Consider the following 57,671-nt stretch of genomic DNA (forward strand, 5'->3'; position numbering starts at 1 on the left):
AAAAATCAACGTTGGCAAGGCGACCTTATCGGCCATGATGTACTTGATGGCAAACATCAGTCTGGAGAATTCCCCACCTGAAGCCACTTGGCGGATCGGTTGGGGTTTTACTCCTTTATTGGCTGTGAAGAGAATTTCCACTTCATCCATGCCAGTGGCGATCGGATCGACATTCTGATGGGATATTTCAAGAGTGGCGTTCTCCATGCCTAAATTGGCCAACAGTACTGTGATTTCCTTAGCAAATCCCTTGAAGCATTTTTGGCGCTTTTGGGAAAGTAGTTGCCCAGCTTGGGAAAGTGTCTGCCAAGCGTTTTCAGTGTCGGATTTTAACTGCTCCAATTCCTCATCGAGGTTGCCGATCTGAAAGGCTTTGTCAGCCAATTCTTTTTCCAATGTCATCAGCTCTTCTACTGTTTGTACACCATGCTTTTTTTGGAGTTGGTAGATTTTGCTGAGGCGTTCCCTGATTTCTTCCAATTTGTCAAAATCTACTTCGACTTTGCTATCCTCATCTTCCAGCGTGGCGGCAATATCGTTCACTTCAATACACACACTGTCAAATCGCTCTCTGAGCTCATTAAAGCGGTTACTGTACCTGGTCAGTTGCTGAAATCCTTGATTGATCTGCATCAGCAGGGCGGAGACTCCTATCTCATCACCTTGGAGCAATTGGAGGTTTTCGTTGATTTTGGACTTGATTTCCTCGGCATTGTCCAAGACTTCCTGTTCGTTTTCCAGTATTTCCTGTTCTCCATCTTGAAGTTGTAGCGCAGAAAGCTCCTCTAGCTGAAACTGGTTGAAATCGGCTTCTTTACGTAATTCTCCTGCTTCATGAAGGAGCTTTTCGTATGCTTTCCGTGATTTTTTATAGGCTTTGAAGGCCGTCGAATAGTGCTCTTTTTCCGATTGGGTACTAGCATAAGCGTCGATCAGACCCAGCTGGTATTCGCCTGCGGCCAAAAGCAGGGTGTCGTGCTGGGAATGAATGTCCATCAATGACTTGCCCAGGGATTTGAGGATGTCCAGTTTTACGGGAGTGTCATTGACAAAGGCCCTTGATTTTCCTGAAGGGGAGATTTCCCTGCGAATGATACATTGGACTTCATAGTCTAGGTCTTCAGCTTGGAAGTAACTTTCCAGACCATAATTACCGATCTCAAAAACCCCTTCAATAATGCATTTTTTTTCGTCATCGAAAAGTGCTTTGGTGTCCGCCCGGTTCCCGAGTAGTAGTCCGATAGCGCCGAGCATGATGGATTTACCGGCTCCTGTTTCTCCGGTAATCATGTTCAGTGCTGGGGATGGCCCCATTTCCAGCGATTCGATCAGTGCATAGTTTGTAATGCTCAGGTTCTTTAGCATAAAATAAAATCGGTTTTCAGCTTAGCGAATGTAAAGTTACGAGGAATTTTATCGTTGTAAAGTTGAAAGGTGGTAAGGTTGGAAAGGTTTACCGTGAAATTGCAAACATCTTGTTCTCAATCCCATGCCTTATTACCGGCAGCACACTCCATTATTCCCCTTTACAGGATGTCATTGTATTTTCTGGCGTTGTTAGGGTCCACTTGTAGGAGGTAATCCACCGCTTGTTCCTTGATCTCCAATGGGGCATTTTTGAGTACTTTAGCGATTTCGTCTGATTTCGCATCCATAAAGGAAATGGTCAAAATACTGTTTGGTTGTATGTTATTGACATCTGCAAGGTTACTTAGGGCCTTCAATATGTTTTGATAGGCTTCTTCGGGATTTTTGCTCAGCATGTCAAGTCCCCGGCGATGATATAGATAAAAGGCTTCACGAATCGCCCTGGTAACTTGTGAACTGTAAAGTTCATCTATTAGCCAGTATCGGTTTCGTCGATTACTGGGATCTTGTTCCCAGCCGAGTTTTGAGGATTGAAGGGCATTGGAGACAATGTTATTGGCAATTTCGAAATACGGCTCACCTCCTTCGGGAGAAAAGGTGTCGTAGTCAATCCCGATCACGATGTAGGCATAATAGGCTAGCAGGGAAGTGATTTCATTCAGGTAGGAATAGCGGTTAAATTCCATTGGCTGGGATTCCTTGAACTCAAAATTCCAGTTCCTGTCTACAAAATTCAAGGTAAGGGTTTCATAGCTGGTGCCATATACCGGTCGGACAGCTTGGATCTGAACAGTAGCTTCAAAATACCCCACTTGAGGCATGTCGTTAATGGTGACAAGCATGTTTCCTTTGATCTTTTCAGTGGCGTCAAATTGATCGCTGGTCCAGCTTCGCCCATTGAGGAACTGTTCAAAGGAGTTTTTCATTTGATCAAAGATATCCTTGTTTTGGGTCCTGGCACGTTCACTGTTGATGGTGACGGTGAAGTTTAGCTCCTGTGCCGTCACTTGGAAGGTGGTGAATAAAAGTAAAAAGAGTAAAAAGAGGTTATTTCTCATATGCTCCAAATGTTGCCCTTAAATATAAAAAAATAAAGTCGGAATAAGCTTTCCGCTAAAGGTCTTTTACGATGTTGTCCACGATCAAAGCCGCCACATCCACTTTGGCTAATAATGGGGAGGCTTCTTTTTTGCCGGTTTTATGGTAGATGGTGATTTTATTGGTATCATGCTTAAAACCTGCTCCTTTATCCTTCATGGAATTGAGCACTATGAAATCAAAGTTCTTTTTCTTCAGCTTTTCCAGGGCATTTTCTTCCTCTTGGTTGGTCTCCAGGGCAAATCCCACATGGTATTGTTCTGCGGACTTATTTTTTCCAAGCGTAGCGGCGATGTCAATATTCTTTTTTAGGGAAATGCTCAGGTCATCGCTTGATTTCTTGATTTTCTCTTTGGACTGATCCGCTGGCGCATAATCAGCTACTGCCGCAGCAAAAACACTGATCTTTGTGGTACGATGAGCTTTTTGGGCTGCTTCAAACATTTCCCGTGCACTTATTACGTGGATGGTGGTGATGTTGGGATGACGGGCTGTCTCTTGCGATGGTCCCATGACAAGGGTAACCTTTGCCCCTCTTTTGGCCATGTTTTCAGCAATGGCCACCCCCATTTTCCCACTGGAGTGATTGCCGATGTATCGCACTGGATCAATAGCCTCGTGGGTCGGCCCGGCGGTCACCAAAGCGGTTTGACCATTTAGGTCATTGGAGGTGTGAAAGTGCGTAATCACCCTTTCCAGGATATGTTCAGGCTCCATCATTCTTCCTTGACCACTTAGTCCACTGGCAAGTTCCCCACTTTCAGCATCCAAAAGGATGTTGCCGTAGGTTTTTACAGTAGCGAGGTTGGTGGTTACGGAAGAATGCCGGTACATGTCCAAATCCATGGCGGGAGCCAACATCACAGGACATCTGGCCGACAGGTAAGTGGCGGTAAGCAGGTTATCGGAATTGCCGTTGGCAAGTTTCGAAAGGGTGCTGGCACTTAATGGGGCAATAATAAAAAGGTCTGCCCAAAGGCCAAGTTCTACATGATTGTTCCATTCTCCTGTTTCATCCTTGTGAAATTGATGATGGACAGGTCTCTTGGATAGGGTCGAAAGGGTAAGGGGGGGGATGAAATCAAGAGCAGAAGTACTCATGATGATCTGTACTTCTGCTCCTTCTTTGACCAGTAACCTGGTCAGGTGAGCTGCTTTGTAGGCGGCAATACTGCCTGTAATACCCAGTAATATGCGTTTGCCCTGCAGCTGCATCTGCTATTATAGTTCTTCTTCGCTTTCCTCTTCAGGCCTTCTGAAGTGTACTTTTCCTTCCATGTATTCTTCCATCGCCAGCGTAGAAGGTTTTGGCATTCTTTCATAAAACTTGGAGATTTCGATTTGTTCTTTGTTTTCGAACACTTCTTCCAAGTTGTCCACAGTAGAAGCAAACTCGGACAATTTAGTGTTGAGTTCTTCTTTAGTGGCCAAAGAGATTTGTTTTGCTCTTTGGGAAACGATGTGGATGGACTCATACAAGTTACCGGATACATCGGCTACTTTGTCCAAGTCTCTAGTGATAATTGAAGGATTAACTGCCATATGATTCAATTGTTTGTTTTCTCTTATTTATTGGAATTGGCTCCTGTTTCAGGAGTGACTGCTTGCTCTAGCTCTTGTTTTTCGTCCGCTTCCTTTTGTTGCTTTTCTCTCGCCTCTTGCTCTAGCTTCCTGATCTCATCGTATTGTTTTTTCATCTTTTGATGAGAGGCAAGCTCTTCTTTGGTTTCTTCCATTAAGGATGTTACCTCGTTTTTGTATCCGCTTTTGGGATATTTACGTTGGAATTCATCACCAAATTCAAGTGCTTGGTTGAGGCGTTCTTCCTTTTTGTTGAAAATGCTTCGCTCAGCATAGGCTGAGCTGACTTCTACCAGCTTATAAGCAAGCTCTTCGTTATGTTCACTGTTTGGGTAGGAGTTTGCAAAATTCTGGAAGTTTACGATACAAGCCAAGTAAAACTGACCGGGGAACAAGCCTTCTGTCAGGCGGTAATACATGCTGGCTTCTTCATAAGCTTTTTTCTCAAAGCGTGACTGAAGGTTTTCTATCATGCCCATAGCCCTTTCATAAGAATCGGACCTTGGGAAACGGTTGATGAATTGCTGAATTGCAGCTACGGCTTCCCGACTACTCTTTTGATCCAAGTTGTAATCTGGCGCATCTAGGTAAAGCGAATAGGCATGCATGAAAAGTGCTTCTTCCGCCAGTGGGCTTCGGCTAAAGCTTTCATAAAAAGTATTGAAATAGCTGGCTGCCTCAATGTAACGCTTTAGTCTAAAATGCGCATAGGCATAATTAAACTGAGCCAGTTCGGATTTCTCACTCCCTCGAATGACAGGTAGTACCTTATCATAAAGGATTATGGCCTTATTATACTCTCCTTCTTCGTAATATTCATTGGCAGCGGTATATACTTCGTCCCAGTTTGTGCTTTTTTCTAGTTTGTAGAATTTTCCACAAGCGCCAAGGGTCATTACCATTGCCAAGAGCAATATATGTCTAATTGTATTCTTCATATTTTCAATCTGCAAATATAAGGGAATTTGGTTCGGTATCAAAGTTACTTTGGAGTGATGTATGGAGACTTATTTTTTGACAACGAGCTTTTTGGTAACTATATTTTTCCCGTTTACCATAAGTGTGTAAAAATAAACTCCAGGATTAAAATCACTCACGTTGATGAGTACGGTTTTTTGTTGGGGGGAGAGGGTGAGCTCTTCGATAGGGTTGCCGATAAAACTATTGATGAGCAGCTTGATGTTCGCATTGGGATTTTTTATTTGATAGTCGATTTGCGCAATTCTATTGCTGGGGTTAGGGTAGACGCTTCCAAACGAGATGTCTTTATGATTAACGGCTTCATCATCCTTTGGCGCAAAGGTTTCATACACGCCTTCTATGATGAAAACATCTCTTAGGTTAGCGGTATTGGAGAAATGCAGGTCAAAGGTACCCTTGGTCTCTGTAATTCCCAGTTTGAATTCAATATACAAATCAGTAAATACTTCGTTTGGCTCTAAGGTGACCATAATTTTGGAGATGTCCTTTCTGGGATCCAAACAATTGTCTCCTATGCAAACTTTGATGTCTTGGGAAGAACCGATTTCTCCTCTCATAAACTTCATGATGTACTCTTTCTTCTCGTTGGAAGTGTTTTGAAGGATAATGGATTTACGCTGAATATCGTCAATTTTACCTGTAAACTGTATCTTTTCGCTTAAGACATGCACTTGCTGGGCTTCAGCTGTTGTTAGCTGAAAAAACATGAAAACAAAAATGAATAGCGATAAAAAATTTTTCATGTAGATGCTCTATCGATATGATATTCGTTTAAGTGTGTGACTTTCTAAATCTTATACGTATAAAAATACCGATTTGGTTCGTGCTTTTAAAGGAAAGTGGGTTAAAAAATGTTAACCCCTTTAAAATTTTTTTTAAGCGGTAGCGTTTGTTAAAAATTGTTAAGTCGAAAACGAGCTTATTGTTGGACTTTATCCCGCTCCTTTAGCCAATTATTAATGATGACTTGTATGTCATCTTCATCAGGGTAAGGGATGCGTATATTAGGTTCGTGAAAGAGATTTTGGGGATTTTCGGGTTGTTTTTTTGGCGTTCGCCATTCCAACACCATCTCCAATGTAGGGCGTTCTTCAGCTCTCCAGACAAAGCCCTCAAGCTTAGAGTTCTCCTCATTTAGCATATGTGGAGGAGTGAATGATGCCTCAGGATTAATGGTATGGTTGATTTTGACCACATTGCCATTTTCGAAATGCATGAAGATCTTGCCACATAGTAGCGAGTTGACTCCTTGGAGTGTGGTGTCATTTTCAAGGGCGAAATAAAGTGACTCTCCGTTGCCTTCCACTTCCAGTCTGCTCATATCGCCATCCTCAAAGTATCCAATCATCTGACGGCCTTTGATCTGGTTAAAATTGGCAATGGTGTCGGCGGTGATGGCGAAGGCATTGTCTTTCAGAAAAGCCCGGTCAATATCTTCATTGGCAATGAGAAAGTGGATGCTGTCAGCGGAAATTTGGCTTTTATTGTTCCATAGCAAAGGATCACCATAGAGGAAAATGGTGGAGTCGGCATACATGTACACCGTGGAATCAGCCCTTCCTGACATTTCCCCCTTGATCATATTGGTATTTGGATAGGCCAGCATGTGGCGGTTTACTGCCGTTTCACTATCCTGACTGATCAGGGTGTCTGCTGTCATGTACATAGTGTCTGCTTCAAAATACTTCTGCACCAGTGCATTCCCGTAAACTTCTGAATATTTCTTCTCCTCCCAATACTTGCCTACATCTCCAAATATTTCGATGTTTCGTTCTTTATTGAAGATGCTGACATTGTCTTTGCCTTCGTAATATTTTTTGTTTTCGTCATAAAAAAGCTCATCCCCTGTGACCTTGCTGGTTTCATTCTCTACATCGCCTTCATAAAACCTGAACTGCTTGTTTTGGGTGTCATAATAGCTCCCTTTTTTGGCGTTGAGTTCATCACCTTTTTCTGACCGGATATTGGTGAGTCCTTCGGTTTCGGCGATTTTGGGGACGGTGAAATAATAGAGAATATTTGATTTTAGGGTGTATTCAGGGTTGACCAAAATGACATTATCCGTAAAGGTGATTTTTTCCTCTTGGGTTTCATATAGTCCTTTTTGGCTGGTGAGTACATTGGTACTGTCCACTACTTTCCCAAAGTTAAAGTAGTCGGCTACTCCCGATCTTCTATTGTAATCCAAAAAGTCGGTGTACAAGGTTGTTCCAGCTTTTACGAATACAACGTCATCACGTAATTTTGCCAAATAAGTATTGCCATTATAATCGGCATAGAAGCAGGTAATGGTGACGGTATCCTTCGGGTTTTCTATTCGGACATTGCCAAAAAGTTCAGACTTATTGCCATTTTGGTCATAATAAGCAGAGTCACAATAGATGGTAAACTCTCTTTGTTTCATGATGATGTTGCCGTACACCTTTTGTATTTGAGTGGCTTCGACCCTATGGATGCTGTCAGCTTTGTTTAAGCCAAGAAAATCCCTTGATTGCTGTGCATTGGAAAGGTGGGCACTGAAAATTAAACAGCATAGAGTAAGTAAATATGTGAGGGTCTTTTTTAGCATTTGGAAAGTTATCAACGACAAAATTAATCAAAAATGGTATTTTTGGGTTATGCTCGATCAGTTTATCAGTCATATACGGACAAAAAATATTTTAGATACCTCAAAGCCTTATTTGTTGGCGACAAGCGGTGGCGTTGATAGTGTGGCTTTGGCCTGGCTGCTGAAGAAAGCGGGGATTGGTTTCAGAATCGCCCATTGCAACTTTGGTCTGCGAGGTGAGGAAAGCGACGGAGATGAAAAGTTTGTAAGGGAATTGGCAGAAAAACTTGGTGCAGCTATTTCAGTGCAGCGTTTTGATACCCAACACCACGCCTCCACTAACGGGATATCCACCCAAATGGCCGCCAGGGATTTACGTTATGCGTGGTTTGAGGCGTTAAAGCAGCAGTATAAACTTTGTGGGATTATTGTGGCTCACCACGCTGACGATCAGTTGGAAACGATTTTGCTTAACCTGATGCGTGGGACAGGAATCGAAGGAGTGTATGGTATGGCCGAAATCAGGGAGCATGTGATCAGGCCCTTATTGCCTTTTACCCGTCAGCAGCTGGAAGCCTTTATGGTAAGCGAGCAGCTTTCATGGAGAGAGGACAGCTCGAACAGCCAAAGTAATTATAAGCGAAATTTCCTCCGCAATGAAGTGCTGCCACTGATGAAGTCACATGATGACCATGTGGAGGAGAAACTTCACATGAGTTTTGATAGGCTAAAAGATACTGGTAAAGCGTTCTTCTATTTGTTTGACCAGTGGAAAAGGCAGACGATCAAACGGGAGGGACAGGTACTATTTCTGGAAAAGGCTTCCTTGGAGACTGTGCCAGGAAAGTCCAGTCTGCTTTATTACTGGTTACGTGATTATGGGTTTAACCCTTCCCAAATAGAGGACATGCTGACTGTGCTTTGGTCAGATGAAGTGGGACAGCGGTTTGAATCAGGTAATTTCATGGTCAATATAGACAGGGATCATTTGCTGTTAGGTGAAAAACTAGCTCCTTTTGCTGAGTTTGACCTTGCCAAAACTGATCTGGAACTGTCTTTTGAAGGAAAGGTATACGATATATTGGTGATGGAGGGAGATGTGGCCGTGGATGTAAAGAAAGTAAACGCGATGCTGGACAGGAATAGCTTGGTGTTTCCATTGAAATTAAGGAAATGGAAGGAGGGGGATCGTTTTAGGCCGCTGGGGATGAAAAAGTTTAAGAAAATAAGCGATTTTTTAATAGATTTGAAAGTACCTGTAATTATCAAAAATAACGTGAAGGTACTTTGCGATGCCAGCGGGGAAGTGGTTTGGGTAGTGGGATACCGGGTGGATGATCGTTTTAAGCTTACTTCCGCCACCAATGAGGTCATGTATTTTAAGTTAAAATAATAAATTTATGCTTAATCCTTTTAAAAGGACTTACACTGAAGGGGAATTGAAGATTTTTGAGTTTCTAGCAAAGACTCAATTTTTTAATCATTTAAAGTATGCGGAAATGTACAGGTTCCTTCCGGCGATCCATTATCGAAAATATAGCAAGGATGAAGTTGTTTTTTTTAGAAATGATCCTAGTCAGGCATTATATATAGTAAAAGGAGGTGTCGTGTCGTTGAATGTCGATATCAGGGAAAATTTTGAGACTATTTATAAAGTTCGGGAAGGAGTGGCCTTTGGTGAAAACTCCCTGCTGGACAATGCCAAGCGGATCTATACCGCAGTGGTAGAATCCGAAGAGGCGGAGCTTATGGTGATTCCCAACTATGCGATCAAAGAAATTTTTGACAGCTCACCCAAGGTGAAGGCCAAGATGCTCACTTCGCTAGCTACTTATTATGACAATAGAAATTATCAGCTTTTTTCATCCTACCGCAAATCATTTGGTTTCTTTAATCTAAGCCAGATGTTTGAGTAGAATCAAGTATCAAGTTTCGGGAAAAGAACAATGACATACTTATTCAGTGATCCAGTACTGATAGGCTTTGAGCCTCTGCCCCAATAGAAAGGACTTAGGTATCCCGATGGGACAATGTGGTGCATGTGAATCACTTGTTGCCAATAGGAGGATTAAGATGTGTTTAATTTTATTGGACGAATTGAGTTGGTGTCTCAACGTCGACTGTCCCCTGGCGCAGCCACCAGTATAACGGCCAATTATCGGAGACCTATTACTGATCGCGGCCACCACCCCAAAACCTTTCAACTTTTATACCTTCCAACCTTCCAACACTAAAAATCCCCCATCCTTTAACAATCTTCAACTAATCAATTGATTGCTTTAAATAATACCCATTCTTTAATATCTTAGCGGAGCTTTTAAAAAATCTACAAATTAATTAAACAAATCATACATCATGACTAAAGTAACCGTAGTTGGAGCTGGTAATGTGGGCGCTACTTGTGCTGACGTATTGGCTTACAGAGAAATTGCTGAAGAGATCGTTTTGGTAGATATCAAAGAAGGTGTAGCCGAAGGTAAGGCACTTGATATTTGGCAGAAAGCTCCTATCAATGCTTATGACAGCAGAACAGTAGGAAGCACGAATGATTACACCAAAACAGCAGGATCTGATGTCGTAGTGATCACTTCAGGATTGCCCCGTAAGCCAGGCATGACGCGTGACGACCTGATCGAGACCAACGCAGGTATCGTGAAGTCTGTAACCGAAAATGTGGTTAAGCATTCTCCAGATGCGATCATTATCATCGTTTCCAATCCATTGGACGTGATGACCTATCAGGCGCATATCACTTCCAAACTTCCTCGTACAAAAGTAATCGGGATGGCAGGTATCTTGGATACCGCACGTTACCGTGCATTTTTAGCTGAAGCACTTGATGTGTCTCCAAAAGAAATTCAGGCTATCTTGATGGGCGGTCATGGTGATACCATGGTGCCACTTCCAAGATATACCACCGTAGCAGGTATCCCTGTAACAGAACTTATCGAAAAGGATAAGCTTGATGCGATCATCGAAAGAACCAAATTCGGCGGGGGTGAGCTGGTGAAGCTGATGGGTACTTCTGCATGGTATGCGCCCGGTTCTGCTGCCGCTCAGATGGTAGAAGCAATCCTCAAAAACCAACGAAGAGTATTCCCTGTTTGTGTGAAACTGGACGGCGAATACGGAATTGACGATTGCTACCTCGGTGTTCCTGTAATTCTTGGCAAAAACGGTATCGAAAAAGTGATCGAACTGGACTTGAATGATGACGAAAAGGCACTGCTGGAAACTTCCAGAAAGCATGTGAAAGAAGTGATGGCCGTACTTGATAGCGTCGGCTCAAAATAAGCATCTTCTGTTCAGCGTGAATGGAATCAGTTAATGAAATCCCGGCACTGGCCGGGATTTTTGTTTTTTTAAAGCCCTATTTATTTGTAAGAACATTTTCATGTCTTTATTTTACATCTATAAGTAAATAACATTTTCACTGGTTGAGTATGCTAAAGCGTTTATTAGTAGTCCTGTTGGTTCTTTTGATTGGTTTGACCGGTTATCTTTTCTATACTTCCAGGGCATTTACAGGTGAATTGGATGCCATTGATTTGGTGTCCGATGACGCCATTTTTGTTTTTGAAACCAAAGAGCCGGTAAAGGTCTGGAACCAATTGGTAAGCCAACCTATCTGGCAGCGCTTATCTGCTGTGCCTTCGCTGAAGGATGTGGAAAATCAACTGGTCGTGCTGGATAGTCTTACAGGAAAGGGAGGGAAGTTGGAGAGTACACTTAGCGGAAATAAGTTCATTGTCTCCCTGCATCCAACTGCTAAGTCGGAGTTTGATTTTTTGTTTTTGGTAGCCTTTGAGGATAAAGGCCAGGATCAATTTATCCAGTCTATTAGCGATAAAGTAAAGCCTGGACAAATCCAGTCAAGGAGCCACAGCGGTGAGACGATCTATGAGTATAAAAGTCCAGACCGTAATACTACCCTGTCCTATGCGATGTTGGAAAATGTGGTGGTGGCCAGTTACAATTCCTTTTTGATAGAGGAGGCTATTCGGTATGTCCAGTCAGATCATCTGAAGAGCTTTAAGGATGCCTATAAAGAGCTTTATGCTTCCCAAAATGAATCGAAAGATGGCTTGGGCCTATTTAGACTTGGCAGTGCGGGCGTCTCCAGTTTTATGAATGGAATAGCCCAAAAAGAACAATTGGATTTTTCCAATAACTTTTCGCAGCACCACTTGTCGGCAAATTTGGAATTGAAGTTTGCCGAAAACAAGATTTTCTTGGATGGATTCACGTTTTATAAAGATGGCAATGAAGTGAATTTTTCCAATGACAAGAAAGGAGGAGGCAGTCTCTTCAGTAATTTTATTTCCAATAGAACAGCGGTTTATTATCAGTACAACGTAAATGAAATTAGTCAGATAGCGCAAATTGGGAATGCTGCTTTTGAGCCGAAGAATACCTTGATGGGAGAAGTGGATAAAAACCTTAAGCAGCAGGGCTTTTTAGAGAATCTGAGTGGTGAAGTAGGGTATATGGTATTGGAAAAACTGCCCAATTCAGATACAGATAAAGTGCTGATATTGAAGGCTACGGATCCTGAAAAAGGACTGGATCTTTTGAAGGGATTTACGCTAAACCTCAACCAGGGAGATTCCTCCAAACTACTGAGTGATCATTATAAGGAGCAGGAACTGTTTTTGATCAACCAACCGGAGTTTCCGGCCCATTTGTTTAACGGACAGTTCCTGGGTTTTTCGCATACTTACATCACCCAATATCAGGATATGCTCGTCCTGGGAAACACCACGAAGGCGATAAAGATATTTGTAGACGATATTTACAATGACAATACTTGGGGAAGGTCCCTGAACCAACGTCGTTTTCTGGAAGGAGTGTCCAAAAATGCCGGGTTTAATTTTATCATTAATATTCCTCGTTTTTGGAATACACTTTTGGAGACGAGCTCTCCGCATTGGAAGGGACTATTTCAGAAGTATGCGCCACAGTTGAAATCCATTGACCTGATGGCCCTGCAGCTGAGTGAGATCGGGGACGAGCAATATGTCAATTTGGAACTTGGCTATAATCTTAAGCCGATAAAGTCGGTGAAGGATATTGTACTGACCGAAAGCATGGGACTTCAGTTTAGCGAGCCACTGACGTTTGGGCCCAAGACGCTTGAAAACTTTAATGATAAAAGCACCGATTTTGTGGTTCAGGATGCTTCCAATGTGATTCACTTTTTCAATGATGAGGGAGAGCGCATCTTTTCCAAACACGTGGAAGGCAAGATCAAAGGGGATGTTTTTCAGATTGATTATTATAAAAACGGAAAACTCCAGCTGGTTTTCGCGACGGAAAGCATGATCTACGCATTTGACCGCTTAGGGACCGCTTTGCCGGATTATCCTATCCGGTTGCCTCAGCAAGAAGCAGTGACCCATATGAGTTTGGTGGATTATAACCATACACGTGATTACCGGTATTTTGTCGCTACCACCAATGGCGACCTTTATATTTTCGATAAGCGTGGCAATAACCTGGAAGGCTGGACACCTCGTGAGACTTCTGGAACCTTAGCGGCTCCTCCTGCTCACCATCGCCTTTCAGGAGTAGGAGATTATATGGTTTCGCTCAATAGAAATGGCGAGCTGTATATCCTGAACAGGAGGGGGGAATTACAGACAGGGGCACCAATCAACCTAGGTGAGGGAGTATCCAGTGACTATGCGCTTATCCAGCGCGGTGACAAAGGCGACACCCAAATCGTGACCGTAACGGCAGAAGGTGAAGTCATCCGCGTTAACTTCCGGGGGGAGCTAACCTACAGAGACCAACTACTCCGGCCTGATAGGAACACCCGGTTTTCGCTGGTGAAGGACCAAATGGGAGACCGGTATTATTTTGTAGTACAGGAATACAATAAAATCACCGTACTGGACAGTGAGCTTGAAGTGGTTTTTGAAAAAAATATGGTTTCTGAAAACCTGGACTATCAGTTCTTCAGCTTTGGCGGGGATAAGAATATTTTTGTGGTCATCGATCGGGTGCAGGAATTTATATTCTTATATAACTTGGAGGGAGAGCTGCTGAATACCAGGCCACTTGATGGCAGTCATAAAGTGGAAATCAAATATTCAGGAAGTAAAAATGAGTACACTATCTATGCCATTCACCAAAATCAGTTTTCCGCCTATAAGCTTCCGTTATGATCGTGGGTTGTTATCCATGTAAATGTGTAGTTTTGCGAAGAATATAAAAATACTAATCATGGCGTCGAGATTTGGATTGATTTTACTTGGACTGACTCTTTTAGTAAGTAATCGTCTTTTTGGGTTTGATGGGAGGATCAATGAGGATTTTCCCCAAATAGAAGACACTGCTTCCTACGTTAATCTGTCTACTCCTTATACCACCACGCTTACTTTTTTCCTAAACCTGGAAGAAGAGAATTTTAAACCAGAAAATGCAGCAAAAACCTTAGGGGGGAATTTAACTCCCGAGCAAGCCAGAAAGCAGGTGGTCAAGCTAAAGCAGGTTTTTGATGGGCAAGGGGTGTTTGTGGATGTCGAGCAGGTGCCCAATGAAGCAAATTTCACAGATTCTACCAGGAGCTATCAGGCCAAATACTTCTATGAGAATAACAGGCTCCCGAAAATTTTCTTGGAGAAAACAGGGGATAAGTGGAAGTTTTCCAGCTATTCTGTTACCAAAATCAATGAACTTCATAAGGAAACCTACCCTTATGGCACGGCCAAATTGCTAAACCTACTGCCCAAAATCGGACAGCAGGTTTACTTCGGCCTGCACTTGTGGCAACTGTGTGGGATGTTTTTGTTGGTGCTTTTTGTGTTTATGGCGCATAAGCTGTTTACATTCATTGTGGATAGGGGGATGTTTCATGTTTCGCTGAAACTTGGCTATAAGCAAGTGGCAGAGACATATCTTCTTCCGGTGGCGAGGGTGATCAGTATCTATTTTGTGGTACTGTTGGTGGATATATTCATTCGTGTATTGCAGCTGCCGATAGAGGTGGTTTCATGGATTGTGATTTTACTGAATGCTGTCAAGCCACTTATCATTACCATAGTTTTTTATAAATTGGCTGACCTGCTCTCTGCCTACTTTGAAAGACAGGCCGATAAAACCGAGTCCAATCTAGATGACCAGTTGGTGCCGCTGATCAGAAAGACGCTGAAGGCTTTTATCATTATCGTTGGATCACTTTTTATCTTGAAAGATGGTTTGCAAGTGGACATCTGGCCATTCCTGACGGGGTTGTCCATTGGTGGTTTGGCATTTGCTTTGGCCGCGCAAGATACAATCAAGAATTTCTTCGGATCGGTGATGATTTTCATCGATAAGCCTTTCCAGGTGGGAGATTGGATTACCAGTGGAGATGTGGACGGTACAGTGGAGGAAGTAGGATTTCGTTCCACACGGGTACGGACATTCAGGAATTCCCTGATGTACATTCCCAATGGCCGTATAGCAGACGCCACGGTCGATAACCATGGTCTGCGGCAGTACCGAAGATTTTATACGACCATTACCATCACTTACGGTACACCGCCGGAGCTGATCGATGTGTTTGTAAAAGGGCTGCGTGAAATTGTCAAAAACCATCCCCAGACCAGAAAAGATTACTACAACGTGTACTTTAACAATATGTCTGCTTATAGCTTGGACATCATGTTCTATGTGTTTTTTGAGGTGCCTACTTGGGGGGACGAGTTACAGGGAAGACATGAAATCCTGCTCAAAATTGTCAAGCTGGCAAACGAATTGGGTGTGAATTTTGCCTTCCCTACACAGACCTTGCATATGGAGACATTCCCGGAGAAGAAAGGACTGTCGCCTATATATGAAGATAATGTGGACGCCTATAAGAAGCGATTGGATGCTTTTATCCAGAAGGAAATGAATAAGTAAATTATTTGACAGGGGATCTAAAGAACCGACCGATTCCCCAAATGCTCACAGCAAGCAGCACCATAAATAGCAATAGCTGCGCAGTGTCGGTTCTATTGTCCAAGGCCTCCGTGAGTGAGCTGGCTGCCAGTCCCAATCCGAAAGCCATGAGTGTCCGAGGAAGCATACCGAAAAATCCGTAAAGAAGGATGTTTTTCCAGCCTGCTTTGATCATGGCAAAAAGGATGTTGGACAGGGCAAATGGGATGACAGGACTGATCCTGGTGAAGAAGATCAGGCTGCCCATTTCACTGCCCTTTTTATGGACGATGGCTTTTGCTTTGGGGTAATTGTCCAGCAATATCTCAAAACTGTTTTTATCCAATGTTAAGCCCACAAAGTATCCGAGCAAACTTGCCAGCGAATAGGCAATGGTGACAGCTGGTAATGCCGGCCAGCCCCACCAGTATCCCGCGAGGATGGCAAGGATGGTCGTAGGGCATAATGCCAAGCCCATCATCATTGTGCCAGCAAGTATCAGGAGCAGATATAGGCCAGGTTGAACCATATTTGGGATTTCTTGGTGATGATAGGCATAACTGACCAAGAGCATGCTGCCCAAGGCAGGGACCACCATTACCCAAAGCACCGAAATAGCCATGAGAGGATTTTGACGGTAGAGGGATTTGATATTGGTTAAGAAAGTAATGTATCGAGCCATGGATAGATGAAATCTTCCTCCAAATTAGGTAAAATTGTTTGGTTAACTGGAAGACTACTGTTCTCAGAAGGGCAAACACTTCTAAAAGAGCCAGTAAAATGATATCTGCCTGAGAGGACCTGTCTAGCCAGATAGAGTCAAGGCCTCCGCGCCATCCTTGGCTTCTACCTTGTCCGACAAACTCGCCGTGGCGAGTGCCCAACTCCAATCTCCTGAACTTGGAGCATTGTGGAATGCCTTTGGCACGAGCCCTTTCAGGATGGATTGTTGGAGACAAATCCCAGGGTAGGTCGCAGCTTGTATGTCATCTAGCCGCGATGAGAGCGTCTCGTAATTAACCTGAATCTTACAAAGTCGGGTTCGCTTAAGTATTTTTCAGGTTTTATTGGTCTGGATAAGAGGAAATTTATTTTCTTTGGTTTACGTTCATGAGCCAAAGAAGAAATAAACGATAACAATATGAAATTCGGAACCAAAGTCATTCATGCCGGAGTAGAACCAGACCCTACCACCGGAGCGATCATGACCCCTATTTTTCAAACATCCACTTACGTGCAAAAGTCCCCTGGGCAGCATAAAGGATTTGAATACTCGAGAACCCATAATCCCACCCGTGATGCCCTCCAAAAGAGCATTGCTGCGCTGGAAAACGGCAAGCATGGGCTCTGCTTTTCTTCAGGAATGGGAGCGATAGATGCGGTCATCAAATTGCTCAGCCCTGGAGATGAAGTGATCAGTACCAACGATCTCTATGGCGGCACGTATCGGATATTTACAAAAGTCTTTGCCAAGTATGGCATTAAGTTTCACTTTGTGTCCATGGACGACCCATCCTCCATCGAGAAATACATCAATGACAAAACACGATTGATCTGGGCTGAAACCCCAACCAATCCGATGATGAACATCATCGATATCAAAGCCTTGTCCAATATCGCTGAAAAGCATGATCTGGTGCTGGGAGTAGACAATACTTTTGCGACACCTTACCTGCAAAATCCATTGGAACTGGGAGCTGATTTGGTGATGCATTCTGTGACGAAGTACTTGGCGGGCCACTCCGATGTGGTGATGGGAGCCCTGGTCGTCAATGACGACCGTTTGGCGGAAGACCTAGCCTTTATACAGAATTCCTGCGGCGCCACACCTGGTCCCCAGGATTGTTTTTTGGTGCTGAGAGGCATTAAGACGCTGCACCTTCGGATGGAGCGGCACTGCCAAAATGGTAAGACTATCGCCGGTTACCTCAGGCATCATCCCAAAGTAGATAAGGTATATTGGCCAGGCTTTGAGGATCACCCTAATCATCTCATCGCCGCCGGTCAAATGCGGGATTTTGGGGGGATGATCAGTTTTTCCATTGTCGGAGATAGGCAAGAAGATGCGATGAAGGTATTGGAAAACCTGCACTATTTTTCCCTTGCGGAATCTTTGGGAGGCGTGGAGTCTCTTTGTGGCCATCCTGCATCCATGACCCATGCGAGTATTCCCAAGGCAGAGAGGGAAAAAGTGGGATTGACAGATTCCCTGATTCGTTTGAGTGTTGGTGTGGAGGATGCTGAGGATCTTAAAAATGACCTCGCGGCTGCATTGGATTTGATTTAATTTCCTATCCCAAGATATCGGAAAAGAGATGTTGACATTGGCTGACTGCTTTGGCAGTCAGCTTTTTTTTGTTGCTCTTTAGTTTTTTAAGGAGTGTCTGGTATTTTTTAGAGGGGATATCTTCTGCTTCCGAAAGGCTAAAGGTGAGGTGCTGCAGAAAGAGATGGTTTTGGTACCACTTGTACAGTAACTGGCTCAGGTCATTCATATACGTATGAATGAGGTCCGTAAAGGTGGCGTTTAAGCCAGATACCATACGGATGTTTTCCAAGCTGATGATTAATTGTAAACCTTCATAGATGTCTTTGATTTCTTTTGCTTCTAGCTGCTTTTCGCTGTCAAATTTAAAAAAAGCCAGTTCCTCATTGATCAGCTGTGTGGTTGCGGTATTGATTTGAAGAGGCCTGAGCTGCTTGCTGTGGTCAAAAGCCTGTTTGTAAAGTTCTTCCCATATTTTGGTAGGGGTGGCGAAGATCTCATCGTATGCATCTGCATAGATGAGATCCCTGTCCTTCAATAACTTCTTCTTGTAGCTGGTAAAATGAATCCCAGAGGTGACTGTTTCTTCTTCTAATGCCTGTATCACCAATTTGATGTGCAATACTTTCTTAAGGCTCTTGAAAAGAGTCTTATAGGGAGCGAAGAGGGTGAATTTTAGCTTTTCTTCATTAAAGTGAATCCTGCTTATTAACTCAATATAGATCTCGAGAAAGATTAACTTTTCTTCCAGCTCTACAGCCTTTTTGGACTTAAAGAGCTTGGTCAAATCGGTGAACAGCCGCTTAGCCAACGTATATTGTTGGTCAAATGACTGGAAAACAGGAGAGACGTTTTGAACCTGCATAGGCGTTTAGTTTATACGAACAAGGGTAGCCCCATATCCAAAGCGGTTCTTTTGGGTATCTTGAAAGTACTTAATATTTCCCAATTGACTGAGGTATTTGTGGATTTCTTTTCGCAAAACACCATTGCCAATCCCATGGATAAAGGAAATTTCGTCCATTCCCGAGGCGATGGCATAGTTTAAGTTCTTCTCAAAAGTCTCCATCTGTAGCCGCAGCATCTCGCTGTTGCTCATGAATTCATGGTCATCTGCCAGCTTTTCGATATGTAGGTCAATCTCCTTGTCAGGTCGTTTGAATTGTTTTTCAACGGGTTGTGCACTAGCGTTGTTCAGTTCTTGGTTGAGTTGGTTGATGTCCAGTGATTTGGTCTGGTGGTCCAGCGGGAAAAGGTAACTTTTCTTGCCCGTAACTGGTGCGTTCTGTTGGCTCTTGAAAAAAGAGGAGGCTTTAAATTTTACCTTTTTTTCAAAAGCCGGCATTGTCTTTTCCGCTTTGTGGTTAATGGGAATAAAGCGAAAAAAGAGTTCTGGCCATTTTTCAAACTGTGGAATGGCTTTTTCATCAATTTTTTGGCTGGTCTTGGCTGAGAAGTTTCCCGATGCCAATGTCCTGGAGTTATCGCCAAACACTTCAGAAGCCATGAAAAGGTAATCTTTGTCCGTATTATTGATCAGATGGACGCTGAGGTCTTTGTCATTTAACGGGACATAGCTGATGAACAGCCCTGTTTGAGGTTGATGGCTTTTGACAGTCGCAAGCGATTCTGCCTTGGAAGGAGCGCCGCTTTTCTCTTTACCAAAATACTCTTTTTCGGTTTGATGGATTACGACCACCTCGTTTTTCATGGCCGGGATTTTAAATCCATCCTCTATTTCGATTTCAATCCTTCCGCTTCCGGATATTTTGGTAATCGTACCTTCTTCATTTCCGTGCAGCAGCCGCACTTTATCTCCGATGTTCATTTGTCCAATGCTGATTTATACGTTTCAAGTGCCCTTTCACGAGCTTTTTTGTGATCTACCATGGGGGCTGGATATTGGTCAGTGCCAAATTCCTTGACCCATTTTTTGATGTAATTGAGGTCTTTGTCAAATTTCTTTACTTGGGATGCCGGGTTAAATATCCTAAAGTACGGCTGGGCATCGGTGCCTGTTCCTGCGGCCCATTGCCAGTTGCCATTGTTGGACGCCAGTTCATAGTCCAGCAATTTTTTTGCAAAATACGCTTCTCCCCAACGCCAGTCAATTAAAAGATGCTTTGTTAAAAAACTTGCCGTAATCATTCTTACCCTGTTGTGCATGTGTCCGGTGGCGTTTAGCTCACGCATACCTGCATCTACGATGGGATAGCCCGTATTTCCTTCGCACCATTTCTCGAATTCTTCCTCATCGTTGCGCCAGGGAATATTGTCGTATTTTTTCTTAAAGGATTCGGTAACGACATGTGGGTTATGGAAAAGGATCATCATAAAAAACTCCCGCCAGATCAATTCGCTCAAGTATGTTTCATTTAGCTTATCGGCTTCAAGGGCAAGTTTCCTGACACTGATGGTGCCAAAACGTAGATGGATGCCAAGATGTGAAGTTTTGTCCTGCGCAGGAAAATCCCGCGTTTCATCATAATTTCTGATGATTGGTTTGTTGATTTCCAATGGAGGAATTGCGATGTCCGTTTCGATGAAGCCCAGCTCCCTGAGTGTTGGGAAATCGAAGGGGGCGGTTTGGTGTAATTGTTTGAGGTTTGGTTCAAGAAGTGCGGGGGCATTTGCTTTGAATTTTTTTAACCATGCATTTTTATAAGGGGTGTAAACTTTATAGAAATCCCCGCTTTCATTAAGGATTTCATTCTTTTCGTAAATGATCTGGTCCTTGAAGTCCAAAAAGTCGATTTTCCGCTCATGGAGAAATTTATCGACTTCTTTGTCCCTTGAGATGGCATAGGGTTCATAATCCCTGTTGGTATAGACAGCGGTGATGGGATACTCCTCGACAAGCTGTTCAAAAATGGCCATTGGCTTGCCTGTTTTTATCAACAGCGACGAACCCTGGGCTTTTAGTTCTTCCTGTAGTTTCTGAAGTTGGTGGTGAATAAATGCTACGCGGCCATCTTTTTTGTCCTCCAATTCTTCTAGGATGTCCGTATCAAAAATAAATAGTGGTAAAACATTCTCCTCATTCTGACAGGCATAAAACAGCCCCGTGTTGTCGTCCAAACGCAGGTCTCTCCGCATCCAAAAAAGGGTAATTTTTTTCATTGATCTTAAAGGTTTAAGCATCCAAAGGTTATAAGGATATGGTAAGTTCTATTTTCCTGTTTATAACCTATATAACCCCTTAATTGTTTGGTCCTTTTTCGGTGCTTTGCTCCTCTGGTTTAGTTTCGATGATGTTTATTTTCAGGGAGTCGGAAGGAGTGTTGGGCATTTCCGGATCGGGTAGTTTGTTCTCTTCCTGATAAGTGTCCCGTAGGAAATCATCCGAATCGTTTATAAGCAGCCGTTCCTTTTTCTTCTTTTTGCCCAGGTTCTGGAATAGCTCCTTGAATGAACTGAAGAGGAGTGTTTGGGATAGGGATACACCATACGTGTTGACCCGGTCGGCAAGTTGCAGGGAAGTGAAAGTGTTGAAATTGTTTCTGTTGTAAATGCGTATGCGGTAACGGCCGTCATCTGTCAAGAGGTATTCAGCCTGCCAGTCACCGGCGATACTTCCCAGGTCGGCATTTCCTTGGGGATCGGTGAAGCTACCGTCCCTGCTGACCCGTAATCTACCGTCCAAAAAGGTATAGGCCACACTTAGCTGAAAGGTCTCCAGGGCCGTTTCATCCAGCGATGCCAAGTCGATATTGATTTCCAGGTTTTGGTCTACTTGCGAAATCAGGGCATTGAGCTGGGAAGATACCAGCTGGCTGAGATTGGAGAAGCCGATCCCCGCACTGTTAAACTGGCCCTCCGGAGAGAACCTTCGCAGCATGATAAGGGAAAATACCTGACGGTTTTTTTCCTGCTCATCATTGGCGATACGATTTTTAAATGCTGATATGGTTGTCTGTGCTTCACCATCCGGGAATTCGGAAAAGTCAAAGTCAAAGTTGATTTCTGGTGACATTAGTGGTCCGTCCAAGTCCATGATGACCTGAACAGGATACCTTCTGTACAGCTGTGCGTCCTCAAACTCTGAAGAAGTTTGGCTGTTTTGTAAACTGGTGAGCGAGACATTTTCCTTATAAGTAGCTGTAATGTCCATAATTCCCCCATATGGATCGCCAAACCACGAGATCCTTCCGCCCGGTTTGATGTTAAATTGGCGGTTGATAATGTTGTATAGGGAGAAATTGTATTTTGCATCGACGATTTCATAATTTCCTGTCATGTTGAAATTGCCTTGCGTGTCAATGTTCAGCGTGAGGTTTCCGCGTCCCCGTCCTTGGATGTTTTCGCCCGTTCTTGGGTCAATCTGGATTTCAGTGTACGCATCAGGGGTGACATCCAGTACAAAATTCATTCGGACATTTTTGATTTCCAGCTTCTCTACCGTTTCCTCGATGTTGATTTGCCGAGTGGTGTCGCGGACGTTGATGATATTGATAAACTCTTCTTGGGCTTGGTTTTCAGTGGAGCCCAAGGGGATGAAAATTTCCGTTTTAGGCTGCGTGGTGGCCCTCGCGGTGATGTCCAGGTTTTGTGCTGCACCAAAAATATCCAAAGTGCCGCTGGCAAAAGCGGTTCCATAAAAGAGACTATTGTCCTCCAGGGAAGTGTTCAGCACTTGGAAGTTATTTAAACTGGACGAGATGTCCAGGATGAAATCACTGAAGCCATCGTGGGCAATACCTCCCGTCATCCGTGCAGTGTTGCCTTGGGGATCTGCGATATTGAGGCCTTTAAAGCTTATCTCATTTGGTGTGAAGGTGATGTTGCCATCTACGGTGTAGCGCGTGTTAAGATAGTTGACGCGCACGGTGCCGCCGACAAGGGTGCCGACGCCTTGTACGATGGGCTGGGCCACCGTTCCTGACACATCGATGTCCCCAGAGGCTGTTCCGCTAAATTCCGTCAGGTAATCCGAAAGAAAGGGTTCCAAGATGTCAAGCTTGGTTTCGCTGAAATCCCCTTTAAGGGACAATTGATCATTTTGGGTGTTGATGAAGCCTGTGACTTCAATGTTTTTTTGTGCTTCCCGTGTATTGGTCAGGCTGAGGTTTATTTTGTCGTTCTCAAAGTAGGTGGCCGCTTCTACGTTTCCTATCAAGAAGTTATTGACGGACAGGCTGTCCAGTACCAGGCTTCCATATGCCCCTGTCCGCTGCATGAAATTGTTAAAGGCAAAGATCCCATTGGCCGTACCACTGTACGTTCTGGTCGCAAAAGTATTGATGAAGTCAAGGTTTACATCGTTAATCTCAAAACTCAGGATTTCGTCCGGATTTTCATTGATACGGCCATTGAGTGCGAGAAACTGCCCATTGTTGGAGAGTTTTAAATTGTCCACATCGATCCGGTCTTGGGAAATGATGATGGAGTTTTCAGGGTCAAACTCCCAATAATTATCCAATATCTTGATGTCTGAAGGGGCAAAGACGATGGAAGTTTGGTCCTTTGACAGCTCTATTTGACTTTTAATTTGTGCATAGCTATTGGTGTTCAATTGGTCTATGCCCAGATTGAAGTCAATAGCTGATTCATCCCAGATGGCTTCCATGCTGAGGTTGTTGAACACAATGTCCGGCGTCAGCTGCTGTTCTTTGGAGTTTATATAACATGCCGCCAATACTTCCCGCGAATTCTTGATTTTTGCCGTGTTAAAGTCCAGGTCATTTTGGAGAAAGAGCTTGTTGTCATATTGGATGGTGTCAATGCCAGCATAGAAGTTAAAGATGGTGTTTTCGGCGGTCTGGTAAAAGGCTCCTTCCACAGAGGTGTTTTTGGAGATGTAAAGGGAGGGCTCGAAGAGCTGCAAGATGGGGTTAATATCGTGCAAGCTCATGTTGATGTCAATATTGTATTGATTGAGGTCATCGATGCGGCCGCTGGATTGGTCCAGTTCCGAATTGGTCAGGATATCGGAATAGTCGCTAAGTAAATGCTGAATGTCACCAACAACTTCCTTTGCATGGAAATTCCCCGATATATTGGCCACCAGAAGGTCTGAATTGAGGGAAATCATTCTGGTTTCATCGGCAAAAACCGATTGGAAAAAGAAATTGTCAATGGTGAAATTCCTGCCTTGGTGGCTTATCAGCAGGTCCTTGAATCTGGCGATTCCTTCCAATTTGTCCAGATCGGTGCCTTTGGTGTCCAGATCCACCCCACCACTGACGAAATACTCTTCTTGTGTAAGGTTCAGTTGATCGAGAAAGGCAGTGTCTACTTTCATGTTAAGCCTTGCGGAATCTTTGGCATTTCTTAGGTCCAGTGTTCCTTGGACCTTCATCTTTAGGTTAGGATCATTGATGGTCAATCGACCTCGGAACAAGTCTTTACCAAAGGTAGCGTTGGTCGTGATGCCTTTGTAATTGTATTGATTTATGCCTATGTTGTTTACACGGGCATCGAGGTTTACGAGTATGGACTCCAGTTTCGTGCCATTTCCACGAATGTTACCGCTCAGCGATACTTTTTGATAGGTTTTTTGATCGTTCAATAAGATGCCCAGATCAAGTGCTTCGACAGAAAGCTGCCCATAATATCTGGGTTGCTCTTTTTCTAACAGGTAATCCAGTCTGCCGGATATATTGCCTATGGCTGTTCTGAACTCACCTGTGGTCCTAAATCGAGAAAGGTATCCCGAAAAATCCGTATCAAAGTGAATGTCCTTAAATTTGGCGATTTCCTGCCTGGTCTTTCCGTCCAGATAGGGGGATAGGTCTTCGCTGGTAAGCATGGAATTGACCAGTGAAAGCTGGAAAAAGGTGCTGTCGATTTTTGGGAGTCCGTCAATGTGGAACTGGCCAAACAAGGCACTTCTCCTGCCAAACCTGATCAAAAGCTCTTCGGAATGCAGATTGCTGACTTTTCCGGATACATCACCACTCAGGTAGATTCGGTCGTCAAAGTTAGGGATTTTGTCTGTGAAGTATTTTAGGTCTTTGATGTCCAGCACAGCTTCATCCAAGCTGGCATCGATGGTCACCTGGTTATTGAAATCACTCAAGGAGCCGACACTGTCGTAGCTGAATTTCAGGTAATTCTTGATCACCGTCTCATTGGATTTGAAAAAGAGGTCCTCAAACTCCATGGCCGTTTTAGAATAGGAAAACTGGGTCAGAAGCTGCTGGATTTCCACACCAGAGTTGACCTCCAATCCCCTCAGGTACCTGATTTCAAGAGAGATTTTCCCCTCTTTTGACAGGAAATTCCTGGCTCCACCTACGAGGTTTCGGAAGCGGAGTCGTGTATAGTCAAAGCCATTTTCGATGGGCTCCTTTCTGTAATCAATAATGTCCAGAGAAACTTTTTCGAAGGACATTCTGCTGATAGAAAATTGGCTGGTACTTTCGTCTGTTTTCTTTTTCTTGGGAGCGAAAATACTGTTGAGTTCATTGATGAAATGAGAAATATTGGGCAACTGTTTTCCTTCATGGGTCAAAAACCTGAGCTGTCCACTCTCCAGCTGGATTTCATCGATGCCTGGCTGGTTTGGGTCGAGGATGGTGGAGGGAGAAAAATCCACGTACACACTTTCCAAGTTGGCCATGAGACTATCTTGCGGATCTCTCACTGTCAATCCTTTTAGGCTGAGGGCATCCCACCAACGGACATGGACATTCTGGATGGTAGTTTCAAATCCGGTTCGCTTGCTGAGCTGGCTTGCCAGAAACTGTGAAGCGATGGTTTGAATGAAAGGAATGTGTAAGGAACCTGCGATTAGCAAAAATAAGACCAACAGGTAAACGAGAACTTTTAGTATCCTTCTGATGGTTTTCTTTAAGAATAAATTGAAGAAAACATAGGGAACCGATAAGATGCGTGATGCTCCCCCCCATGCTTTCTGCAAAAATTCCGTAACTTTCGATTTCTTTTCCAAAGGATTATGAAGAATATTAATATACTTGCTATAGAGTCCTCTTGCGATGAGACCTCCGCCTCCATTATATCTAATGGCAAAATACTTAATAATATTGTCGCCACGCAATCTGTACATGAAAAATATGGAGGGGTAGTGCCTGAGTTGGCATCCAGGGCCCATCAGCAGCACCTCATTCCAGTCATCCATGAAGCAATTTCCACTGCTGGCATAGCACGGGAAGATCTATCTGCTGTGGCTTTTACGCGAGGCCCTGGATTGATGGGGTCACTGATGGTCGGTGTGTCTTTTGCAAAGTCCTTCGCCTATTCGCTGGGGATTCCGTTGATCGATGTAAACCATATGCAGGCGCATATTTTGGCACATTTTATTGATGAGCCCAAGCCCTCGTTTCCTTTTATTTGCCTGACCGTGAGTGGAGGGCATACCCAGCTGGTTTTGGTGAAGGATTACTTGGAAATGGAAGTGATCGGCGAAACGCTGGATGACGCGGTAGGAGAGGCTTTTGACAAGACAGCTAAGCTTCTGGGGCTACCTTATCCCGGTGGGCCATTGGTGGATAAATATGCGAAGGAAGGAAACCCACAAGCATATGAGTTTCCACTTTCGGAAATGCCAGGACTGAATTATTCTTTTAGTGGCATAAAAACTGCGGTGTTGTATTTCCTCCGGGACCGGCTGAAGGAGGATGCGGATTTTATTACCAGGAATATGGCCGATATCTGTGCTTCTGTGCAGTTTACCCTGATCAAAATGCTGATGCAAAAGCTAAAAAGAGCGGCCAGGGAGCATAAGGTAAAGGAAATTGCCATCGCCGGAGGTGTTTCAGCCAATTCCGGACTAAGGGCCGAGCTGAATAACCTTGCCGGAGAGTTGGGGTGGAAGGTTTATGTGCCCAAGTTTGAGTATTGCACGGATAATGCCGCTATGATCGCGATGGCTGCACATTATAGATACCTGAAAGGCGAATTTTGTGGTTTGGACGTTAGTCCTATCGCCAAGATGAAGTTGTAAGATTGGAGAGATTGTAAGGTTGTAAAATTGTAAGATTACATGAAAAAAGAAAATAGATTCAGTAAGATCGTCAATATCAAAAACCGTAAGGCAAGTTTTGAATACGAGTTTTTGGATAAATATGTAGCGGGGATTTCCCTTAAAGGAACAGAGATCAAGTCTATTCGCGAGGGGAAAGTGTCTCTGAAAGAAGCTTATTGTTATTTCAAAAGGGGAGAGTTGTTCATCAAACAAATGCACATTTCACCCTATACCCAAGCGGCCCACTTTAACCATGATGCCGTGAGGGAACGTAAACTGTTGTTAAATCGAAAAGAGCTTGATAAATTAGAAAGTAAATTGACCGAAAAGGGGCTTTCTGTGATTCCTGTTCGTATATTTATCAATGACAGGGGGTTGGCAAAGGTGGAGATTGCCCTTGGTAGAGGTAAAAAACTTCATGACAAACGTCAGGATATAAAAAGGAAAGATGCAAAACGAGAACTTGACCGAATGGCCTATTGAACATCAGTTTGGAATCTGCAGGATGAGCTTGGTGAGCATATACCTGGAACCTACACGGGGTACGGGCCTGATCACTCAATTGCTATTCGGCGAAACCTATGAAGTGCTGGGGATAACTGGCGATGAAAAATGGCTCAAGGTGAAGACCACCGAGGGATTGTCGACTGGGTGGATGTTCAGGGCGCAGCACCATAGCATCAGTGAAGAGGATTTTTATTTTTATAACCACGAAGATTATCAGGTAGTCACCTCTCCAGTATCTACCGTGAAATACCAGGGAGAGCAGATCTATATTTTAGCAGGCAGCCATCTTCACATTGGATCAATTGAGCTTTTTGACATGGGAGGGGTGCTGGAGTTTAAAGGAAATACTCGCCATGTCAAGGATAAGGCTACCCGCGAGGAGCTCACTTCCATGGCCAAGTTATTTATGCATGTGCCCTTTCTGTCCGGCGGAAGGGGCTTTTTTGGTATTGGGGCAGGGAGTTTTATTCAGTTGGCCTATAAAATGTCTGGTTATAAAGCTCCAAAGTTCATTTCGAAGCTAATGGAATCCGGAAAAAGTGTAGATGAAAAGAAAATCCAACTTGGAGATATTGTAATATTTGGAAATAACAAAGATATTCCGCATCATGCAGGAATATATGTGGGTGAAAATCAGGTGATTCATGTGTGGGGGCTGGTTAGGGTAGATAAAATCAAACTCGATGGCTCTGTAATGGTAAGAAACAATTCACCTTTATATAGGGTTTTGGATATCAGGAGTGTATTATAGAAATGGAAAAAAAGGTACTTGTGCTTAACCTGGATCACACGCCCATTGCCGTGGTCAATGTTCAAAAAGCGATGATACTCACGCTCTTGGAAAAAGTGAGCGTATTGGCGGATTATCCTTTGCTGAGCATTCGTACGATTGACAGGGAATTTAAATATCCTGCTGTTGTACGACTGGACGAGTACAGAAATGTCCCTTACCGTGGAGTGCTGCTGACCAGAAGCAATCTCTTTAAGAGGGATGATAACGAGTGCCAATACTGTGGATCACCCAAACACCTGACGGTAGATCATGTCATTCCACGTTCAAAAGGCGGCAAAAGCAGTTGGGCCAACTTGATCACCGCATGCCACCGATGCAACGTCCAAAAGGGGGATAAAACTCCTGAGGAAGTGGGGATGTTAATGCGAAAGAAGCCGTTTAAGCCCACGTTGGCTTATTTTTTAGCAGATTACGCAGAAAGAAATGCTGAGGAGTGGATTCCTTTCCTTAGCTCCAGGGCGGTGGAGGCAGGTTGATTTTTTGGTTTTAGAAAACTATTTGGTTGAGGCTCGTAGCCAATGCTATAAGCCTCAAAGAGCTATTGGATCAATAGCGCTGAATTTCCTCTTATTTCAGAAAACAGAATAGCCGAAAATTAGGGAAAAGGAACTGTAGTATGAGTTGGTATTAAGTTCGAATAGAAGCCCCTTTTCATTAGGTGCCGGGCTTCTATATTTATTCTGTTATTGTATTTATACCCTATTCCACCAGTAAAATTGATTGTCGATAGTTCATAATTGTAAGTTTCAATTGTACTGCCATCTTGACGCGTAGATGTGATTGAGGAATCAAAACCTAAATCCATTACCAAAGCTGCATTGACGTACAACTTGGACTTTTCGTCGATAAATAGATAATAGCGTACGCCCGTAGGGATTTCGATTGATTTATAATCAATCGCGCTGGTTAGGACGCCGCCTGAAATGATCGGGCTTTCTACGGTTATTTGGTCATTAAATTGGCGGTATGTTGGTTCTATGAAGAGTGACCATTTTCTTTTATTACCGGGCAATATGTATTCTAGCTCTAGGCCGATTGCCACAGATATATGGTTTTAATACTAAAACGCTTGATTGCAGAAGAACTTTCGGTCTTAAGGTTGGCTAAATTTATACGAGGCCGTATGCTTAGGTGAAAATCACCTGAATGCCGGCTTTCTTGGTAAATATTTCTTAAATCATCGTTCCAGTTGTTATAATCTATAAAGTAATTTTAGCGTATTTTAAATCACTCCATAGCTGTTGCCTGTACCTATTATTGGTACCAATTTTATTTCCGTTGTCTATTTTTGATTTAAGGTCGTAAATCCTGTATTTTTTATAGATAAGTTGCTTTATGGAATCATTCTCAATACTGTAGAAATACCTTCTGATATTGCTGTCCTGATAATACAGCAAGTTTGCCTTGCCTTCCACTAATAATTCTAGAAATAATCGTTCCTTTTTGAACAAAGGTGCACGGGAGTCACTAAGGGATGTTACATTATCACTGGAGCGGTCTATGTTAACGGTGCTTCTTATGTACCGTCCTCTATTATAAATACCGAACTCACTTGTTGAGTCAATCGAAACTGTTATAATCCCGCTTTGGTGGCTTTGTTTAAAATCAAATTTATCAGGGGTGTTTGTCCAATCTTCATTTTTGATCAATCCTTCAAATTTCTGACCCGTTTCGTTTATGTAATAACCTTTTTCGTAATTGATTTGCGCATAAACTTCTATGGTAAAAAAGACAAGAAAGGGAAAGAACAGTAGTTTTTCATGATGAACGATGTCAAATAGGGTGAAGATTTATAGTTGTGAAATTAAGGCCAAAAACATAGAATAAGCAAGGTGTAAAAAACTAGTTTTGTTGCCTTTGTGTCCTGATTTTCCGATTTATCTCAGATGGCTCCCAGGTTAAATGCATTTTCCCTGAGATTGCCTCGGTATGTTGGTTTATTTTCTACAGAAATTTTTATATTGGCTTTTTTAACCAAAACCCAGACAACCAGTGACAGTACTCTTTGTTCTCCTGAGCATTTTATTGCTAGTTTTACTTATCGTATGGGCCAAACTCAATCCGTTTTTGGCATTTTTAATTACTTCTATTGTGGCCGGATTACTGTTGGGTATACCGCCGGAGCAAGTGGCCGTGTCTGTGCAGCAGGGAATGGGAAGCCTCTTAGGGGATTTGGTGATTATAATAACGATGGGAGCCATGCTCGGAAAGTTGGTGGCAGATAGTGGTGCTGCGCAGCGGATAGCTGACTTTTTGATGCGGATTTTTGGGAAGAAGTATATTCACTGGGCCATGATGCTGACCGGTCTGGTGGTGGGCATACCCTTGTTTTATAATGTAGGCTTTGTCTTATTAGTGCCACTGGTTTTTACCGTGGCCCATCAATATAAGCTTTCGGCGGTGTATGTAGGGATTCCATTGCTGGCAGCCTTGTCGGTGACGCATGGGTTTTTGCCGCCACACCCATCTCCGGCAGCACTCGTTGCTCAGTTTGACGCCAATATGGGGATGACATTGCTTTATGGAATGATAGTGGCTGTCCCTACGATTTTAATTGCAGGGCCATTATTTGCGAGATATTTAAAGAGCATTCCTGCCAGCCCCCTGAAGAGTTTCCGTGCCAGTAGCAAGCCGGAGGAAGAATTGCCGGGTACATTGAATAGCTTTTTGTCTGCCTTGCTGCCTGTAGTGTTGTTGGTAGGGACGACGGTGTTATTGATGCAGACGGATGAGGGAAGCGTGTTTTATGGGTATATTGCATTTATGGCAGATCCGGGGATGGTGATGCTGTTTTCCTTGCTGGTAGCGACATTTACACTGGGACTGCATCAGGGGATGAAGATGAAGCACTTGATGGATATTTATGTGGATTCGGTGAAAGAGGTGGCCATGATTATTCTTATTGTTGCGGGAGCGGGAGCTTTGAAGCAGGTGCTGATGGACAGTGGTGTGAGCCAGGTGATTGCAGATGGACTGGAAGGATGGGATGTGCATCCGCTGGTGCTGGCCTGGACGATTACAGCCGTGATCAGGGTTTGTGTGGGATCAGCGACGGTAGCCGGCCTGACCACAGCTGGAATCATTGGCCCATTGATTCAAGATACGGGAGTGGATCCCAATTTGGTGGTTTTGGCCATTGGAGCAGGGAGCTTGATGTTTTCCCACTTTAATGATGCTGGATTCTGGATGTACAAGGAGTTTTTCAATGTCAGTATAAAGGATACCATCAAATCATGGTCTGTCATGGAGACAATTGTGGCGGTGGTGGGATTGGTTGGAGTAATGGTGCTGGATGGTCTGATAGGTTAAAATGTGTTAATGTTGGAAGGTTTTAAGGTGAAAATACAGGGAGATAGAAGTGAATAATTCAATAACTAGTAAAATAATATGTCAGCAGAAGAAAATTTCAAAAAGTTAGGACTAAGCCTTCCTCCGGCGCCAGCACCAAAAGGAGTGTACCGTCCATGTCTTGTCGACGGGAAATATTTATACCTTTCAGGACATGGCACTGTACAAGATGACGGTAGCTTGATCATGGGGAGAATAGGGGAAGCGCTTGACGAGGAAGAAGGTAAGCTAGCGGCCAGGCAGGTCGGGTTGGCGATGCTTTCCACCATCAAAACAAATTTGGGAAGCCTTAACAAGGTCAAAAGGGTGGTTAAAGTCCTGGGGATGGTCAATTGCGTATCGGATTTTGAGCGACATCCCTATATTATTAATGGCTGTAGTGAGCTTTTTGCAGAAGTGTGGGGCGAGGAAAATGGGGTCGGCGTTCGCAGTGCCGTTGGTTTTGGTTCATTGCCTGACAATATTCCCGTGGAGGTAGAGGCAATGTTTGAATTGCATCAGATATAATTAAAGAGAAAGAAATGGATTGGTATGAGATAAAGGATGTGGAGACCATTGATTCACCAACGCTTGTTGTTTATCCGAAGCGTGTGAGGTCAAATATAGGAAAACTTAAATCCATGGTAAACGAAGTGGCTCAGCTGCAGCCACACATCAAGACGGTGAAGTGTAAGGAAGTGGTGAAAATGCTGATGGATGCAGGGATAGATAAATTTAAGTGTGCAACCATTGCCGAAGCGGAAATATTAGGCATGGCCGGTGCCAGGGAAGTGCTGATTGCCTATCCCATGGTGGGGCCAAAAGTCGACAGGATGATTAAATTGATGTTGGTTTATCAGGATACGGAGTTCTCCTGTTTAGTGGATTGCCCAGAGCAGGCCAGGCACCTTTCTGCACAAACCTATCAAGCAGACGTTTACCTCAGGGTATTTGTGGACCTGAATGTGGGCACTGACCGAACGGGGGTAAGGCCCTTGGCAGAAGCCATGGAGCTATATGACTATTGCAAGGCCACCAGTCACTTGATCACCATGGGACTGCACATCTATGATGGTCATATCAGGCATAGGGATTTGGGTTTAAGAAAGGAAGCCTGCGATGCTGCTTTCGAGCCGGTGGAGGAATTGGCCAAACGTGTAAGGGAAAAGTATCCCGGTAAACTGAAGATTATAGCCGGTGGTTCACCCACTTTTCCGATTCATGCCCTACGAAAAGGGGTGGTTTGTAGTCCTGGAACATTCGCTTATTGGGATAAAGGATATCAAGAAGGACTGCCGGAACAAACATTTGATTTTGCTGCTGCATTGGTTTGTCGGGTGATTTCCCGTCCTGGACCACAGCTGATCTGTTTGGATTTAGGATATAAGTCAGTGGCATCTGAAGGGCCACTGGGGAAGCGGGTTTGGTTTCCTGCCCATCCTTCTTGGAGTCCCGTAAGCCATAGCGAAGAGCATTTGGTAATAAAGGTGGCTAAAGGGGAGGAACCCCCTGTCGGAGAGGTGCTGTATGCGATTCCTTACCACATTTGTCCCACAGTGGCTATGTATGATCGTGTGCTGACCGTGGAAAACCATGAAATCAGCGGAAGTTGGAGTACTGTGGCGCGGAAGAGAAAGATCAATATTTAGTAGTAAGAGGAAAGAACCAAGACGGATAAATGTTGTGCTGGGCCGAGCCCCTGTACTGAGGGAGATTGAGTGTTAGACCCAATTTGATTTAAGCTGGCAACTCAACAACCTTATAACATTTAAACCTTATCATTTCTATAACCAATAACCAACTATGTTTACAATTGACGCGCATTTGGATTTAAGCATGAACGCTCTGGAATGGAACAGGGATTTGAGGATGCCTGTCTCCGAAATCAATAACCGTGAAAAAAAAATGACCGATAAGCCAGATCGGGGTAAAGCTACGGTTTCGTTGCCTGCGCTTCGAGCGGGAGAAATTGGCTTGATAGTGGCGACGCAGATAGCCCGCTATGTAGCTCCAGACAATCCCCTTCCGGGATGGCATTCTCCCGAGCAGGCCTGGGCACAGACCCAGGGGCAGCTGGCCTGGTACAGGGCGATGGAGGATGCCGGAGAGATGGTACAAATCACAGATTTGAATAGCCTGGAGAAGCATTTGGACGATTGGAATTGGGGAGGTGATAAGTTACCGATTGGCTATATCCTTTCCTTGGAAGGGGCAGATTCTATTGTGGATTTAAGTTATCTGGAAAAAGCTTATTCCTATGGGTTGAGGGCTTTGGGGCCTGCTCACTATGGCTCTGGGAGGTATGCGCAAGGGACGGATGCCACGGGGTTTATGGGGAGAAAAGGGCAGGATTTGCTAAAGGAAATGGAACGGCTGAATATCATTTTGGACGCTACCCACTTGTGCGATGACAGCTTCTGGGAAGCCATGGACCACTTTAATGGACCGGTGTGGGCGAGCCATAATAATTGTAGGGCACTGGTGGATCATAATCGTCAGTTTAGTGATGAGCAGCTTAAAGAACTGATTGCCCGCGATGCGGTGATAGGAGGAGCGCTGGATGCATGGATGATGGTGCCTGGGTGGGTAAGAGGGGAATCCACTCCTGAAGGTACAGGCTGTAATTTGGAGAAAATGATCGATCACCTGGATCATATTTGTCAGCTCGCAGGAAATGCTGATCATATCGGTATTGGGTCGGATCTGGACGGAGCTTTCGGGAAGGAGCAATGCCCGTATGACCTGGAAACCATTGCAGACTTGAGCAATGTTCCAGATTTATTGCAGCAGCGTGGCTATAAGGAAGAAGATATAGAAAAAGTGATGCATGGCAATTGGCTTAGGTTTTTACGGGATGTTTGGGGGTAGAATTGCGAAGTATGAAGTTGGGTGTTGGATGACCGAAGTCGGATGATTGGTTCGATATTCCTTTATTATAAAAGGGGTGAAGGATCAAGCTAGGGTTAAGTTAAGTGAGATCGTATCCTCGGCTCCGTATGGGGAGCACATGCCTGTGTCAGGCAACCCCATTTGGTGCGAAAGCATACATTTGCAAACTGATTATAATTTTTTTAGCTGCTCGTTGAACATCTTAAGCTTTTCAATCTCCCTCTGGAGGGTCTGATCGGTTCCATCAATGTACAAGGTGATTCCGGTTTTACGTTGGTCACTGTAGTCGGACGTCTCTTCTTCAAATTGCATCGCCGGAGTTTTGTATTCCGGATATTTTTTAAACATTCCTTTGAGATGAGGAAATTCTCCAGAAAAGTCATGGTTTAAGGCCCTGCCTATTCGCAGGATAACGTCATCTTTTATATTTGGATTATTGAAAATGTTATATAACTGTCTTCGGCTGTATCCTGATTCATTTGCAACCTTGGTAATTGAGAAATTGCTTTTATTCACAATTGTGCGCACTATTTCCCCTCTATGGATCATTTTTCTAGCTTTTTTACAAATAAACGGGAATAAACTATGTACAAATGTTCAATATTAAGCGTGAAAAATTCTCTAATTTTAAATAAAATGTGTAATTTTAGGTAATTAATGGGGAAATATGGGCAATTTAAGAGAACGTTTTTTTCAGCCTTGTGTAATCACTATTTACAACAATTAATCTCAATACAATGAAATACCAAGTTACCAAACACATAAAGGGAAATGAACACCCTGTGCTGAAATACCTGGAAGAATATACGTATCTTTTTAATGAGGTGGACTATTCAGATCTCACAAGAACAACCGAAAAGTTATTTGAAACACTACAGTGCCTAACGAGAGAATTTTTCAAATGCAACAAAAGGCTTTTCAACGGGCATGGAAAGGTTGAATTTGACTTAAACACAGAATCAGACGATCAGTTTATCATGATCTCCATAGCTGAGCAGTCAATCATTATAAAACCAGCATCCTGATAGCGTACGCTGAATGTAGCGATGACAAGTGCCTGAATGTCAACCTTTGTCCAGGTGTTAATTTTTTTAGCGAAATTGTTTTAAGTCATAAAAAATCAGTACTTTTGCAGTCCGTTCAGGTGGACGGTTTCCGGTGGTCACGTTGGCAGCTGGAGATATCTATAACTAAAAACCTCAGCCTGAAGACACTAGGGCTGTTGAAAGTCAGTGTCATTTTATCAATATGTCTAATAACGAAGATTTTAACTGGGACAAGTTCGAAACCAAAGGTTTTGGCGAAGGCTACACTTCTGCAGAGAGAGCAGAGATGGAAAAGCTGTATGACGAAACTTTGACCGAAATCAGCGAAAAGGAAGTTATCAAAGGTACTGTAGTAGGTGTCAACGATAAGGATGTTATCATCAATATCGGATTCAAATCTGATGGTCTAGTGCCAAGAACTGAGTTCCGTGACCTTCCTGATCTGAAGATCGGTGATGAAGTAGAACTTTTCATTGAAGAGCAGGAGAATTCACTGGGTCAATTGGTACTTTCTAGAAAGAAAGCCAAGATGGTACGTGCATGGCAAGACATCGAAGATGCGCTTGAATTTGACAATGTGATCGAAGGTCTTGTAAAAAGAAGAACCAAAGGTGGTCTTATCGTGGATATCTACGGTGTGGAGGCCTTCTTGCCAGGTTCTCAAATTGACGTGAAGCCTATCAGGGACTTTGATGTCTATGTAGGTAAGAAAATGGAAGTCAAAGTGGTTAAGATCAACCACGCCAACGATAACGTAGTAGTTTCTCACAAAGTACTGATCGAAAAAGATCTGGAGAAGCAAAAAGCAGAGATCCTCAACAACCTGGAGAAAGGTCAGGTATTGGAAGGTGTGATCAAGAACATGACCAATTTCGGTGTATTCATCGACCTTGGTGGTGTGGATGGTCTACTTCACATTACAGACATTTCTTGGGGACGTATCAACCATCCAGAAGAAGTGCTTAACCTTGACGACAAAGTACAGGTGGTGGTACTTGACTTTGACGATGACAAGAAACGTATCTCTTTGGGTATGAAGCAGCTTACTGCTCATCCTTGGGACTCTCTTTCTGCTGAACTTGAGGTTGGTTCTAAAGTGAAAGGCCGTATCGTTAATGTGGCTGACTACGGTGCATTCCTTGAGCTTGCTCCAGGTGTAGAAGGTCTTATCCACGTATCTGAAATGTCTTGGTCTCAGCACTTGAGAAACCCTGCGGACTTTGTGAAAGTAGGTGACGAAATCGAAGCTGTAGTGCTTACCTTGGACAAAGAAGACCGTAAGATGTCTCTTGGTATCAAACAACTTACTGAAGACCCATGGACTAAGCAGGACATGGTGACAAAGTATGCTGTAGGTACTAAGCACCAAGGCGTCGTTAGAAACTTGACCAACTTCGGCTTGTTCCTTGAATTGGAAGAAGGTATCGACGGTCTGGTTCACGTGTCTGATCTTTCTTGGACCAAGAAAATCAAGCACCCTTCTGAGTACGTTAAAGTAAATGACGAGCTAGAAGTAGTGGTGCTGGAACTTGATGTAGATAACAGAAGATTGGCCTTGGGTCATAAGCAGCTTGAAGAGAATCCTTGGGATACTTTTGAAGGAGTGTTCCCTGTAGGTTCTACCCACAAGTGTACTGTGGTTTCTAAAAACGATAAAGGCGCTGTCCTTGAGCTTCCTTATGGACTCGAAGGATTTGCGACTATCAAGAACCTAGACAAAGAAGACGGTTCGCAAGTAGAAGTAGGTGACGCGGTTGATTTCGTTGTGACTGAGTTCTCTAAAGATGACAAGCGAATTGTACTTTCTCATACTGCTACCTTCAGAGAGGATGCGATGCCTTCTAAGCAGCCAGCTAAGAAGACTTCTTCCGCTCCTAAGAAGAAGCCAGCAGGTGGTGGAGATGCACAAGAAAAATCTACCCTAGGTGATTTGGATGCACTTTCTGCGTTGAAAGAGAAAATGGAAGGTGGAGACAAGAAGTAATTCTTAGTCCAACCACTTAATGGAAATAGAAAAGCATCCGCCACGGCGGATGCTTTTTTTATTTTCAGACCGGCACAGTAAGAATCAAGCGTAAAGTGAGTCAGTGATGCTGAGGTGTTCTTCCCTGGTTATAGTTGACCGGATTAATTATTAGATTTCATTGTCAAACATAGTAATAACTGGTCTTTCCCTAGATGGAATTTTAGACCAATTCTTTTCAAGTTCCTTTGGTCTTTTGTCTAATAGCTCACGTATCATTTCTCTCTACTCATTTGGTATTTTTATGGTTAGATCAAACTCCTTATTAAGCTTCTCGATGAAATAGGCGGAAAGCAGTGGGGATTCCTTTTCGATGTTTTGATGGACAAAGAAATATAGTTTTTTAAGTCCTTGCTTTCTCCACTGGATGATTCGCTCCAGCCAATCGTCCAGTCTGGAGTAATCGCTGTCGGCATTGGCACCGACATACCTTATAAAGGCGGTGTCGCTGGTCAGTCGCATATGGAGCATGTCTCTCCTTCCTGCTGTATCTACAATGATGTTGGTACGGTCATTTTCCACTAGTAGCTTACAGTAGTTGTCCAGAATCTCCTCGTCAGCAAACCATTCTTCATTGCGTAACTCAAGTGCCAGGGGAATCTCTGGAGGGAATTCAGCAATAAACTTTTCCACTCGGTCAAAATCCTTTGGTTTGAAGTTGTTGTGCATCTGTAGAAAAGCCATTCCCAGTCGGTTTTCAAAATTAGCGATGGCATCCGCAAAAGCCATGACAGGTTCTTGTACGTTGATGAGGCGCTTGAAGTGACTGACTGTGTTGGGGATTTTGGGAAAGAACCTGAAGTCCTCAGGCGTTTTGTTTGCCCAGGTTTTGACCTGTTCGATGCTGGGAGAGCTGTAGAAGGTCGCATTGAGCTCGATCGAGTTAAATTGTGTAGCGTAATAGGTGAGTTCGTCTTTAGTGCCCCTAGGATAGAACCCTTTTAGGTCTGCCCTGTTCCACTTGGCACAGCCCACGTATACCTCAAATGGCTCATCAGACTTGTGTTTTTGGAGAATGGCACTGGTTTCTGGATGGTCAGGTGGTAAGGTGAAATTTATTGATGACGGGTCTTCTACGCTTCCAAATTTCATGGTTTAGTTTTTAAAGTTGAGAGAAAAATATAAGTTAGCTATTTATGTGAAAATTTGAAACGGAAGAGCTGGTGAAAAGTTTTGTGAGGAGCTTTACGGACAGGATGACGGTTGCCGAGTGGACCTGCCTTTACGCCAGTTAGGGGCAAGCAGTTTTTGGATAGCACAAAGGTGGCGCAGATATGGGGGCAAGCCATATTTTTGGGTGCGGAGTAAGGTTTTTATTAATTTGGTATGTTGCCACAAAATGTTTTGTAGGAGTATTCCAGATTTCACGGAAAACAAACAGTCTTGGGCCTTAGAGCTTTGTGGTTTACCGTATCTTATTCGTTACCAAGCTAGCCCATCTAACGGCGGGGCAGACAAATTGGCGTTGATATACCACTTAATAGAAAAGAACTAACGCTCTATGCTGCCCGTACTTTAACAGGTGTTGAGTTAAAAACTCACTGTTCGCGGTTCTGCAGCACAGCTGTCGGAACAACAGGTGGCCTGCTTTTTTTTGCCATGAAGGCTCGAAGTCACAAAGTAGATCTGTAGGGAAGTGTCGTGCAGTCTGCACCTTTGTTACCCAAAAAAAACTACTGCCTTGGTGACTTTGTGGCAAAAAAACAAAAAAGAAACCATATTAAGATAAAGGGATTCATAACCCTCAATTTTTCGGGTCAAGCGAAAAAGTTGGGGGGGATTAGGGTTGGTTTCGATAGCACGCAGATGGCGCAGATTAATAAGACCTGCGCTGATTTTTTATACTGGAGCACGCATTCCTATTGCTAAATTAAAGAGAAATATGCTTACCAAAACCACCTGAAAATCTCTCATCCCCCAGAAATATTGCTTGGTCCAAATTTTCCGCTTGCTCCGTTTTTTCTTTTTGATGGCCTTAACATAGAGATAAAATCAAAAAAAAAAGCACCCGCAAACGGATGCTTTTTGATGGAGGTCGAGAGCGGATTCGAACCGCTGTACAAGGTTTTGCAGACCTCTGCCTAGCCACTCGGCCACTCGACCATCTAAATCGAGATGCAAATGTATGGATAATCTGATTTTATCCAAAATTAGCCCCTTGAATTTTTAGTGATTTTTTAATTTTCCCTGGGCTGACAAGGCCTTGTCAATGTCGGTTTAACGCAAATTAGTTGCCTAAGATGACCCTTTTTGACATTTATTTTGCTACTGGGGTTATTTATAAAAGTTCTAAATAGGATTTGAACATGATTTAGGTTTTGTAAAATGCTGATTTTAAATAGATTGTGGTGGTATTGTGAAATTGCTAAAGGATATTGTGCCTTACTGTATGGGTTTGAAAAATAGAAGTTGGGTAGTACATTTGTGAGGAGTTTTAAAAACCGTGAAACAAACTGATTAAAGAGTTATAAATATGTCAATCAAACGCTCATTATTAAGTGTTCCCTTCAGATTTTGCAACATGGCGTTGATTTTTTCCTTTTTGTTATTAGGAATTAATGCTTTTGCTGCTGACCCTGAAGTTTCTGATAGTGAAGATGCCATTAAGGCTGGTGAGTCACTATTTAACGCCAACTGTAAGACCTGTCACAAGCTAGATCAGAAATTTACCGGCCCAGCACTAAGAGGGGTTAGTGACCGAAGAGACATAGCCTGGATTCAGGAGTTTGTAAAGAATTCACAAAAAGTGATCCAAAGTGGTGATGCCGCAGCGGTAAAGCTTTTTGCCGATTTTAACAACACGGTGATGCCAGCTCACCCATTCTTGAGTGATGAGGATGTGATGAGCTTACTTTCCTACATTGAGTACGGAGGTCAGGAGGAAGCTGCTTCAGCTGAAGGTGGAGCAGAAGGTGCAGCTGCCGGTGCGTCAAGCAGCGGAGTGCCCAGCGAGTACCTCACCATTATTTTAGCGGTTTTGGTAGTGGTGTTGTTACTGATCCTTATCGTCTTGGGATTGATTGTTTCTGTATTGACCAAATACCTGAACAAGCAGCCCCTTGAAGAAGAGGATAAGGAGTTTATCAACCAAAAGACGGATTTTAAGAAAGTCCTTAAGAGTGATGCCTTTATTATCATTGTCACGGCCATTGTGGTTGCTTTGGTAGCCAAAACAGCTATTGATGGCTTATATACAGTAGGTGTGCAGCAGGGCTATCAGCCAACTCAGCCGATTGCCTTTTCCCACAAATTGCACGCAGGTGACAAGGAAATCCCTTGTCAATACTGTCACACAGGAGTGGAGATCGGCAGATCCGCTAACATTCCTTCTCCAAATATCTGTATGAACTGCCATATGCACGTTCAAAACGTAGCAGGTAAAGAAGGGGTTTCTCCTGAGATACAGAAAATTTACGACGCAGTAGATAATAATCAGCCTATAGAATGGGTAAGGGTACATAACTTACCTGATCTGGCATACTTCAACCACTCTCAGCACGTAAAAGTGGGAGGTGTTGAATGCCAGACTTGTCACGGTCCCATCGAGGAGATGGAGGTAGTGCGCCAGCACAGTGCCCTGACCATGGGGTGGTGTATTGACTGTCACAGAAAGACAGACATCAAAACAGCTGGTAATGAATACTACGACAAGTTGGTACAGCTGCACGCAGAATCAAAAGACGCGCTGAAAGTAAAAGACATCGGCGGTCTGGAATGTGCTAAGTGCCACTATTAATTAAAAAATCTTTTAAGAACATTCTTTTCTTTAATATAAAATGAAAGAAAATAAAAAGAAATACTGGAAGGGATTAGAACAGTTGACAAACGATCCGGAATTTGTGAAGAATGCAGATCGGGAATTTCCTGAGTACCTTCCAATCGGCGGACAACAAGAAGGGGGCGCATCCAGAAGAGATTTCCTAAAAGTGATGGGATTTAGCTTGGCAGCAGCTTCTTTGGCTGCTTGTGAGGCTCCTGTAAGAAAGGCTATTCCATATGTGAACAAGCCGGTGGATGTAAATCCATCAATTCCAAACTATTACGCATCTACTTTCTTCGGAGGCGGAGAATATGCCTCCGTAGTAGTAAAAACCAGAGAAGGTAGGCCTATCAAAGTAGATGGGAACAAACTTTCTCCAGTGACCAAAGGCGGTACAAGCTCTATCGTAGAGGCTTCTGTACTGTCACTATATGACAAAGAAAGATTATCGAGCCCCTATAAAAACGGTGAAAAATCCGATTGGGCTACTATCGATAAAGAAGTAGCAGCCAAGCTTAAGGCTGCAGGGAACGTTAAAGTGGTGACCAATACCATCATGTCTCCTTCTTCTGAAAAGGCATTGAAAGCCCTGACCGATGCCATTGGTGGTGCTGAAGTCATTACCTATGACGCTTCATCCGCTTATGGTATTGTAAAAGCTAACCAAACCTATTACGGGACTTCCGTATTGCCCAATTATAGCTTTGACAAAGCCGATGTTATCGTCAGCTTTGGGGCTGATTTCTTGGGTACGTGGATTGCTCCAATTGAATATTCCAAGCAATATGCCCAAGGAAGAAAAATAAGCAAGGAACATCCAGAGATGTCCCGCCACTATCAATTTGAATCCAACCTGTCACTGACTGGAGCCAATGCTGACTACAGAACCCCGATCAGGGCTTCCCAAAGCGGTTTGGCTGTGTTGGCACTGTATAATTTGCTGGCCAAAAAAGCCGGTGCCCCTTCAATAAAAGCTTCAGGTGTAGAAATAGCTCACTTGTCAAAAGCAGCGAACGAACTTTGGGCAAACAGAGGTAAATCTTTGGTGGTTTCAGGCTCAAATGATCCTAATGTACAAGTAGTGATCAGTGCGATCAACGAACTGCTTGGCAATAACAATAACACCATAAGCTACACCAAGTCTGTAAACTTTAAGCAAGGTGATGACACGGCAATTGCCCGATTCACTAAGGAGTTGGCATCAGGAAGAGTGGGGGGAGTCTTGTTCTATAACTGTAACCCAGTATACGATACACCAGAAGGTGAAGCACTGGGACAGGCCATTGCCAAAGCAAAAGTGTCCGTGGCCACCAACAGTACCATGGACGAAACAGCTTCATTGGTACAGTATGTAGCCCCTGACCACCATTACCTGGAATCTTGGAATGACTTCAACCCCAAAGCGGGTGAGTATAGCTTGTCCCAACCAGCGATTTCTCCGCTATTCGATACGCGCCAGGCGCAGGAATCATTCCTTACTTGGGCAGGTGTAGCCACTAATTATTATGATTTCCTTCAGGACAACTGGAAGGAGCTTTTTGCTGGACAGTCTGACATCAGCACTTTCCAGGAATTCTGGGACAGGGCATTGTATAATGGCTTCTATTCCACTCCCCTTGCCAGCGAGACGGCAGAGCTTACACCGATAGGAGATGTCAACAGTGCTGCCGCTGCGGTAGCCAAGACTTACTCAGCTTCTGGCAGTGGTGCCGAGCTGGTAATTTATCAGAAAATTGGTATCGGAGATGGTACTTTTGCCAATAACCCTTGGCTTCAGGAAATGTCCGATCCCATCTCGAAAGCAACATGGGATAACTACCTGACTGTTTCGCAAAAGTGGGCTAATGAAAATGGCCTTAAGATGGTGGAAGGTGCCACTAAAAAAGCTAAAATTACCGCAAATGGAAAGTCTCTGATCGTACCGGTATTGATCCAGCCAGGTCAAGCAGACGGAACAATCGGATTGGCGGTGGGCTACGGTAGAACCAAAGCCGGTAAAGTAGCCAATGGAGTAGGGGTGAATGCTTACCAACTTCTGGACAATTCCAAAGGCTATGTAAACAATGAAATTACCTCAGGAGTTAGCATTGAGCTTACCTCTGATAGTTATAGAATCGCCCAGACTCAGACTCACCAAACTTACATGGATCGTGGTAACGTGATCCAGGAATCAACCTTGCCGGAGTACAAAGAAGATGCTTCTGCCGGTAGAGTGATGCCAAAGATCTACAAGGATGGGGAATTTGTAAAACCTTCCAAGATATCTCTTTGGAATGGCCACAAATACAGTCAGCACCATTGGGGATTGGCAATTGATATGAATTCTTGTGTGGGCTGCGGAGCATGTACGGTAGCCTGTCAGGTAGAAAACAACGTAGCGGTAGTAGGTAAGGAAGAAGTGTTGAACAGAAGGGAAATGGCCTGGATCCGGATCGACCGTTACTACAGCTCTGATGCGGAAGCCGGTGATTTGGAAGGATTGGAAAAAGCTTCTGATAACCCCGAAGTCACCTTCCAGCCGATGATGTGTCAGCATTGTAACAATGCTCCTTGTGAGACAGTCTGTCCAGTAGCTGCTACTACCCATAGTTCTGAAGGGCTTAACCAAATGACTTACAACAGATGTATCGGTACACGTTACTGTGCCAACAACTGTCCTTATAAAGTAAGAAGGTTCAACTGGTTTAAATATCACGATAACAAAGACTTCGCGAATGTCAATGTGGCGCAAAACGATGATCTAGGTAAGATGGTGTTGAACCCAGATGTAACAGTGCGTGCCAGAGGTGTGATGGAGAAATGTAGCATGTGTGTGCAGCGTATCCAATCAGGTAAGCTTGCCGCCAAGCGTGAAAACCGTAAGGTTAAGGATGGAGATATCAACGTGGCCTGTGCAGTAGCTTGTTCTACGGATGCCTTGGTGTTTGGTGATTTGAACGACCCGAAAAGTAAGGTTTCTCAGATGCTGAAAATAGAAGAGAATACTACTTCTGCAGTAAAAGAGGTCAATGAGGAAAGAGCTTACCACGTGCTAGAGGAGATCAACGTAAGCCCTAACATTTGGTACTTCACCAAGATTAGAAATAAGGACAAAAACGAAGCGTAAATAATAATTTTATAAGATATGCAGGTTACTTCATCCGTACGCGAGCCGTTAGTTACGGGCGGTAAAACATACAAAGACGTTACCCATGACGTTGCTAGACAAGTGGAAGGCAAGCCAACTATCGGCTGGATGCTTGGACTGGCAGTATCCATCGGGGTGCTGTTATTGGGCAGTATTGCCGTGGGTGCCACGGTTTGGGAAGGTATTGGCATGTGGGGACTGAACAAGACTGTAGGCTGGGCATGGGATATCACCAACTTTGTGTGGTGGGTAGGTATTGGTCACGCCGGTACATTGATTTCAGCGGTATTATTGCTTTTCAGACAGAAATGGAGAACATCCATTAACCGAGCTGCAGAGGCAATGACCATTTTCGCCGTTATTTGTGCGGCAATGTTTCCAGTACTCCATATGGGTAGACCATGGCTTGGAGCATACTGGGCACTTCCGCTACCAAACGTTTTTGGATCACTTTGGGTAAACTTTAACTCTCCATTGCTGTGGGACGTGTTTGCGATCTCGACTTATTTCTCCGTATCCTTGGTGTTCTGGTACATCGGGTTGATTCCTGATTTTGCCACTATCCGAGATAGGGCTACAGGCTTGAGGAAAGTAATATATGGCGCATTGAGCTTTGGTTGGACCGGAGCTGCAAAAATCTGGATGAGGTATGAAGCCGTTTCGTTGATCCTAGCAGGTTTGGCTACACCACTTGTACTTTCGGTACACACCATTGTATCCTTTGACTTTGCTACATCCGTGATTCCTGGTTGGCACACCACCATCTTCCCTCCATACTTTGTAGCAGGAGCGATTTTCTCAGGGTTTGCGATGGTACTTACCTTGATGTTGATCACCAGAAAATTATTCAAACTGGAAGATTACATCACAATGGTACACATCGAGTTGATGAATATTGTAATCATCATCACGGGATCCATCGTAGGTATCGCCTATATTACGGAATTCTTTATCGCGTGGTATTCCGGTGTAGAAGCAGAGCAATACGCCTTTATTAACCGTGCCTTTGGCCCATACTGGTGGGCATACTGGTCCATGATGACTTGTAACGTGATTTCACCACAGCTTTTCTGGTTCAAGAAAATCAGAACATCCATTGTATTTACCTTTGCGCTTTCGATCGTGGTAAATATCGGTATGTGGTTCGAACGATTTGTAATTATTGTAACCTCACTTCACAGAGACTTCCTGCCTTCATCTTGGGCAATGTTCTACCCTACCTGGGCAGACGTGGGAGTTTACCTGTTCACATTTGGTTTGTTCTTTACACTCTTCCTGTTGTTTGCAAAGTTTTTCCCAGTGATCAACATGGCAGAGGTGAAATCTGTATTGAAGTCTTCATCTGAAAAAGTAAATAAATAATGGAAAGAGATACGAATTTTGTCCTCGGTATTTATGATGATGAGGATGTTTTGAAAGAAGCGGTAACCAAAGTACGGGAGAGTGGAGTCAAGATACATGAGGTATTCACCCCTTATCCTGTGCACGGCTTGGAAGATGTGCTTGGGTATAGGAGAAGTAGGCTGCCCATTGCTGCATTCTTGTTTGGATTATGCGGTACCTGCTTGGCTTTGACCATGCAGCTGCTCATGATGGCAGTGGATTGGCCAATGATCATCGGTGGTAAAGACCACGCAGCGATTCCTGCCTTTATCCCGGTTACCTTCGAACTTACGGTATTGTTGGCCTCTTTCGGAATGGTAGGCGTCTTTATGATAAGCAGTGATCTGAAGCCATGGGCCCAGCCAAGAATATTTGATAAAAGAAGTACTGATGACAAGCATGTGATGGCGATTGACATTGCTGTAAATGCTGGTATGGAAGAAGCTAAGATCAAAGAGTTGCTGGAAGCTTCAGGTGCTTCAGAAGTGAATAATAAAAGTTTTGAATAGTAGGTAACGAAGAAGATATGAAAATTTTAAAGTCCATATATTTAGTTGCGCTTTCCGCTGCTTCATTAGGAGTAGTATCTTGCGGGGCTTCAGGAGATGATCAGGGGCTGGAATATGCACCGCAAATGTATCACTCCGTAGCTTACGAACCGCTTACCCAAATTCAAAACGAAGAGGCTGGAAGCTGGTTGTCCAACAGAGAAGACGGGAAAGGTGAATTTTACAACAGTAATATTTACAATCCGCACAATATGAATATGAGGGAGCCTGTTCCAAATACGGTTCCCAGAAATAAATACGATATGCTTCCTTACCGACTGAATGTAGCTGATCTTGCAGCTGCCGACAGTTTGGAAAATCCCGTTGAGCTGAACGATCAGGTGTTGGCAGCGGGGGATCAGCTGTTTATACAATATTGCTCGCCATGTCACGGTGCAAGTGGAGAAGGAGACGGTAAAGTAGGTGAAGTAATTGGGGGTGTGGCCAACCTCAAGGGTGGTGCATACATTAACCTTACAGAAGGACACATTTTCCATGTGATCACGCACGGAAAAGGTAGAATGGGAGCCCACGGTTCGCAGATTTCTCCTGAGAGAAGGTGGAAAATTGTTCACTATGTTAAACAAGAAATTCAGAAACAATAATAATGGCGCACGTTACAAATTTTAACCTGGATCAGAAATTTGACTTCACGGCAGCCCTGAAGAAGACCATCTTTATCATGGGTGGTATTGGGTTGTTCTTGTTAGTCTTAGGGATTTTCACAGCTGGTGGCGGAGATCATGGGCATGGAGATACCGGTCACCAAACCGAGCATGTAGAACCTGCAGTAGGTCATGGGGATGACCACCATGCTGAAGCTGCAAGCCATGATGAGCATGCCGAAGCAGGACATGAAGAAGGTGGACACGGAAGTAGCGTGACGATGAAGCGCTTTTTTGCTAACCTTTGGATTAATAATGTATATTTCGCAGGGATCGCTATTATTGGAGTATTCTTCTTTGCGATCCAATATGCCGCTCAAGCAGGCTGGGCCACGGCTATCTTGAGGGTGATGATCTCTTTTGGTAACTGGCTGCCTTTTGCGGCTATTGCCATGATAGCGACCTACTTTATAGCTGGACATGATTTGTTCCACTGGACACACAGCAATTTGTTTGATACAGAAAGCAGTCACTACGACAGCATCATCGACGGTAAAGGTGGCTATTTCTATTGGCCATTGGCCAAGGGGAGCTTCCCGATCTTCTGGCTGGTCAGAATGGTTGTTTTCTTCGGTTTGTGGATTTTCTTTTTCAATAAACTTAAAAATCTTTCTTTCCAAGAAGACATTAATGGTGGTGATGGCTACTGGTATAAAATCAGAAAATTCTCTGCAATTTTCTTGGTAATCTTTGCTGTTTCTTCTTCCATCAGTTCTTGGGATTGGGTAATGTCCATTGACACACACTGGTTCTCGACACTGTTTGGATGGTATGTATTCTCATCATGGTTTGTAGCCGGGCTGTCTTCAATATGTCTGGTGACTATTATGCTGAAAGAGAGAGGCTACTTGGAGATGTTCAATGAAAACCATCTTCATGACCTTGGTAAGTTTATCTTCGGATTCTCTATTTTCTGGACTTACCTGTGGTTCTCTCAGTTCCTGTTGATTTACTATGCCAATATTCCTGAAGAATCTGTTTACTTCATTGAAAGGTTGACAAGTGATAAATACAGTGGCTTTTTCTTTGCTAACCTTATTTTCAATTTTGTGATACCGTTCTTGGTATTGATGACAAGGGACTCTAAGAGACATTTCATTTTCCTAAAGGTGGTTTGTACGATCATTATCATTGGTCACTGGCTTGATTTCTTCTTGATGGTTCAGCCAGGCACCTTGGGACACAATGGCGGCTTTGGTCTAATGGAAGTAGGCATGTTCTTATTATATGGTTCTGTAGTGATCTTTGTGGTCTTGACAGGTCTTTCTAAGAAAAATCTGATTCCCAAGAACCATCCGATGCTGGAAGAGACATATCATCATCATATTTAATACGTATCCGAAAAAGATAGAATTATGTACGGATTTCTTATAGCACTAGGTGTTTTAGTATTAGTATCCATCATTTGGATGGTTTATAGGATACAATCATTGGTTTCTGTAGTCAAAGGTTCTGATAAAAAAATCGCTACAGGAAGCAATAAAGTCAATGCAGCTTTATTTGTTCTCTTTTTACTTGGAGCCGGTGGCTTGTTTTTTTGGTATTCTTTTAAAGAATTCCACAACTATAATTTACCAATAGCATCAGAGCATGGTGTGGTGACCGATAACCTTTTTTGGGTAACCACGGCCATCACCGGTGTGGTGTTTATCATCACACACATTCTCTTGTTCTGGTTTAGTTACAGGTATCAGTATAAGGAGGATGCCAAAGCTTCTTACTTCCCTGAGAACAACAAATTGGAGATCATTTGGACATTGGTACCGGCCTTGGTGCTTACCGTGTTGATCGTGTATGGATGGAAATCCTGGACCGATATTACTGCTCCTGCACCGGAAAACGCACATGTAGTTGAAGTGATGGGATATCAGTTTGCCTGGGAATTCAGATACCCTGGTAAAGACCAACAGTTAGGAAAATATGATTATCGTTTGATAGATCCTACCAACTCTCGTGGGATTGACTTTACCGATAAGAATGCATTGGACGACTTTCCTGCGCAGAAGGTAGTAATTCCAAAAGGTGAGCCGGTATTGTTTAAGATCCGTTCCCGTGACGTGTTACACTCTGTATTTGCTCCGCATATGCGATTAAAAATGGATGCGGTACCAGGAATGCCTACCAGATTCTGGTTTGTGCCTACCAAGACTACCGCCGAGATGAGAGCAGAACTTGATGATGAGGAATTTGTCTATGAAATAGCGTGTACAGAGGTATGTGGCGGTGGCCACTTCTCCATGCGAAAAGAAATTGAAGTGGTAGAGCCTGAAGAATACCAAAAATGGTTTGCTGAGCAACAGACTTTTATCGAAATGGATCCTTCGCTGGTGGCTGATGCTCCTGAAGAAATAAAGGAATTGGCTCAGATTCAAAGCGGAGAATAAGGTATAAATTGATATAATAAAATAATTATGGCAGTAGCTAACATATCAACTCACGGTACTACAGAACATGATCATCACGATGATCATGCACATAGTGATAATTTTATCACTAAGTATATCTTTAGTACCGACCATAAAATGATCGGTAAACAGTTTCTGGTTACCGGTATGGCATGGGCGTTAATCGGTGGTTTCCTATCCATACTTTTCAGGTTACAGCTGGGATTCCCAGAAATGGACATGACTTTCCTGAAACCGATTTTGGGAGGCTGGATAGATGAGACTGGAAGACTGGACCAAAATTTCTACTTGGCTTTGGTGACCATGCATGGAACCATCATGGTGTTCTTTGTTTTGACAGCTGGACTTAGTGGTACTTTCTCCAATTACCTTATTCCACTCCAAATCGGTGCACGGGATATGGCCTCTGGATTTATGAATATGTTGTCATACTGGTTGTTTTTTATCGCTGGTGTGATCATGTTTATTTCCTTATTTATTGAGACAGGCCCCGCTGGTGGTGGATGGGTGATCTATCCTCCTCTTTCAGCATTGGAGCAGGCTATTCCCGGTTCAGGCTTAGGGATGACCCTTTGGTTGGTGTCCATGGTGTTCTTTATTGCTTCACAGCTAATGGGAGGTATTAACTACATTACTACTGTCATTAATTTACGTACTAGAGGAATGTCCTTCAGCAGATTGCCATTGACTATTTGGTCATTCTTTTTGACTGCTGTGATTGGTTTGCTTTCATTCCCAGTACTGTTCTCTGCTGCCTTGCTGTTAGTATTTGATAGAAGTTTCGGTACTTCATTCTACTTGTCTGATATTTATATCGGTGGTGAAGCACTTCCAAATACGGGTGGTAGCGCCGTACTATTCCAGCACTTGTTCTGGTTCTTGGGGCACCCTGAAGTATACATTGTATTGCTTCCAGCCTTGGGGATTACCTCTGAAGTGATTGCGACTAATTCGAGAAAGCCAATCTTCGGTTACAAGGCCATGATTCTTTCTATGCTTGGTATCACCGTCTTGTCATTTGTCGTTTGGGCACACCACATGTTCGTGTCAGGTATGAATCCTTTCTTGGGATCTATCTTCATGTTCTTGACATTGATCATTGCGGTACCTTCTGCAGTAAAAGTATTTAACTATTTGACCACGCTATGGAGAGGTAACTTGGTGTTTACCCCGGCGATGCTGTTCTCTATTGGTTTGGTGTCATTCTTTATCTCTGGAGGTTTGACTGGTATCTTTCTAGGTAATTCTGCAGTGGATATCCAATTACACGATACCTATTTCGTGGTAGCTCATTTCCACCTTGTGATGGGATCTGCTTCTTTCTTCGGATTGATGGCTGGGATTTACCATTGGTTCCCTAAAATGTTTGGCAAAATGATGGATGCCAAATTAGGCTACATCCACTTTTGGTTGACATTCGTTGGGGTGTACATGGTGTTTTTCCCTATGCACTATATCGGAATCGCCGGATTCCCCAGAAGATATTACAGTTGGACAAACTTTAACTTTGCTGATATGTACACTGACCTTAATATGTTTGTGTCAGTGGCAGCCATCATTACCTTTGGTGCCCAATTTATCTTCTTGTTCAACTTCTTCAACAGTATGTTTAGAGGACGAAAAGCACCTTTGAACCCTTGGAGATCAAATACCTTGGAGTGGACTACTCCGCTTCATCCCGAACACGGCAACTGGCCAGGAGAAATCCCTGCTGTTTACAGATGGCCATACGATTACTCCAAGCCTGGAGCCAAAGAGGATTTTATACCACAAACGGTGCCATTGTCTTCTACTCCAGAATCCAATCTTCCTCATGAAGCAGAGCAAGTGAAGCTAGAGCGCGAGATCATGGCCGAAGAAGGAGGAGATATTTTGGTAGCTGATGAATCAAAAGAATCATAAAAATATCCGCAGCTTTCGCAGGATCAGTTTAATCACTGCGATCGCTGTATATTTCTTGATACTGGTCGGCGGAATTGTCCGCAGTTCAGGAGCTGGAATGGGCTGTCCTGACTGGCCAAAATGCTTTGGAAGCTGGATACCACCTACCGCGGTTAGCCAACTTCCAGATAATTATCAGGAAGTTTATCTCAACAAAAGGTTAGAGAAAAACGAAAGGTTTTTTAAAATGCTTCATAGCCTTGGGTTTCACAAGAAAGCTGAGGAAATCAAGCAGAACAAGGCCATTCTCGTAGAAGGCGAGTTTAATGCCACCAAAACCTGGATTGAATATTTGAATAGGTTGACGGGAGCTGTCATAGGCTTATTGGTCATGGCGACCTTTGTGTATGCTTATAAGCTCCGGAAGGAAGACAAGATGTTGGCGCTGTGGTCATTTGCCAATTTGTTGCTGGTGATTTTCCAAGGATGGATCGGATCGATAGTTGTTTCTACCAATTTGCTTCATTGGATGATTACCGTACATATGGTGTTGGCATTGCTGATCGTGTGTTTGCTTTTATACGTACACTATAGGGCATTCAAGTTAAATCATGCATTTCAGCATAAGACAGAAAAGCCCACTCAGCTTTATCGTTTATTGATGATGGGTTTTGTGCTAATGATCATCCAAGTGGTCTGGGGTACGCAGGTAAGGGAAGAGATCGATATGATAGCCCTGCAGTTTGGAAACCTGTTTCGCTCCGAGTGGATATCCCATCTTGGAGTGGATTTCATGATCCACCGGTCATTTTCTCTGGTGTTATTGGCGGTGCACCTTTGGTTTGTTTATAAGGCATACGTATTCTCCTTCAGGGGATCAAGTATATTTAAATGGTCGCAAGTGCTGTTAGTGTTGATCTTTATAGAGATCATTACTGGGGCGAGCATGGCATACTTTGGTATTCCGGCCTTTTTGCAACCCGTTCACCTTTTGGTGGGATCATTGATTATCGGGGTGCAGTTTGTGATCCTGTTACAGTTAAGTGATCAAAAAAGAATAGTGTTAAATACATCCAATTCATGAGGACAGTTAATTTATCAGAAGCGTCCTTTACTGACAGCATAAGTATAAGGGCAAAGGCTTATTATGAACTGATAAAGTTCAGGCTTTCTGCCTTGGTGACATTCTCTGCTGTTTTCGGATTTGTTTTGGGAGACAGTGGAGCGATATTTTCATGGGGCAAGTGCTTTGCCTTGATGATCGGTGGATTTCTGATTAGCGGAGCATCAGGAGCTGCTAACGAAATTTTGGAAAAGGATTATGATAAATTGATGAAGCGAACCCAAAACAGGCCGCTTCCATTGAATATCATTTCCGTTAATGAAGCCTATTGGTTTACTGTGTTGGTAGCGTTGGTTGGCGTTGGGACCTTATGGTTTTTTACCAATCCGCTGACCACAGGACTTGGCGTACTCAGCATGCTGTTGTATGTTTTCGTCTATACGCCGTTAAAGCGCGTGGGGCCAGTGGCGGTATTCGTAGGAGCTATCCCTGGTGCGATGCCTCCTCTATTGGGTTGGACAGCGGCTACAGGGGCTATTTCTTACGAAGCATTGATCATCTTTGGTATTCAATTTATCTGGCAGTTTCCTCATTTTTGGGCGATAGCTTGGGTAAGTGATGAGGATTATAAGAAAGCAGGGTTTAAATTGCTTCCTTGTGGTGGTAGAAAAGATTTAAATACCGCGATACAGATTATGATTTATACTTTGTTCTTGTTGCCATTGGGCCTTCTGCCTAGCTATTTTGGACTGACAGGACTTAATTCGGGTATCGTGGCGACCGTATGTGGTGTGTTATTTCTGGCGCAGACCTTTTCTTTGATGAGAGATTGCTCAAGAAAGTCAGCATTGAAGATCATGTTTGGATCGTTTTTGTATTTGCCGATCGTGCAGATTGCGTATTTATTAGATAAAGTGGTGTAATGGAAGAGAGGTTAGCATATACCGAAGGGGCAGAACAGCCCATTGCGATGCACCCCAAAAAGTTTGCATTGTGGTTATTTATCGTCAGTGTTGTGATGATCTTTGCTGCGATGACCAGTGCGTTTATTGTGCGGCAGGGCGAAGGGAATTGGTTGGATTATGATCTTCCTTCCATATTATGGGTTACTTCGGGAGTTATTTTGCTTAGTAGTGCGAGTATGCATTGGGCATATTTGTCTGCAAAAAATGACCGTATTAACCACCTGAAAATTGCTTTGACCATAACTACTGTCTTGGGTCTTGTATTCCTTGTAGGGCAGTGGTTTAGCTGGATGGCTTTGGTAGAAAGGGATGTGTATTTTGTAGGTAATCCTGCGGGGTCTTTTATGTATGTATTGACTGGATTACATGCAGCACACTTGATCAGTGGTGTGATATTTCTGATTATTGTGTTAATTTCGTCCTTTAGGTATAAGATCCATTCCAAGCAGATGAATACTATGGAAATGTGTGCCACGTATTGGCATTTTCTTGGGGGGCTATGGATATACCTGTTTATGTTTTTGTTATTGAATCATTGAAAATATTAAGTTAAAACCTAGAATATATGTCATCGACTGCAATTGAAATCAACTCCAAGAGAGGAATCTGGGGTGGTGGAAATGAGCCCTTAAAGGCTAGTTACGGAAAGCTTATGATGTGGTTTTTCCTCCTTTCCGACATCTTTACTTTTGCCGCTTTCTTGATTACCTATGGCTCCATTAGGGTAAGTTACCCGGCTTTTGAGGGCCACGTGTCTGAATTTGTAAAGTCCAATGAGCATTGGCCTATTCCTGAAATGATTTTCAATGCATTTCCATTTTTTCACGGTGTTCACCTTCCATTGGTCTTTGTAGGTTTAATGACCTTTATTCTTATCATGAGTTCAGTTACCATGGTATTAGCAGTGGAAGCAGGACATAGAAATGATAGGAAGGATGTAGTGAAGTGGATGCTTTGGACGATGTTGGGAGGAATCACGTTTCTTAGCTGTCAGGCATGGGAGTGGAGTCACTTTATCCATGGTAGCGACCAGGGAACGTTGATGACCTTTGTGAACACCTTCGGGGAGACGGTTAAGGAAGTGGTGTATGGTGCCAATCTGCATGTAAATGAATATGGCCCGGCACCTTTTGCACAATTGTTTTTCTTTATCACCGGATTTCACGGATTTCACGTGACTATCGGCGTGGTATTGCTCTTCCTGGCCTTTTATCAGGCAGCTGTGGGAGTATACGAGAAAAGAGGCCACTATGAAATGGTAGAGAAGATTGGCCTGTATTGGCACTTTGTAGATTTGGTTTGGGTATTTGTGTTTACCTTCTATTACCTGGTCTAGATTCACCTAAAAACATTATTAGCTATGTCATCACACGAAAATAACAGCACACTAGAGGTATTACCTAGGAACAAGGAAAAGATCAAAAAGATCTGGAAAACAGCGGGTATTCTACTTGCCATTACAGCGGTGGAATTTCTTCTGGCCTTTACCATGGAACGGGGTATGTTGCTTTTTGCCATTTTTATTGGCCTTACACTTGTAAAAGCAGCCTATATCATGATGGAGTTCATGCACTTGAAAGACGAATCCAAAACATTGTTTTGGTCCATTATGCTTCCCCTGATTTTCTTGGTTTGGCTATTGATAGCCCTATTTAAAGAAGGAGCAGAGATCTTTATGTACAGATGGTAATGCCATCTTGATAAAAAACTAAAAAAAGTAGGTTGGAAGGAATGCTTTCAACCTACTTTTTTGTTTGTATTGGTATTATGAAAATGATTAGAGTATTACAGGGATTGGTATTGGTATGTATACTGATGGTTCCTGTGTTGATTATCCTCTTTCTCCGAAATTTTGGGGAAAACACGTATGAAATTCCCGTCTTGTATGAGAATGGAGTAGAAGACCCTTTCGGGGATTGCAATTACACCAATAATGGTCAACATTATATTCCGGAATTTACCTTTGTAAATCAGGATAGCGTACCGATGGGAAAGGCCGATATGAAGGAAAAAGTGACCATCGTCGATTTCTTTTTTACCAGCTGCCCAAGTATCTGTCCGGTAATGTCACTGGAAATGGAGCGAGTGCAGGATGCCTTCAGAAATGAGGCTACCGTCCAGCTGTATTCTATTAGCATCGATCCTGCATATGATACCCCAGCGCGGTTAAAGGAATACGCCGACCTGCACAAAGCCAATCCCGATAAATGGCATTTCCTCAATGGTCCAAAGGAAGAAGTCTATGAATTGGCCCGATGTGGTTTTGTACTTCCTACCATTGATGGGAAGGGAGTCCCCGAAGACTTTATCCATAGCGATAAGTTGGCATTAATAGATGAAAAAGGAAGGATCAGGGGGTATTACAGTGGTACCAATCGTGAAGATGTGGACCTGTTGATATTGGAAACAAAAATACTATTACATGGAAAAGACTGAGTTTTCGGAAAAAAAGGCCAACAAAGGGATTTATAGGCTTATTACGGTTATTTCTATATTGGTTCCCATTGTTGTTGCCGTCCTGTTATTTATGCCTGCCAAGCTGGATTTGGCCAGCGGATGGGTGTATTTTCTTCCGCATTTAAATGCGGTGATCAATTTTACAGCAAGCTTGGCATTGATTGCAGGACTGTTTTTCATAAAAAGTAAAATGATCAGCTATCACCGTATCTGCATGACCATTGCCTTTGGCCTGGGAGCAATATTTCTGGTTTCGTATGTGATCTATCATGCATCGGCAGAAAGCACCGGTTTTGGAGGCGAGGGGGTGATTCGAACGGTATATTTTGCAATACTGATCAGTCACATTATTCTGGCAGCGGTGGCATTATTTCCCATCTTGTTGGCCTATTATTATGGGTATACAGGAATGGTGGAAAGACACCGTAAAATCGTACGGTATGCTTACCCGATTTGGCTGTACGTGACTGTTTCAGGAGTGGTGGTATACTGGATGATCAGTCCATATTATAATCACTAAAACATAAGTACAAATAAAGGCGTAATAGAATATATGAAGAAGTTCTTGGTAAACATCATTCTGATTGCCGTGTTTATGGTCTTGCCAAAGGCCATCGCAGTAGCTCAGTGTGCGATGTGCAGGGCCTCAGTAGAAAATAACGTGTCCAATGGCGATACCACGGTCGGTGCCAGCTTGAACCTGGGAATCCTTTATCTTTTTGTAGCACCTTATTTATTGGCTGCTGTCATTGGATTCCTATGGTATAGAAATTCCAAAAAGAAGAAACTAGCAAAGGCTTCATAAAAGGTAAATAAGAAAGCAAAGTTTGAAATTAGACTTTGCTTTTTTACTTTTAGCATTACTGTCAGGTGAAATATGCTTAAGAAGAGAAGGCTAATTATTGTTTTTGGAATCATGTTAATGGCGATTGTCCTGGCCATTAATTTTTTCTCAGGAAGTCCTGATGTGTCAAAAGTGGGGCTGGAGCAAATAGAGACCACTACCAGAGAGGTCGCCGAGGAATTTGATGAGGATTTCATCCAGCTGTTGATGAATTACAGGCCTGAAAAACAAATGTCCTTCTCCACGTTAAACTTTGATTCCAAACATCCATTTTATCTATACAGTGAAGATGGCCAGCTGTTGTATTGGTCTGGTATTTCGATGATACCGGATTTTAATGACGTCAATACAGGTACTTCATTTAAGCCATATCAGTTAATTGACAATTCTAAGGGGACGTATTTTTCCAGGGTAAGAAGTATCACCAGGAATAACCAGCAGTATTGGATGGTTCAGGTGTATTCCTTATATGATAAGGTGGAGATTGACAATAAATATTTACATGCCGGTTATAATAACGATGTTTTTGGGAATGATCGGTTTATATTGTCAGCCGAACCTCGTGGAGAATACGATAAGGTGACTGGGGAGAAGGGAGAATACTTCTTTTCAGTTTCTCTGAGAACGGGTTATATCCCGGTAGGGCATAAGTCCAGTACAGCATTGTTATTGTTTTTCTTTTCGCTGACGGGGCTGGTATTTATCCTTGGAGGAGACTTTGTGGTTCGTCTTTGGAGCCACGGAAGACGACAGTTGGCGTTGCTCTACACCATCTCCATTCTCACTAGTATCAGGGCGATGATGCTGGTGTTTCATTTTCCTCAGGATTATTTTGAGGTGCCATTGTTTGATGCGACCTATTATGCATCATCGGTATTAAATCCCAGCTTGGGGGATTTGTTGTTGAATGTGATTTTTTCTGCTATTGTATTGGCCATGGTGATCAGTATGTTGGGGAGAAGAGAGGTGATCGTGGCTTTTGCCAAAATAAGAAAGCGCTATTACCAGTGGGTGTTTTATCTGGTGGCGTATTTGCTTTCAGGGTTTTTCTTGTTTCTGTTTTTCAGGTTGTTTTCCAATATTTCCAATAACTCCCAGTGGAACTTAAATATCCTTGATATCCCTACTTTTGACTATTTCAAGGCCTTAAGTATACTGATTTTATTTTTGGGAGGAGCAGGTTACTTGATGTTTACCCTGATGTCCTTAAACTTGGTGTTTTATAAGGCCAGGGCAAAAAAAGCCTATGCATTGAAAGTGCTACTTGGTCTTTCTGTTCCTGTTCTTGCCATTGCGGCCTGGGTGGATTTTATTT

The 57,671-nt window shown here is 43.4% G+C and carries 48 protein-coding genes and 1 tRNA gene (2 of these 49 only partly in view); 33 read left to right on the forward strand and 16 right to left on the reverse strand.

Features of this window, described 5'->3' with window-relative positions; translation table 11 throughout:
- The 7 genes from recN to FKX85_RS09855 form a co-directional block, all read right to left on the reverse strand.
- On the reverse strand, positions 1–1,365 hold the 5' portion of the coding sequence (recN, locus tag FKX85_RS09825) for a DNA repair protein RecN (protein WP_141614558.1). The gene continues 288 nt to the left of window position 1, outside the view; the window shows 1,365 of its 1,653 coding nt (coding positions 1–1,365); the start codon lies at positions 1,363–1,365; its stop codon lies off the left edge, out of view.
- Between the two features lie 161 nt (positions 1,366–1,526).
- Complete coding sequence (gene porD, locus FKX85_RS09830) at positions 1,527–2,426, reverse strand: type IX secretion system protein PorD (protein ID WP_141614559.1); 900 nt, start codon at positions 2,424–2,426, stop codon at positions 1,527–1,529.
- Between the two features lie 55 nt (positions 2,427–2,481).
- A complete protein-coding gene (gene coaBC / locus FKX85_RS09835) occupies positions 2,482–3,681 on the reverse strand; it encodes a bifunctional phosphopantothenoylcysteine decarboxylase/phosphopantothenate--cysteine ligase CoaBC (RefSeq protein WP_141614560.1) in 1,200 nt (399 codons plus the stop codon).
- A gap of 6 nt (positions 3,682–3,687) precedes the next feature.
- The gene (locus FKX85_RS09840) at positions 3,688–4,008 is read right to left on the reverse strand and encodes a DNA-directed RNA polymerase subunit omega (RefSeq protein WP_141614561.1); all 321 of its coding nucleotides are present in this window, start codon (positions 4,006–4,008) and stop codon (positions 3,688–3,690) included.
- 23 nt (positions 4,009–4,031) lie between these two features.
- The gene (locus FKX85_RS09845) at positions 4,032–4,985 is read right to left on the reverse strand and encodes an outer membrane protein assembly factor BamD (RefSeq protein ID WP_141614562.1); all 954 of its coding nucleotides are present in this window, start codon (positions 4,983–4,985) and stop codon (positions 4,032–4,034) included.
- Between the two features lie 69 nt (positions 4,986–5,054).
- A complete protein-coding gene (locus FKX85_RS09850) occupies positions 5,055–5,771 on the reverse strand; it encodes a T9SS type A sorting domain-containing protein (protein ID WP_141614563.1) in 717 nt (238 codons plus the stop codon).
- A gap of 176 nt (positions 5,772–5,947) precedes the next feature.
- A complete protein-coding gene (locus tag FKX85_RS09855; protein ID WP_141614564.1) occupies positions 5,948–7,597 on the reverse strand; it encodes an OstA-like protein in 1,650 nt (549 codons plus the stop codon).
- 49 nt (positions 7,598–7,646) lie between these two features.
- Between FKX85_RS09855 and tilS the strand changes: the two genes are divergently transcribed.
- From tilS to FKX85_RS09880, 5 genes are all read left to right on the forward strand, one after another.
- Positions 7,647–8,969 carry a tRNA lysidine(34) synthetase TilS gene (gene tilS, locus FKX85_RS09860; RefSeq protein ID WP_141614565.1) on the forward strand — a complete coding sequence of 441 codons (1,323 nt, stop codon included), beginning with the start codon at positions 7,647–7,649 and terminating at the stop codon, positions 8,967–8,969.
- A gap of 7 nt (positions 8,970–8,976) precedes the next feature.
- Positions 8,977–9,492 carry a Crp/Fnr family transcriptional regulator gene (locus tag FKX85_RS09865; RefSeq protein WP_141614566.1) on the forward strand — a complete coding sequence of 172 codons (516 nt, stop codon included), beginning with the start codon at positions 8,977–8,979 and terminating at the stop codon, positions 9,490–9,492.
- A 439-nt stretch (positions 9,493–9,931) separates the two neighbouring features.
- Complete coding sequence (mdh, locus tag FKX85_RS09870) at positions 9,932–10,870, forward strand: malate dehydrogenase (RefSeq protein ID WP_141614567.1); 939 nt, start codon at positions 9,932–9,934, stop codon at positions 10,868–10,870.
- Positions 10,871–11,019: 149 nt separating this feature from the next.
- Positions 11,020–13,743 (forward strand): hypothetical protein, encoded by a 2,724-nt coding sequence (locus FKX85_RS09875; RefSeq protein ID WP_141614568.1) that lies wholly within the window; start codon positions 11,020–11,022, stop codon positions 13,741–13,743.
- A 58-nt stretch (positions 13,744–13,801) separates the two neighbouring features.
- Positions 13,802–15,463, forward strand: coding sequence for a mechanosensitive ion channel family protein (locus tag FKX85_RS09880; protein WP_141614569.1), 1,662 nt, complete (start codon positions 13,802–13,804; stop codon positions 15,461–15,463).
- A 1-nt stretch (position 15,464) separates the two neighbouring features.
- Here FKX85_RS09880 and FKX85_RS09885 read toward each other — a convergent pair whose 3' ends face one another.
- Positions 15,465–16,163, reverse strand: coding sequence for a TVP38/TMEM64 family protein (locus FKX85_RS09885; protein ID WP_141614570.1), 699 nt, complete (start codon positions 16,161–16,163; stop codon positions 15,465–15,467).
- A gap of 459 nt (positions 16,164–16,622) precedes the next feature.
- On the opposite strand from FKX85_RS09885, the gene FKX85_RS09890 reads away from it, so the two are divergent.
- Positions 16,623–17,768 (forward strand): trans-sulfuration enzyme family protein, encoded by a 1,146-nt coding sequence (locus FKX85_RS09890; protein WP_141614571.1) that lies wholly within the window; start codon positions 16,623–16,625, stop codon positions 17,766–17,768.
- A gap of 4 nt (positions 17,769–17,772) precedes the next feature.
- Here FKX85_RS09890 and FKX85_RS09895 read toward each other — a convergent pair whose 3' ends face one another.
- The 4 genes from FKX85_RS09895 to FKX85_RS09910 all read right to left on the reverse strand — a co-directional run bounded on the left by FKX85_RS09895 (position 17,773) and on the right by FKX85_RS09910 (position 25,638).
- Complete coding sequence (locus tag FKX85_RS09895) at positions 17,773–18,612, reverse strand: hypothetical protein (RefSeq protein WP_141614572.1); 840 nt, start codon at positions 18,610–18,612, stop codon at positions 17,773–17,775.
- Between the two features lie 6 nt (positions 18,613–18,618).
- Positions 18,619–19,575 carry a Smr/MutS family protein gene (locus tag FKX85_RS09900; protein ID WP_141614573.1) on the reverse strand — a complete coding sequence of 319 codons (957 nt, stop codon included), beginning with the start codon at positions 19,573–19,575 and terminating at the stop codon, positions 18,619–18,621.
- The gene (locus tag FKX85_RS09905; protein WP_141614574.1) at positions 19,572–20,867 is read right to left on the reverse strand and encodes a cryptochrome/photolyase family protein; all 1,296 of its coding nucleotides are present in this window, start codon (positions 20,865–20,867) and stop codon (positions 19,572–19,574) included. Before FKX85_RS09905 ends, FKX85_RS09900 begins: the two co-directional genes overlap by 4 nt.
- Positions 20,868–20,946: 79 nt before the next feature.
- Complete coding sequence (locus tag FKX85_RS09910; RefSeq protein WP_141614575.1) at positions 20,947–25,638, reverse strand: translocation/assembly module TamB domain-containing protein; 4,692 nt, start codon at positions 25,636–25,638, stop codon at positions 20,947–20,949.
- A 6-nt stretch (positions 25,639–25,644) separates the two neighbouring features.
- Here FKX85_RS09910 and tsaD point away from each other — a divergent pair, with 6 nt between their 5' ends.
- The 4 genes from tsaD to FKX85_RS09930 are packed head-to-tail and all read left to right on the forward strand — an operon-like array spanning position 25,645 to position 28,449.
- The gene (tsaD, locus tag FKX85_RS09915; RefSeq protein WP_141614576.1) at positions 25,645–26,652 is read left to right on the forward strand and encodes a tRNA (adenosine(37)-N6)-threonylcarbamoyltransferase complex transferase subunit TsaD; all 1,008 of its coding nucleotides are present in this window, start codon (positions 25,645–25,647) and stop codon (positions 26,650–26,652) included.
- 39 nt (positions 26,653–26,691) lie between these two features.
- Positions 26,692–27,156, forward strand: a complete 465-nt coding sequence (gene smpB / locus FKX85_RS09920) for an SsrA-binding protein SmpB (RefSeq protein WP_141614577.1) — start codon at positions 26,692–26,694, stop codon at positions 27,154–27,156.
- On the forward strand, positions 27,122–27,931 hold the full coding sequence (locus tag FKX85_RS09925) for a C40 family peptidase (RefSeq protein WP_141614578.1): 810 nt from the start codon (positions 27,122–27,124) through the stop codon (positions 27,929–27,931). The genes smpB and FKX85_RS09925 overlap by 35 nt, the downstream gene beginning before the upstream one ends.
- A 2-nt stretch (positions 27,932–27,933) precedes the next feature.
- Positions 27,934–28,449: an HNH endonuclease gene (locus FKX85_RS09930; protein ID WP_141614579.1), complete on the forward strand. Its 516-nt coding sequence runs from the start codon at positions 27,934–27,936 to the stop codon at positions 28,447–28,449.
- Positions 28,450–28,568: 119 nt separating this feature from the next.
- Here FKX85_RS09930 and FKX85_RS09935 read toward each other — a convergent pair whose 3' ends face one another.
- Positions 28,569–29,015 carry a hypothetical protein gene (locus tag FKX85_RS09935; RefSeq protein WP_141614580.1) on the reverse strand — a complete coding sequence of 149 codons (447 nt, stop codon included), beginning with the start codon at positions 29,013–29,015 and terminating at the stop codon, positions 28,569–28,571.
- Positions 29,016–29,965: 950 nt separating this feature from the next.
- Here FKX85_RS09935 and FKX85_RS09940 point away from each other — a divergent pair.
- From FKX85_RS09940 to FKX85_RS09955, 4 genes are all read left to right on the forward strand, one after another.
- Complete coding sequence (locus FKX85_RS09940; RefSeq protein WP_141614581.1) at positions 29,966–31,282, forward strand: gluconate:H+ symporter; 1,317 nt, start codon at positions 29,966–29,968, stop codon at positions 31,280–31,282.
- A gap of 78 nt (positions 31,283–31,360) precedes the next feature.
- Positions 31,361–31,828 (forward strand): RidA family protein, encoded by a 468-nt coding sequence (locus FKX85_RS09945; protein ID WP_141614582.1) that lies wholly within the window; start codon positions 31,361–31,363, stop codon positions 31,826–31,828.
- A gap of 14 nt (positions 31,829–31,842) precedes the next feature.
- A complete protein-coding gene (locus FKX85_RS09950; protein WP_141614583.1) occupies positions 31,843–32,949 on the forward strand; it encodes a D-TA family PLP-dependent enzyme in 1,107 nt (368 codons plus the stop codon).
- A gap of 154 nt (positions 32,950–33,103) precedes the next feature.
- Complete coding sequence (locus FKX85_RS09955; protein ID WP_141614584.1) at positions 33,104–34,168, forward strand: dipeptidase; 1,065 nt, start codon at positions 33,104–33,106, stop codon at positions 34,166–34,168.
- Between the two features lie 192 nt (positions 34,169–34,360).
- Here the strand turns inward: FKX85_RS09955 and FKX85_RS21440 are convergent, their stop codons facing one another.
- Complete coding sequence (locus FKX85_RS21440; protein WP_168196241.1) at positions 34,361–34,537, reverse strand: hypothetical protein; 177 nt, start codon at positions 34,535–34,537, stop codon at positions 34,361–34,363.
- 389 nt (positions 34,538–34,926) lie between these two features.
- Between FKX85_RS21440 and FKX85_RS09960 the strand changes: the two genes are divergently transcribed.
- Both FKX85_RS09960 and rpsA read left to right on the forward strand, forming a co-directional pair.
- Positions 34,927–35,214: a hypothetical protein gene (locus FKX85_RS09960; protein WP_141614585.1), complete on the forward strand. Its 288-nt coding sequence runs from the start codon at positions 34,927–34,929 to the stop codon at positions 35,212–35,214.
- A 223-nt stretch (positions 35,215–35,437) separates the two neighbouring features.
- Complete coding sequence (gene rpsA, locus FKX85_RS09965; protein ID WP_141614586.1) at positions 35,438–37,219, forward strand: 30S ribosomal protein S1; 1,782 nt, start codon at positions 35,438–35,440, stop codon at positions 37,217–37,219.
- Positions 37,220–37,483: 264 nt separating this feature from the next.
- Here the strand turns inward: rpsA and FKX85_RS09970 are convergent, their stop codons facing one another.
- A complete protein-coding gene (locus FKX85_RS09970; RefSeq protein ID WP_141614587.1) occupies positions 37,484–38,350 on the reverse strand; it encodes a DUF72 domain-containing protein in 867 nt (288 codons plus the stop codon).
- Between the two features lie 937 nt (positions 38,351–39,287).
- Positions 39,288–39,361 (reverse strand) — tRNA-Cys (locus FKX85_RS09975).
- A 370-nt stretch (positions 39,362–39,731) separates the two neighbouring features.
- On the opposite strand from FKX85_RS09975, the gene FKX85_RS09980 reads away from it, so the two are divergent.
- From FKX85_RS09980 to FKX85_RS10060, 17 genes are all read left to right on the forward strand, one after another.
- Complete coding sequence (locus tag FKX85_RS09980; protein ID WP_141614588.1) at positions 39,732–40,994, forward strand: c-type cytochrome; 1,263 nt, start codon at positions 39,732–39,734, stop codon at positions 40,992–40,994.
- Positions 40,995–41,034: 40 nt separating this feature from the next.
- On the forward strand, positions 41,035–44,124 hold the full coding sequence (locus tag FKX85_RS09985) for a TAT-variant-translocated molybdopterin oxidoreductase (RefSeq protein ID WP_141614589.1): 3,090 nt from the start codon (positions 41,035–41,037) through the stop codon (positions 44,122–44,124).
- Positions 44,125–44,142: 18 nt separating this feature from the next.
- Positions 44,143–45,507, forward strand: coding sequence for an NrfD/PsrC family molybdoenzyme membrane anchor subunit (gene nrfD / locus FKX85_RS09990; RefSeq protein ID WP_141614590.1), 1,365 nt, complete (start codon positions 44,143–44,145; stop codon positions 45,505–45,507).
- Positions 45,507–46,037, forward strand: coding sequence for a DUF3341 domain-containing protein (locus FKX85_RS09995; RefSeq protein WP_141614591.1), 531 nt, complete (start codon positions 45,507–45,509; stop codon positions 46,035–46,037). The genes nrfD and FKX85_RS09995 overlap by 1 nt, the downstream gene beginning before the upstream one ends.
- Positions 46,038–46,054: 17 nt before the next feature.
- Positions 46,055–46,681: a c-type cytochrome gene (locus tag FKX85_RS10000; protein ID WP_141614592.1), complete on the forward strand. Its 627-nt coding sequence runs from the start codon at positions 46,055–46,057 to the stop codon at positions 46,679–46,681.
- 2 nt (positions 46,682–46,683) lie between these two features.
- Positions 46,684–48,072: a quinol:cytochrome C oxidoreductase gene (locus FKX85_RS10005; protein ID WP_141614593.1), complete on the forward strand. Its 1,389-nt coding sequence runs from the start codon at positions 46,684–46,686 to the stop codon at positions 48,070–48,072.
- A gap of 24 nt (positions 48,073–48,096) precedes the next feature.
- Positions 48,097–49,125 carry a cytochrome c oxidase subunit II gene (locus FKX85_RS10010; RefSeq protein WP_141614594.1) on the forward strand — a complete coding sequence of 343 codons (1,029 nt, stop codon included), beginning with the start codon at positions 48,097–48,099 and terminating at the stop codon, positions 49,123–49,125.
- Between the two features lie 27 nt (positions 49,126–49,152).
- Entirely contained in the window at positions 49,153–51,048 is a 1,896-nt protein-coding gene (locus FKX85_RS10015) for a cytochrome c oxidase subunit I (protein WP_141614595.1), read from the forward strand.
- The gene (locus FKX85_RS10020) at positions 51,029–52,111 is read left to right on the forward strand and encodes a COX15/CtaA family protein (protein WP_141614596.1); all 1,083 of its coding nucleotides are present in this window, start codon (positions 51,029–51,031) and stop codon (positions 52,109–52,111) included. Before FKX85_RS10015 ends, FKX85_RS10020 begins: the two co-directional genes overlap by 20 nt.
- Positions 52,108–53,013, forward strand: coding sequence for a heme o synthase (cyoE, locus tag FKX85_RS10025; protein WP_141614597.1), 906 nt, complete (start codon positions 52,108–52,110; stop codon positions 53,011–53,013). Before FKX85_RS10020 ends, cyoE begins: the two co-directional genes overlap by 4 nt.
- Complete coding sequence (locus FKX85_RS10030; protein WP_141614598.1) at positions 53,013–53,594, forward strand: cytochrome c oxidase subunit 3; 582 nt, start codon at positions 53,013–53,015, stop codon at positions 53,592–53,594. Before cyoE ends, FKX85_RS10030 begins: the two co-directional genes overlap by 1 nt.
- A gap of 26 nt (positions 53,595–53,620) precedes the next feature.
- Positions 53,621–54,391, forward strand: coding sequence for a cytochrome c oxidase subunit 3 (locus FKX85_RS10035; protein WP_141614599.1), 771 nt, complete (start codon positions 53,621–53,623; stop codon positions 54,389–54,391).
- A gap of 24 nt (positions 54,392–54,415) precedes the next feature.
- On the forward strand, positions 54,416–54,745 hold the full coding sequence (locus FKX85_RS10040) for a cytochrome C oxidase subunit IV family protein (protein ID WP_141614600.1): 330 nt from the start codon (positions 54,416–54,418) through the stop codon (positions 54,743–54,745).
- Positions 54,746–54,822: 77 nt separating this feature from the next.
- Positions 54,823–55,491 (forward strand): SCO family protein, encoded by a 669-nt coding sequence (locus tag FKX85_RS10045; RefSeq protein WP_141614601.1) that lies wholly within the window; start codon positions 54,823–54,825, stop codon positions 55,489–55,491.
- Complete coding sequence (locus tag FKX85_RS10050) at positions 55,478–56,032, forward strand: DUF420 domain-containing protein (protein ID WP_141614602.1); 555 nt, start codon at positions 55,478–55,480, stop codon at positions 56,030–56,032. Before FKX85_RS10045 ends, FKX85_RS10050 begins: the two co-directional genes overlap by 14 nt.
- Before the next feature lie 75 nt (positions 56,033–56,107).
- A complete protein-coding gene (locus FKX85_RS10055; RefSeq protein ID WP_394345015.1) occupies positions 56,108–56,317 on the forward strand; it encodes a hypothetical protein in 210 nt (69 codons plus the stop codon).
- Between the two features lie 72 nt (positions 56,318–56,389).
- Positions 56,390–57,671, forward strand: partial view of a sensor histidine kinase gene (locus FKX85_RS10060; protein ID WP_141614604.1) — the beginning only. Its footprint extends 2,447 nt past the window's final position; 1,282 of the gene's 3,729 nt are visible here — the first part of the coding sequence; it begins with the start codon at positions 56,390–56,392; the stop codon falls past the right edge of the window.

The sequence above is a fragment of the Echinicola soli genome (genome assembly GCF_006575665.1).
Lineage (GTDB): Bacteria > Bacteroidota > Bacteroidia > Cytophagales > Cyclobacteriaceae > Echinicola > Echinicola soli.

Excerpts from the sequence above, each read along its gene's own strand:
- tsaD (WP_141614576.1), top strand. The coding sequence starts at position 25,645 with ATGAAGAATATTAATATACTTGCTATAGAGTCCTCTTGCGATGAGACC.
- FKX85_RS10010 (WP_141614594.1), top strand. The coding sequence starts at position 48,097 with ATGTACGGATTTCTTATAGCACTAGGTGTTTTAGTATTAGTATCCATC.
- nrfD (WP_141614590.1), top strand. The coding sequence starts at position 44,143 with ATGCAGGTTACTTCATCCGTACGCGAGCCGTTAGTTACGGGCGGTAAA.
- FKX85_RS10000 (WP_141614592.1), top strand. The coding sequence starts at position 46,055 with ATGAAAATTTTAAAGTCCATATATTTAGTTGCGCTTTCCGCTGCTTCA.
- FKX85_RS09980 (WP_141614588.1), top strand. The coding sequence starts at position 39,732 with ATGTCAATCAAACGCTCATTATTAAGTGTTCCCTTCAGATTTTGCAAC.
- FKX85_RS21440 (WP_168196241.1), bottom strand. The coding sequence starts at position 34,537 with ATGTTTAAAAAATATCCGGAATACAAAACTCCGGCGATGCAATTTGAA.
- smpB (WP_141614577.1), top strand. The coding sequence starts at position 26,692 with ATGAAAAAAGAAAATAGATTCAGTAAGATCGTCAATATCAAAAACCGT.
- cyoE (WP_141614597.1), top strand. The coding sequence starts at position 52,108 with ATGAGGACAGTTAATTTATCAGAAGCGTCCTTTACTGACAGCATAAGT.
- FKX85_RS09905 (WP_141614574.1), bottom strand. The coding sequence starts at position 20,867 with ATGAAAAAAATTACCCTTTTTTGGATGCGGAGAGACCTGCGTTTGGAC.
- FKX85_RS10040 (WP_141614600.1), top strand. The coding sequence starts at position 54,416 with ATGTCATCACACGAAAATAACAGCACACTAGAGGTATTACCTAGGAAC.
- FKX85_RS09945 (WP_141614582.1), top strand. The coding sequence starts at position 31,361 with ATGTCAGCAGAAGAAAATTTCAAAAAGTTAGGACTAAGCCTTCCTCCG.
- FKX85_RS09875 (WP_141614568.1), top strand. The coding sequence starts at position 11,020 with ATGCTAAAGCGTTTATTAGTAGTCCTGTTGGTTCTTTTGATTGGTTTG.
- porD (WP_141614559.1), bottom strand. The coding sequence starts at position 2,426 with ATGAGAAATAACCTCTTTTTACTCTTTTTACTTTTATTCACCACCTTC.
- FKX85_RS10015 (WP_141614595.1), top strand. The coding sequence starts at position 49,153 with ATGGCAGTAGCTAACATATCAACTCACGGTACTACAGAACATGATCAT.
- FKX85_RS09925 (WP_141614578.1), top strand. The coding sequence starts at position 27,122 with ATGCAAAACGAGAACTTGACCGAATGGCCTATTGAACATCAGTTTGGA.
- FKX85_RS09960 (WP_141614585.1), top strand. The coding sequence starts at position 34,927 with ATGAAATACCAAGTTACCAAACACATAAAGGGAAATGAACACCCTGTG.
- FKX85_RS09900 (WP_141614573.1), bottom strand. The coding sequence starts at position 19,575 with ATGAACATCGGAGATAAAGTGCGGCTGCTGCACGGAAATGAAGAAGGT.
- rpsA (WP_141614586.1), top strand. The coding sequence starts at position 35,438 with ATGTCTAATAACGAAGATTTTAACTGGGACAAGTTCGAAACCAAAGGT.
- FKX85_RS10055 (WP_394345015.1), top strand. The coding sequence starts at position 56,108 with ATGGTCTTGCCAAAGGCCATCGCAGTAGCTCAGTGTGCGATGTGCAGG.
- FKX85_RS09985 (WP_141614589.1), top strand. The coding sequence starts at position 41,035 with ATGAAAGAAAATAAAAAGAAATACTGGAAGGGATTAGAACAGTTGACA.
- mdh (WP_141614567.1), top strand. The coding sequence starts at position 9,932 with ATGACTAAAGTAACCGTAGTTGGAGCTGGTAATGTGGGCGCTACTTGT.
- FKX85_RS10035 (WP_141614599.1), top strand. The coding sequence starts at position 53,621 with ATGTCATCGACTGCAATTGAAATCAACTCCAAGAGAGGAATCTGGGGT.
- FKX85_RS09880 (WP_141614569.1), top strand. The coding sequence starts at position 13,802 with ATGGCGTCGAGATTTGGATTGATTTTACTTGGACTGACTCTTTTAGTA.
- FKX85_RS09845 (WP_141614562.1), bottom strand. The coding sequence starts at position 4,985 with ATGAAGAATACAATTAGACATATATTGCTCTTGGCAATGGTAATGACC.
- FKX85_RS10020 (WP_141614596.1), top strand. The coding sequence starts at position 51,029 with ATGAATCAAAAGAATCATAAAAATATCCGCAGCTTTCGCAGGATCAGT.
- FKX85_RS09995 (WP_141614591.1), top strand. The coding sequence starts at position 45,507 with ATGGAAAGAGATACGAATTTTGTCCTCGGTATTTATGATGATGAGGAT.
- coaBC (WP_141614560.1), bottom strand. The coding sequence starts at position 3,681 with ATGCAGCTGCAGGGCAAACGCATATTACTGGGTATTACAGGCAGTATT.
- FKX85_RS09970 (WP_141614587.1), bottom strand. The coding sequence starts at position 38,350 with ATGAAATTTGGAAGCGTAGAAGACCCGTCATCAATAAATTTCACCTTA.
- FKX85_RS09855 (WP_141614564.1), bottom strand. The coding sequence starts at position 7,597 with ATGCTAAAAAAGACCCTCACATATTTACTTACTCTATGCTGTTTAATT.
- FKX85_RS10045 (WP_141614601.1), top strand. The coding sequence starts at position 54,823 with ATGAAAATGATTAGAGTATTACAGGGATTGGTATTGGTATGTATACTG.
- FKX85_RS09890 (WP_141614571.1), top strand. The coding sequence starts at position 16,623 with ATGAAATTCGGAACCAAAGTCATTCATGCCGGAGTAGAACCAGACCCT.
- FKX85_RS09930 (WP_141614579.1), top strand. The coding sequence starts at position 27,934 with ATGGAAAAAAAGGTACTTGTGCTTAACCTGGATCACACGCCCATTGCC.
- FKX85_RS10005 (WP_141614593.1), top strand. The coding sequence starts at position 46,684 with ATGGCGCACGTTACAAATTTTAACCTGGATCAGAAATTTGACTTCACG.
- FKX85_RS09885 (WP_141614570.1), bottom strand. The coding sequence starts at position 16,163 with ATGGCTCGATACATTACTTTCTTAACCAATATCAAATCCCTCTACCGT.
- FKX85_RS09950 (WP_141614583.1), top strand. The coding sequence starts at position 31,843 with ATGGATTGGTATGAGATAAAGGATGTGGAGACCATTGATTCACCAACG.
- FKX85_RS09895 (WP_141614572.1), bottom strand. The coding sequence starts at position 18,612 with ATGCAGGTTCAAAACGTCTCTCCTGTTTTCCAGTCATTTGACCAACAA.
- FKX85_RS09840 (WP_141614561.1), bottom strand. The coding sequence starts at position 4,008 with ATGGCAGTTAATCCTTCAATTATCACTAGAGACTTGGACAAAGTAGCC.
- FKX85_RS09850 (WP_141614563.1), bottom strand. The coding sequence starts at position 5,771 with ATGAAAAATTTTTTATCGCTATTCATTTTTGTTTTCATGTTTTTTCAG.
- FKX85_RS09865 (WP_141614566.1), top strand. The coding sequence starts at position 8,977 with ATGCTTAATCCTTTTAAAAGGACTTACACTGAAGGGGAATTGAAGATT.
- tilS (WP_141614565.1), top strand. The coding sequence starts at position 7,647 with ATGCTCGATCAGTTTATCAGTCATATACGGACAAAAAATATTTTAGAT.
- FKX85_RS09955 (WP_141614584.1), top strand. The coding sequence starts at position 33,104 with ATGTTTACAATTGACGCGCATTTGGATTTAAGCATGAACGCTCTGGAA.
- FKX85_RS10030 (WP_141614598.1), top strand. The coding sequence starts at position 53,013 with ATGGAAGAGAGGTTAGCATATACCGAAGGGGCAGAACAGCCCATTGCG.
- FKX85_RS10050 (WP_141614602.1), top strand. The coding sequence starts at position 55,478 with ATGGAAAAGACTGAGTTTTCGGAAAAAAAGGCCAACAAAGGGATTTAT.